Annotated in this window: 50 protein-coding genes and 1 riboswitch (2 of these 51 running past the window's edge); of the genes, 32 read left to right on the top strand and 18 right to left on the bottom strand. The window is 61.6% G+C overall.

Annotated elements, in window-relative coordinates; all coding sequences use genetic code 11:
• Window positions 1–69 carry the end of a YaiI/YqxD family protein gene (locus BM154_RS08430; RefSeq protein ID WP_074882235.1) on the top strand. The gene continues 384 nt to the left of window position 1, outside the view, so the window shows 69 of its 453 coding nt (coding positions 385–453); its start codon lies beyond the left edge, outside the window; it ends in the stop codon at window positions 67–69.
• 270 nt (window positions 70–339) lie between these two features.
• Here BM154_RS08430 and elbB read toward each other — a convergent pair whose 3' ends face one another.
• On the bottom strand, window positions 340–999 hold the full coding sequence (gene elbB, locus BM154_RS08425) for an isoprenoid biosynthesis glyoxalase ElbB (RefSeq protein WP_074882233.1): 660 nt from the start codon (window positions 997–999) through the stop codon (window positions 340–342).
• Window positions 1000–1147: 148 nt separating this feature from the next.
• Window positions 1148–1699 (bottom strand): DedA family protein, encoded by a 552-nt coding sequence (locus BM154_RS08420; protein ID WP_074882232.1) that lies wholly within the window; start codon window positions 1697–1699, stop codon window positions 1148–1150.
• A 259-nt stretch (window positions 1700–1958) separates the two neighbouring features.
• On the opposite strand from BM154_RS08420, the gene hemB reads away from it, so the two are divergent.
• Both hemB and ppk1 read left to right on the top strand, forming a co-directional pair.
• Window positions 1959–2972 carry a porphobilinogen synthase gene (gene hemB, locus BM154_RS08415; protein WP_074882230.1) on the top strand — a complete coding sequence of 338 codons (1014 nt, stop codon included), beginning with the start codon at window positions 1959–1961 and terminating at the stop codon, window positions 2970–2972.
• 18 nt (window positions 2973–2990) lie between these two features.
• Window positions 2991–5204: a polyphosphate kinase 1 gene (gene ppk1 / locus BM154_RS08410; RefSeq protein WP_074882228.1), complete on the top strand. Its 2214-nt coding sequence runs from the start codon at window positions 2991–2993 to the stop codon at window positions 5202–5204.
• Between the two features lie 42 nt (window positions 5205–5246).
• Here the strand turns inward: ppk1 and BM154_RS08405 are convergent, their stop codons facing one another.
• Window positions 5247–7046, bottom strand: a complete 1800-nt coding sequence (locus BM154_RS08405; protein ID WP_074882226.1) for an acyl-CoA dehydrogenase — start codon at window positions 7044–7046, stop codon at window positions 5247–5249.
• 160 nt (window positions 7047–7206) lie between these two features.
• Here BM154_RS08405 and BM154_RS08400 point away from each other — a divergent pair, with 160 nt between their 5' ends.
• Window positions 7207–8055 (top strand): 23S rRNA (adenine(2030)-N(6))-methyltransferase RlmJ, encoded by an 849-nt coding sequence (locus BM154_RS08400; protein ID WP_074882224.1) that lies wholly within the window; start codon window positions 7207–7209, stop codon window positions 8053–8055.
• 35 nt (window positions 8056–8090) lie between these two features.
• Here BM154_RS08400 and BM154_RS08395 read toward each other — a convergent pair whose 3' ends face one another.
• The 7 genes from BM154_RS08395 to aceE all read right to left on the bottom strand — a co-directional run bounded on the left by BM154_RS08395 (window position 8091) and on the right by aceE (window position 18743).
• Window positions 8091–8834: an alpha/beta fold hydrolase gene (locus BM154_RS08395; protein ID WP_074882222.1), complete on the bottom strand. Its 744-nt coding sequence runs from the start codon at window positions 8832–8834 to the stop codon at window positions 8091–8093.
• A gap of 33 nt (window positions 8835–8867) precedes the next feature.
• Window positions 8868–10118: a cyclic di-GMP phosphodiesterase gene (locus BM154_RS08390; protein WP_074882220.1), complete on the bottom strand. Its 1251-nt coding sequence runs from the start codon at window positions 10116–10118 to the stop codon at window positions 8868–8870.
• 70 nt (window positions 10119–10188) lie between these two features.
• Window positions 10189–10386, bottom strand: coding sequence for a putative motility protein (locus tag BM154_RS08385; RefSeq protein WP_074882218.1), 198 nt, complete (start codon window positions 10384–10386; stop codon window positions 10189–10191).
• 16 nt (window positions 10387–10402) lie between these two features.
• Window positions 10403–11056, bottom strand: a complete 654-nt coding sequence (gene msrA, locus BM154_RS08380) for a peptide-methionine (S)-S-oxide reductase MsrA (RefSeq protein ID WP_074882216.1) — start codon at window positions 11054–11056, stop codon at window positions 10403–10405.
• 58 nt (window positions 11057–11114) lie between these two features.
• A complete protein-coding gene (locus tag BM154_RS08375; protein WP_074882214.1) occupies window positions 11115–13787 on the bottom strand; it encodes a sensor domain-containing phosphodiesterase in 2673 nt (890 codons plus the stop codon).
• A gap of 310 nt (window positions 13788–14097) precedes the next feature.
• Window positions 14098–16083: a dihydrolipoyllysine-residue acetyltransferase gene (gene aceF, locus BM154_RS08370; protein WP_074882212.1), complete on the bottom strand. Its 1986-nt coding sequence runs from the start codon at window positions 16081–16083 to the stop codon at window positions 14098–14100.
• Window positions 16084–16094: 11 nt separating this feature from the next.
• Window positions 16095–18743, bottom strand: a complete 2649-nt coding sequence (aceE, locus tag BM154_RS08365; protein WP_074882210.1) for a pyruvate dehydrogenase (acetyl-transferring), homodimeric type — start codon at window positions 18741–18743, stop codon at window positions 16095–16097.
• 268 nt (window positions 18744–19011) lie between these two features.
• Between aceE and glnE the strand changes: the two genes are divergently transcribed.
• The 17 genes from glnE to BM154_RS08280 all read left to right on the top strand — a co-directional run bounded on the left by glnE (window position 19012) and on the right by BM154_RS08280 (window position 38518).
• Complete coding sequence (gene glnE / locus BM154_RS08360) at window positions 19012–21957, top strand: bifunctional [glutamate--ammonia ligase]-adenylyl-L-tyrosine phosphorylase/[glutamate--ammonia-ligase] adenylyltransferase (RefSeq protein ID WP_074882208.1); 2946 nt, start codon at window positions 19012–19014, stop codon at window positions 21955–21957.
• Between the two features lie 44 nt (window positions 21958–22001).
• On the top strand, window positions 22002–23039 hold the full coding sequence (gene waaF, locus BM154_RS08355) for a lipopolysaccharide heptosyltransferase II (protein ID WP_074882206.1): 1038 nt from the start codon (window positions 22002–22004) through the stop codon (window positions 23037–23039).
• Window positions 23040–24041 carry a lipopolysaccharide heptosyltransferase I gene (waaC, locus tag BM154_RS08350; protein ID WP_074882203.1) on the top strand — a complete coding sequence of 334 codons (1002 nt, stop codon included), beginning with the start codon at window positions 23040–23042 and terminating at the stop codon, window positions 24039–24041.
• Between the two features lie 20 nt (window positions 24042–24061).
• Window positions 24062–25183, top strand: a complete 1122-nt coding sequence (locus BM154_RS08345) for a glycosyltransferase family 4 protein (protein WP_074882201.1) — start codon at window positions 24062–24064, stop codon at window positions 25181–25183.
• A gap of 123 nt (window positions 25184–25306) precedes the next feature.
• Complete coding sequence (rfaP, locus tag BM154_RS08340; protein WP_074882198.1) at window positions 25307–26134, top strand: lipopolysaccharide core heptose(I) kinase RfaP; 828 nt, start codon at window positions 25307–25309, stop codon at window positions 26132–26134.
• Window positions 26131–26868 (top strand): lipopolysaccharide kinase InaA family protein, encoded by a 738-nt coding sequence (locus BM154_RS08335; protein WP_074882196.1) that lies wholly within the window; start codon window positions 26131–26133, stop codon window positions 26866–26868. Before rfaP ends, BM154_RS08335 begins: the two co-directional genes overlap by 4 nt.
• Window positions 26865–27614 carry a lipopolysaccharide kinase InaA family protein gene (locus BM154_RS08330; RefSeq protein WP_074882194.1) on the top strand — a complete coding sequence of 250 codons (750 nt, stop codon included), beginning with the start codon at window positions 26865–26867 and terminating at the stop codon, window positions 27612–27614. The genes BM154_RS08335 and BM154_RS08330 overlap by 4 nt, the downstream gene beginning before the upstream one ends.
• A complete protein-coding gene (locus tag BM154_RS08325) occupies window positions 27611–29041 on the top strand; it encodes a lipopolysaccharide kinase InaA family protein (RefSeq protein WP_074882192.1) in 1431 nt (476 codons plus the stop codon). The genes BM154_RS08330 and BM154_RS08325 overlap by 4 nt, the downstream gene beginning before the upstream one ends.
• Window positions 29042–29118: 77 nt before the next feature.
• On the top strand, window positions 29119–30873 hold the full coding sequence (locus tag BM154_RS08320) for a carbamoyltransferase family protein (protein ID WP_074882190.1): 1755 nt from the start codon (window positions 29119–29121) through the stop codon (window positions 30871–30873).
• Window positions 30860–31969, top strand: a complete 1110-nt coding sequence (locus BM154_RS08315; RefSeq protein WP_074882189.1) for a glycosyltransferase — start codon at window positions 30860–30862, stop codon at window positions 31967–31969. The genes BM154_RS08320 and BM154_RS08315 overlap by 14 nt, the downstream gene beginning before the upstream one ends.
• Entirely contained in the window at window positions 31966–32829 is an 864-nt protein-coding gene (locus BM154_RS23790) for an AarF/UbiB family protein (protein ID WP_139225403.1), read from the top strand. Before BM154_RS08315 ends, BM154_RS23790 begins: the two co-directional genes overlap by 4 nt.
• 18 nt (window positions 32830–32847) lie before the next feature.
• Window positions 32848–33513, top strand: a complete 666-nt coding sequence (locus BM154_RS08305; protein WP_074882185.1) for a glycosyltransferase family 25 protein — start codon at window positions 32848–32850, stop codon at window positions 33511–33513.
• 110 nt (window positions 33514–33623) lie between these two features.
• Complete coding sequence (locus BM154_RS08300) at window positions 33624–34439, top strand: hypothetical protein (protein WP_074882183.1); 816 nt, start codon at window positions 33624–33626, stop codon at window positions 34437–34439.
• Window positions 34436–35404, top strand: coding sequence for a glycosyltransferase family protein (locus tag BM154_RS08295; RefSeq protein ID WP_244157077.1), 969 nt, complete (start codon window positions 34436–34438; stop codon window positions 35402–35404). Before BM154_RS08300 ends, BM154_RS08295 begins: the two co-directional genes overlap by 4 nt.
• Window positions 35401–36270, top strand: coding sequence for a DUF6625 family protein (locus BM154_RS08290; protein WP_074882181.1), 870 nt, complete (start codon window positions 35401–35403; stop codon window positions 36268–36270). Before BM154_RS08295 ends, BM154_RS08290 begins: the two co-directional genes overlap by 4 nt.
• 7 nt (window positions 36271–36277) lie before the next feature.
• The gene (locus tag BM154_RS08285) at window positions 36278–37192 is read left to right on the top strand and encodes a glycosyltransferase family 2 protein (RefSeq protein ID WP_074882180.1); all 915 of its coding nucleotides are present in this window, start codon (window positions 36278–36280) and stop codon (window positions 37190–37192) included.
• A gap of 165 nt (window positions 37193–37357) precedes the next feature.
• Window positions 37358–38518, top strand: a complete 1161-nt coding sequence (locus BM154_RS08280) for a hypothetical protein (RefSeq protein ID WP_139225402.1) — start codon at window positions 37358–37360, stop codon at window positions 38516–38518.
• Here BM154_RS08280 and BM154_RS08275 read toward each other — a convergent pair.
• Entirely contained in the window at window positions 38478–39470 is a 993-nt protein-coding gene (locus BM154_RS08275) for a polysaccharide pyruvyl transferase family protein (RefSeq protein WP_074882176.1), read from the bottom strand. The two genes, BM154_RS08280 and BM154_RS08275, sit on opposite strands and share 41 nt — an antisense overlap.
• Before the next feature lie 280 nt (window positions 39471–39750).
• On the opposite strand from BM154_RS08275, the gene msbA reads away from it, so the two are divergent.
• The gene (gene msbA / locus BM154_RS08270; RefSeq protein ID WP_074882446.1) at window positions 39751–41598 is read left to right on the top strand and encodes a lipid A export permease/ATP-binding protein MsbA; all 1848 of its coding nucleotides are present in this window, start codon (window positions 39751–39753) and stop codon (window positions 41596–41598) included.
• 50 nt (window positions 41599–41648) lie between these two features.
• Here msbA and BM154_RS08265 read toward each other — a convergent pair whose 3' ends face one another.
• On the bottom strand, window positions 41649–42308 hold the full coding sequence (locus BM154_RS08265; RefSeq protein ID WP_074882174.1) for a BUD32 family EKC/KEOPS complex subunit: 660 nt from the start codon (window positions 42306–42308) through the stop codon (window positions 41649–41651).
• Between the two features lie 163 nt (window positions 42309–42471).
• On the opposite strand from BM154_RS08265, the gene hldE reads away from it, so the two are divergent.
• Window positions 42472–43893 carry a bifunctional D-glycero-beta-D-manno-heptose-7-phosphate kinase/D-glycero-beta-D-manno-heptose 1-phosphate adenylyltransferase HldE gene (gene hldE, locus BM154_RS08260; RefSeq protein WP_074882172.1) on the top strand — a complete coding sequence of 474 codons (1422 nt, stop codon included), beginning with the start codon at window positions 42472–42474 and terminating at the stop codon, window positions 43891–43893.
• 57 nt (window positions 43894–43950) lie between these two features.
• On the opposite strand, the gene BM154_RS08255 is transcribed toward hldE, so the two are convergent.
• From BM154_RS08255 to BM154_RS08240, 4 genes are all read right to left on the bottom strand, one after another.
• On the bottom strand, window positions 43951–44916 hold the full coding sequence (locus BM154_RS08255) for a metal ABC transporter ATPase (RefSeq protein ID WP_074882170.1): 966 nt from the start codon (window positions 44914–44916) through the stop codon (window positions 43951–43953).
• Window positions 44917–44985: 69 nt separating this feature from the next.
• Entirely contained in the window at window positions 44986–45819 is an 834-nt protein-coding gene (locus tag BM154_RS08250) for an aldo/keto reductase (protein ID WP_074882168.1), read from the bottom strand.
• A complete protein-coding gene (locus tag BM154_RS08245; protein ID WP_074882166.1) occupies window positions 45819–46994 on the bottom strand; it encodes an NAD(P)/FAD-dependent oxidoreductase in 1176 nt (391 codons plus the stop codon). Before BM154_RS08245 ends, BM154_RS08250 begins: the two co-directional genes overlap by 1 nt.
• Before the next feature lie 39 nt (window positions 46995–47033).
• The gene (locus tag BM154_RS08240) at window positions 47034–47366 is read right to left on the bottom strand and encodes a DMT family transporter (RefSeq protein ID WP_074882164.1); all 333 of its coding nucleotides are present in this window, start codon (window positions 47364–47366) and stop codon (window positions 47034–47036) included.
• Between the two features lie 86 nt (window positions 47367–47452).
• Here BM154_RS08240 and BM154_RS08235 point away from each other — a divergent pair, with 86 nt between their 5' ends.
• Both BM154_RS08235 and waaA read left to right on the top strand, forming a co-directional pair.
• The gene (locus BM154_RS08235; protein ID WP_074882162.1) at window positions 47453–48340 is read left to right on the top strand and encodes a LysR family transcriptional regulator; all 888 of its coding nucleotides are present in this window, start codon (window positions 47453–47455) and stop codon (window positions 48338–48340) included.
• Between the two features lie 57 nt (window positions 48341–48397).
• Window positions 48398–49678, top strand: coding sequence for a lipid IV(A) 3-deoxy-D-manno-octulosonic acid transferase (waaA, locus tag BM154_RS08230; protein WP_074882160.1), 1281 nt, complete (start codon window positions 48398–48400; stop codon window positions 49676–49678).
• A gap of 164 nt (window positions 49679–49842) precedes the next feature.
• Here the strand turns inward: waaA and BM154_RS08225 are convergent, their stop codons facing one another.
• The gene (locus BM154_RS08225) at window positions 49843–51273 is read right to left on the bottom strand and encodes a TolC family outer membrane protein (RefSeq protein ID WP_074882158.1); all 1431 of its coding nucleotides are present in this window, start codon (window positions 51271–51273) and stop codon (window positions 49843–49845) included.
• A 140-nt stretch (window positions 51274–51413) separates the two neighbouring features.
• A riboswitch (TPP riboswitch) is annotated at window positions 51414–51520 on the top strand.
• Between the two features lie 175 nt (window positions 51521–51695).
• Between BM154_RS08225 and thiC the strand changes: the two genes are divergently transcribed.
• Entirely contained in the window at window positions 51696–53582 is a 1887-nt protein-coding gene (thiC, locus tag BM154_RS08220; RefSeq protein ID WP_074882156.1) for a phosphomethylpyrimidine synthase ThiC, read from the top strand.
• Window positions 53583–53634: 52 nt separating this feature from the next.
• On the opposite strand, the gene BM154_RS08215 is transcribed toward thiC, so the two are convergent.
• Window positions 53635–54390, bottom strand: a complete 756-nt coding sequence (locus tag BM154_RS08215; protein WP_074882154.1) for a DUF3298 and DUF4163 domain-containing protein — start codon at window positions 54388–54390, stop codon at window positions 53635–53637.
• On the opposite strand from BM154_RS08215, the gene BM154_RS24535 reads away from it, so the two are divergent.
• From BM154_RS24535 to parE, 6 genes are all read left to right on the top strand, one after another.
• Window positions 54389–54514 carry a hypothetical protein gene (locus BM154_RS24535; RefSeq protein ID WP_263863880.1) on the top strand — a complete coding sequence of 42 codons (126 nt, stop codon included), beginning with the start codon at window positions 54389–54391 and terminating at the stop codon, window positions 54512–54514. The genes BM154_RS08215 and BM154_RS24535 overlap by 2 nt on opposite strands.
• 49 nt (window positions 54515–54563) lie before the next feature.
• Window positions 54564–55181, top strand: a complete 618-nt coding sequence (locus tag BM154_RS08210) for an NUDIX domain-containing protein (RefSeq protein ID WP_070885162.1) — start codon at window positions 54564–54566, stop codon at window positions 55179–55181.
• Window positions 55172–55624, top strand: coding sequence for a DUF1249 domain-containing protein (locus BM154_RS08205; protein ID WP_074882152.1), 453 nt, complete (start codon window positions 55172–55174; stop codon window positions 55622–55624). The genes BM154_RS08210 and BM154_RS08205 overlap by 10 nt, the downstream gene beginning before the upstream one ends.
• 114 nt (window positions 55625–55738) lie before the next feature.
• Entirely contained in the window at window positions 55739–56557 is an 819-nt protein-coding gene (cpdA, locus tag BM154_RS08200) for a 3',5'-cyclic-AMP phosphodiesterase (RefSeq protein WP_074882150.1), read from the top strand.
• Between the two features lie 80 nt (window positions 56558–56637).
• On the top strand, window positions 56638–57219 hold the full coding sequence (locus BM154_RS08195) for a YqiA/YcfP family alpha/beta fold hydrolase (RefSeq protein WP_074882148.1): 582 nt from the start codon (window positions 56638–56640) through the stop codon (window positions 57217–57219).
• Between the two features lie 45 nt (window positions 57220–57264).
• Window positions 57265–57360, top strand: partial view of a DNA topoisomerase IV subunit B gene (gene parE / locus BM154_RS08190; RefSeq protein ID WP_074882146.1) — the 5' portion only. The gene runs 1803 nt beyond the window's last position; the window shows 96 of its 1899 coding nt (coding positions 1–96); its start codon is at window positions 57265–57267; its stop codon lies off the right edge, out of view.

Raw genomic sequence — 57360 nt, 5'->3', positions numbered from 1 at the left:
GGCGACAAGGATCGCCAGGCCTTTGCCAACTCCCTGGATCGCTTGCTGACGCGCCTGTCACGGGGTTAGCTGAAGCTGTGGCCCGGGTGGAGCAAAGTGATACCCGGGCGGCCAGGTCAGGCTACGGCGCGCGTACTTGATTGATGGGCTGCGCCCATCCTACGGCTCTGAGTGCTCAGCGTTTTGGTCACCCATGTGGGAACGGGCGGGGAAGCCCCAGTCCATGCCCGTGATTTCGCGCGCATGGCGCGCTCCCACATGGGTTCGTGGCTGGTACGCGGCCTGGGCACTGATGGGCTGGCGCCCATCCTAGGCTCGGTCGCTGATGCAACTGGGGCGTCACTCGTGGGTCATTTCCAGCACCCGATCCACCAGCTTGTTGATGCCCGAGGCCGCTTCGGCGATGGACTTGGCGAGCATGTACGCCGGGGTGGTCACCAGCTTGCGCGCAGTGTCTTCGACGATATCCTCGACGTGGCATTCGACATGCTCGGCGCCCATCTTGCCCAGTGCGGCGGCGGTCTCGGCGTCCGTACCGATGGTGCAGGTGACGCCGGCGCCGAAAATGCGCGCGGCCATGGCCGGGGCGATGCAGATCAGGCCGATCGGCTTGGCGGCGTTGACGAACGACTGGGCAGCGGCCAGCACGTCGGCCTGCACGCTGCAGTCGGCGCCCTTGCTGGCGAAGTCGCAGAGGTTCTTGGCAGCGCCGAAGCCGCCCGGCACGATCAGCGCATCGAAGTCGTCGGCACGCAGCTCGCGCACGTCCTTGACGTTGCCGCGGGCGATGCGCGCCGACTCCACCAGCACGTTACGGGCCGGTTGCATCTCTTCGCCCTTGAGGTGGTTGATCACGTGGGCCTGGTCGATATCGGGTGCGAAGCACTGGACCTGGACACCACGCTGATCGAGGCGCAGCAGGGTGATCACGCTTTCGTGGATCTCCGAGCCGTCGTAGACGCCGCAACCGGCAAGGATCACTGCAACTTTCTTGTTCATCGACCAACTCCTGATGAAAGGCAAACCCTCGCATGGCATGGATGAACGAGGGCTTGCTTGAGAAAACCTGTCTTGGCTTATGACTGGCCGGTCAGCCAATTGTTACAGCCTTTTGAACCTGACGCGCGCATTGGTAAAGCCTAGGGGCTCAGCACTCTCGCTGTCTACGGCGGTACAGCCAGACGCCCAGGCCGATCACCAGCAGGGCGCCGAACAGGTAGGCCTGTATCTCGTGCAATTCGCCGAGCAGGCCCTCCAGGGCGCGACCGAGCTTGTAGGCCAGGGTACCGAGCGCGATGGCCCAGATCGCCGCGCCAATGGCGTCGAGAATTACATAGCGGCGGCGTGGGTAGCCGGAAATACCGATGGCCAGCGGCATTACCGTGCGCATGCCGTAGAAGAAGCGAAAGCCCAGTACCCACAGATCGGGGTGGCGGCGCAGGTACACCAGTGCCTTGTCGCTCAGCGCCTGCCACTTGGGGCGACGCTCGAGGATGCGGCGGCCATGCCGGCGACCCAGGTGGAACCACAGCTGGTCGCTGGCATAGGTGCCGATAAAGGCGAACAGCATCACCAGCTCGATCTGCAGGATGCCGCGCAACGCCAGGTAGGCCGCCAGCAGCAGCGACATTTCGCCCTCGAGAAAGGTGCCCAGCGCCAACGCCGGGTAACCGAAGTGCTGCAGCAAATTTTCCAGCATTGAAAATGACCGTCGAAAATGGGGTGGCAAGGCTACGCCGTTCGACACTCTAAAACAGCATTTGTCGAAAACCTGTGAAATATCCGCGTGCCGGGATTGCTCATAGGGGCCGCGGCTTAACTAGCTTTTTAGCGCGTTCGATGTGCCTTATTGGCTGCGACGCACCGTCGCAGTATTCGTTATGGTCGTCATCATTTAGTCATAATGACGGCTTATAACTGTCACACTTCGCCCGCTGGAGCGGGCCCAGGAGTCTGCCGTGAGCTTTACCCCCGCCAACCGCCTGTTCCCTGCCACCCGCCTGCGTCGCAACCGTCGCGACGATTTCTCCCGGCGTCTGGTGCGCGAGAACGTGCTGACCTGCAACGATCTGATCCTGCCGGTATTCGTGCTCGATGGCGAGAATCAGCGTGAGGCGGTGGCGTCCATGCCGGGCGTCGAGCGGCTGTCCATCGACCTGCTGCTGCAGGAGGCGGAAAAATGGGTGGCCTTGGGCATTCCGGCGCTGGCGCTGTTTCCGGTCACCCCGGCGGACAAGAAAACCCTCGATGGCCGTGAAGCCTGGAACCCGGACGGCATCGCCCAGCGCGCCACCCGTGCGTTGCGTGCGCGCTTCCCCGAGCTGGGGGTGATTACCGACGTGGCGCTGGATCCGTTCACCACCCACGGCCAAGACGGCATTCTCGACGAAGAAGGCTACGTGCAGAACGACATCACCGTCGATGCGCTGGTCAAGCAGGCGCTGTCCCATGCCGAGGCGGGCGCCCAGGTGGTGGCCCCGTCGGACATGATGGACGGGCGCATCCAGGCGATCCGTGAAGCGCTGGAGCTGGCCGATCACGTCAACGTGCGGATCATGGCCTACTCGGCCAAGTACGCCAGCGCCTACTACGGCCCGTTCCGCGATGCAGTGGGCTCTTCGCTGAACCTGGGCAAGGCCAACAAGGCGTCCTACCAGATGGACCCGGCCAATAGCGACGAGGCCCTGCACGAGGTCGCCAGCGACCTGGCCGAAGGCGCCGACATGGTCATGGTCAAGCCGGGCATGCCGTATCTGGACATCGTGTCCCGGGTCAAGAGCGAATTCAAGGTGCCGACCTTTGTCTATCAGGTCAGTGGTGAATACGCGATGCACATGGCCGCCATCCAGAATGGCTGGCTGAGCGAGGCAGTGATTCTCGAGTCGCTGACCGCCTGCAAACGAGCGGGTGCCGATGGCATCCTCACCTATTTCGCCGTGCGTGCGGCCGAACTCATACGACAGGGGCAGTAGCCCCTCCAGGGTAATTCAATGAGCAACGAAGGACTCAGTGAGAACGAACAGCTCGATGTACCGGCACTCAGCCTGCCGGTAATCGACGAAGCGCCGGTGGAAACAGTCGTGGAAACATCCCCAGTCGAAACCGCAGCGACGTCCGTGGTGGTGCCCAGCCTGGATGACAGCAGCCTGTACATCCACCGCGAGCTGTCGCAGCTGCAGTTCAACATCCGCGTGCTGGAACAGGCGCTGGACGAGTCCTACCCATTGCTCGAACGCCTGAAGTTCCTGCTGATCTTCTCCAGCAACCTCGATGAGTTCTTCGAGATTCGTGTCGCCGGCCTGAAGAAGCAGATCAATTTCGCCCGCGAGCAGGCCGGCGCCGATGGCCTGCAGCCGCACCAGGCGCTGTCACGCATCGCCGAACTGGTCCACGAGCAGGTCGGCCGCCAGTACGCCATCCTCAACGATGTGCTGTTTCCGGCGCTGGCCAAGCACGGCATCAACTTCATTCGTCGCCGTTACTGGACGACCAAGCACAAGGCCTGGGTGCGGCGCTATTTCCGTGACGAGATCGCGCCGATCATCACCCCGATCGGCCTCGATCCGACGCACCCGTTCCCGCTGCTGGTCAACAAGAGCCTGAACTTCATCGTCGAACTGGAGGGTGTCGATGCCTTCGGTCGCGACTCCGGTCTGGCGGTAATTCCGGCGCCGCGCCTGCTGCCGCGCATCATCAAGGTGCCGGAAGAAGTCGGTGGCCCGGGCGCCAACTACGTATTCCTGTCGTCGATGATCCACGCCCATGCCGACGACCTGTTCCCCGGCATGAAGGTCAAGGGTTGCTACCAGTTCCGCCTGACCCGTAACGCCGACCTGTCGGTGGACACCGAGGACGTCGAAGACCTGGCCCGTGCCCTGCGTGGCGAGCTGTTCAGCCGTCGCTATGGTGATGCGGTACGCCTGGAGGTGGTCGACACCTGCCCGAAACACCTGACCGACCAGTTGCTCAAGCAGTTCGGCCTGTCGGAGCATGAGCTGTATCAGGTCAATGGTCCGGTCAACCTGACCCGGCTGTTCAGCATCACCGGTCTGGACAGCCACCCGGAACTGCAGCATGCACCCTTCACCCCGGTGATCCCCAAGCTGCTGCAGAACAGCGAGAACATCTTTAGTGTGGTCAGCAAGCAGGACATCCTGCTGCTGCACCCCTTCGAGTCGTTCACGCCCGTGGTGGATCTGCTGCGTCAGGCTGCCAAAGACCCCCACGTGTTGGCGATCAAGCAGACCCTGTATCGCTCGGGCGCCAACTCGGAGATCGTCGACGCCCTGGTCGAGGCGGCGCGCAACGGCAAGGAAGTCACCGCGGTGATCGAACTGCGCGCGCGCTTCGACGAGGAGTCCAATCTGGCGCTGGCCAGCCGCCTGCAGGCCGCCGGTGCAGTGGTGATCTACGGCGTGGTCGGCTTCAAGACCCACTCGAAGATGATGCTGATCCTGCGTCGCGAGAACGGCGAGATCCGTCGTTACGCGCACCTGGGCACCGGTAACTACCACGCCGGCAATGCGCGGCTGTACACCGACTACAGCCTGCTGACCGCCGACGTGGCCCTGGGCGAGGACGTCTCCAAGCTGTTCAGCCAGTTGATCGGCATGGGCAAGACCCTGCGCATGAAGAAGCTGCTGCATGCGCCCTTCACGTTGAAGAAGACCCTGCTCGACCTGATCGCCAAGGAAACCGCCAATGCTGCCGAAGGCAAGCCGGCGCACATCATTGCCAAGTTCAACTCGCTGACCGACGCCAAGATCATCCGCGCGTTGTACAAGGCCAGCCAGACCGGCGTGAAGATCGACCTGGTGGTGCGTGGCATGTGCTGCCTGCGTCCTGGTATCGCGGGGGTGTCGCACAATATCCAGGTGCGCTCGATCATCGGCCGCTTCCTCGAGCACACCCGGGTCTACTACTTCCTCAATGGCGGCGACGAGTTGATCTACCTGTCCAGCGCCGACTGGATGGAGCGCAACCTCGACAAGCGCGTGGAGACCTGCTTCCCGGTGGAGGGCAAGAAGCTCATCACCCGGGTCAAGAAGGAGCTGGAGGCCTACCTGACCGACAACACCCACGCCTGGGTGCTGCAGCCCGATGGCCGCTACGTGCGGCTGTCGCCCACCGGCAACCAGAACTCGCGCAGCGCCCAGGCCAGCCTGCTGGAGAAGCTCAGCGCCCCGGTGATCACCGCGCGCTGATCGGCTGGATCAGGAAAACGGGCCCGCGGGCCCGTTTTCATTTCAAAAGCAGGCGTCCTGCATCGCCAGGCAGGTATCGTCGCGGCGCGCCAGGATATCCAGCTCATGGTGGCAGCCTGGCGCTTCCCGGAGCAGGAAGTAGCGCGCGGCCTGCAACTTGCCCCCGTAGAAATCCGCGTCTGCCTGATTGCCGGCCAGGCGACCCTGCTCGGCGCGCACCGCCTGTTCCAGCCAGCGCCAGCCGAGCACCAGATGGCCGAATACCTTGAGGTACAGCGCAGAGTCCGCCAGCGCCTGGTTTACGCGGCCCTGTTGCAGATCGCCGAGCAGGCCGAGAGTAACCTCGGAAAGGCGCGCCAGCAGGGCCTGCAAGGGCTGGCGCAGGGCGTCCAGCTGGCTGAACGGCTCGGCGCGCTGGCAGGTGTCGTTGATTCGCTGGCGCAGCGCCTGTAACGCTGCGCCGCCGTGCTGGCCGACCTTGCGGCCCAGCAGGTCGAGGGACTGGATGCCTTGGGTGCCCTCGTGGATCGGGTTGAGGCGGTTGTCGCGGTAGTACTGCTCCACGGGGTGATCGCGGGTGTAGCCATGGCCGCCAAGGATCTGGATCGCCAGGGCATTGGCCTGCAGGCAATACTCGGACGGCCAGGACTTGGCGATCGGGGTAAGCAGGTCGAGCAACTGGCGCGCCTGCTCGCGCTGCCCGGCGTCTTCCAGGGTCTGGCTGTCGTCGACCAGGCGGGCGCAATACAGCACCAGGTCGAAGCCACCCTCCACGTAGGCTTTCTGGGTCAGTAGCATGCGCCGCACATCGGCGTGCTCGATGATCGCCACCTGGCCACCGGCCTGCTTGGCGTCGGGCAGGCGGCCCTGGGGGCGCTGGCGGGCGTAGTCGAGCGAATAGAGGTAGCCGGCATAGCCGAGCATTACCGCGCCCATGCCGACGCCGATGCGCGCTTCGTTCATCATCTGGAACATATAGGCGAGCCCGACGTGGGGTTCGCCGACCAGATAGCCCACGCAGTTGCCCTGATCACCGAAGTTCAGCGCCGTGGAAGTGGTGCCGCGCCAGCCCATCTTGTGGAACAGGCCCGCCAGGGTCACATCGTTGCGGGTGCCCAGGCTGCCGTCTGCTGCGACGATGAATTTCGGCACGATGAACAGCGAAATGCCCTTCACGCCGGCCGGTGCATCGGGCAGGCGGGCCAGCACCAGATGGACGATGTTTTCGCTGAGGTCGTGATCACCACCGGAGATGAAGATCTTGTTGCCCTTGAGACGATAACTGCCGTCGCCCGCGGGCTCGGCGCGGGTGCGGATATCGGCGAGCGAGGAGCCCGCATGGGGTTCGGTCAGGGCCATGGTGCCGAAGAAGCGACCGTCGATGAGTGGCTGCAGGAAAAGCCGCTTTTGTACCTCGTCGCCGAAGGTCTCGATCAGGTTGGCGGCGGCCATGCTCAGCAACGGGTAGGACGCCGTGGCGATGTTGGCGGCCTGAAAGTGCGCGAAACAGGCCTGGGACAGCAGGTTGGGCAACTGCATGCCGCCCATTTCGAAGCCTCGCGTGGCATTCAGGAAGCCGGCGTCGTTGAAGGCCTGCAACGCTGGTTTGACCTCGGTGATCAGCTTGGCGCCGCCGTCGACGTATTGCGGCTCGTGTTCGTCGTTCTTGCGGTTGTGCGGGGCGAACAGCTTCTCGGCGATACCGCGAGCGGTGCCCAGGGCGGCATCGAAGGTTTCCCGGTTGTGTTCGCTGAACCGTGGGCGCTGGACGAGTGCGTCGGCGTCGAGCACTTCATAGAGTTCGAACGCCAGGTTGCGGGCGCTGAGCAGGGTGTCGGACATGGCGGCTCTCCAATGGACTGACGCCAGTCTAAGGGGCGCCCCACGAGCCGCCAGCATCATCGAAACCGGTGATACCGGGGGAGAAGTCGAACGCCGCTTGCCGGGCGCTGCGCCGCCTGCCCAGGCCGGCTACAATTGGCCTCCTGCTCAGGAGCCGATGATGAATTACCGCCACGCCTTCCACGCCGGCAACCACGCCGATGTACTCAAACACCTGGTGCTGTGCCGCCTGTTCGCCCTGCTGGCGCGCAAGGAGGCCCCATACGCCTACCTCGACAGCCATGCCGGTGTCGGTTTGTACGACCTGAGTGGCGACCAGGCCAGCCGTACTGGCGAATGGCGCGAGGGCATCGGTCGGCTGTGGGAGGCCGCTGACGCCCCGGAGCCGCTGCTCGACTACCTCGAAGTGATTCGCGCGATGAACCCCGATGGCGTGCTGCGCCATTACCCGGGTTCGCCCGAGCTGGCGCGCCTGCAGACCCGCGAACAGGATCGCCTGCACCTGAATGAAAAACATCCGGACGATGGCCAACTGCTCAAGGAAAACATGACCGGCGACCGGCGGATCGCCGTGCACCTGGGTGAGGGCTGGCATGTGCCGCGGGCCTTGCTGCCCACCCGCGAGAAGCGCGCCGTACTGCTGATCGATCCGCCGTTCGAGAAGGCCGATGAACTGGAGCGCTGCGTCACCGCCCTCAACGAGGCGATCGGGCGCATGCGCCAGACCATCGTGGCGATCTGGTATCCGATCAAGGACGAGCGCCAGCTCAAGCGTTTCTACCGCGATATGCAAAAGAGCGCCGCGCCGAAGCTGCTGCGCGCCGAGCTGTTTGTGCACCCGGCGGACGAAGCAGGGCGCCTGAACGGTTCCGGGCTGCTGATCAGCAATCCGCCATGGGGCCTGGAAGAGCAGCTGCGCGAGCTGCTGCCGTGGCTGTCCGAGCGCCTGGCGCAAAGCCAGGGCAGTTGGCGGCTGGATTGGCTGATCGCGGAACAGGGCGGGGCTTGAGGCCGGGGGCGCTGCGAGCCTGCCTGTCTGATCGTTCAGCGCTCGCGTTCGCCGGCGGCCATTACCGCGGCCACGAAACTGGCGGGGTTCTCGACCATCATCAGATGGCCACCGGGTAGATGGGTAATGCTGGCGGCCAGTTCCCGTGCCCAGTCCGGTATGTGCCAATCGTCCTTCGAGCGCTGCCCGGCGATCAGGTGGATGGGGATCGGGCCGTCGAATAACTTCCTGACGCTGGCGAGATAGCTAGAGCGCGCGGTTTCCTCGACCACCGACCGCGCGGTCGCCTGGATGGTCGAGGCCGGCTGATGGCCCAGCAGGCGCAGCGCGGTGTCACGGCGGCTCGCCGAGGGTTCGATGGCTATCTTGGCCAGCCAGCCTTCCGGGTTCTGCATGAACCCGGTGAGCATCACCTCGACCTGGGTGCGCTCCATTTTCGCCAGGCTGATGGACCAGAAGGCGTCGGCCAGCGAGAAGTTGCCTTCGACGTTGCAGAGCGAGACGACCCTCTGCGGGTAGGCGTTGGCGAACAGCATGGCGATGGCGCCTCCCACCGAGTGGCCAACCAGCTTTACTCGGTCGATGTTCCGTTTATCGAGCCAACGCGCCAGGTGAGCCACCTGGTTGGGCAGCGTGATCGAGGCCGGGTCCGCTTCTTGCCATTTTCCGTAGCCGAGCAGGTCTGGTGCGTAGGCCTGGGCGCCCTGGATCGCGAACAGCGGCGGGAGAGAGCCCAGGTGGCCGATCAGGCCGTGGATCAGCAGGTAGGGAGCGGGCATCCGATTGCATCCTTGCAGTGGGGGATCGGGCCGCTAGCGGCGTCTCGGGTCTACGAAATAGGTCAGTTGCTGGCGCGGGTTGAGGTACTCCAGCGCTTCAGGCGGCAGCTGCGACGGGCGGACGCTGCCTGCGATGGCCAGTTTCGGCTCGGCCTCGAGGTCGACGATCAGCGCTTCCTCCTTGGGCACCTTTGGATCGTAGACGATCAGGGTAGGTTTCAAGGGCAGCGTCGGGTGCATGCCCAGCACCAGCGCGTAGCGCTCGTCCTCGAGCTGCACCAGGCTGCCGGGCGGGTACACGCCCATGCAGCGAATGAACGCCTTGAGCGCGACATCGTCGAAGCGCACCCGGTACTGCGGCAGGAACATGCGTGCCAGTGCCTCGTGGGGGCTTAGGGCCAGCCGCGGTTCGAGTGGGTTGCACAGGTTGTCGAAGTGATTGGCGATGCACACGATGCGGCTCAGGCGGCCGATCGAGGCCTCGCGCAGTTGTTGTGGATAACCGCTGCCATCACAGTGTTCGTGGTGCTCGTGGATGATGCGCAGTACGTCGTCGTCGAGCATCAGCTTCTCGCCCATGCGCTTTCCGTACAGCGTGTGCATTTCCAGCAGCTGCTGCTCGGCACGGGTCAGTGGTGGTGGCTTGAGCAGTACCTTGCTGGGCACCTCCAGCTTGCCGATGTCATGCAGCAGGGCGCCCATGCCCAGCATATGACTGGCCTCGGCATCCAGGCCCAGCTGACGGCCGAGCATCATCGACAGCACGGTGACGTTGAGCGAGTGCAGGTAGGCGTCCTCGGCGGCCTTGCCATTGATGCTGTGCAGCGCGACGCCATCTTCGCCGAGCATGGTGGTGACCAGTTCGTTGACCAGCGCACCGGCCTGCTTGACCGACTCTTCCGGCTGGTTGCGCAGGCTCTGGTTGAGCGTCTTGACCCGCTGGCTGGCCTGGACGAAGGCGCGATCGACCTCCGACAGCCTTTTTCGCAGCACGCTGAGCTGCTTGACGCGGGTTTGCCGCGCCTGTTCCTGGGGATCGGGCGGCGGGGGCGGGGGCGGTGGTTGCACAGGGCTGGCTTCAAGCGCCAAGGGAGCGCAGTCGCTACGCGACGGGTCGTAGCGCAGGCGCTTGAGGCCCAGGGCGCGCAGCTGCTTGAGCTGGCCCTCGTCCTTTATCTTGAAGTTGCTGAAAGCGAACGAGTGTTCCCACCAACTCAGATCGAGCTGGACGTATAGCCCAACGCAGAGTTGGTCGGACGAAATGTAAGGCAGGTTGGCGGGCATACCGTGCTCATCGGTTGCTGGCTAATGGCCCGCAGTTTAGTCCGGCTGCAGAAATGATGGCAGCAGTTCTTCAGGCCATCACGTCGACGCTATTGCCAAGGTGTGGCGGATTGGCGGGGGCGCTGATTGGTGCCGCGGCCTGCACCAGGCCGCTGATACTGGCGGCCTGCAGCTCTAGCGTCTTGCGCAGTAGCAGGAGCGACATCTGCACGGAGATCTGTGCCGATGCCTGACTCGATACCTGACTGGAAATGCTGCTCAGCTCCACGACCGCTTACCCTCGCTCAGGACTCAGGAGGTAGACATACACCTGTACCACCCAGGCCGCAATAGCCCTCGGGGTTCTTGGCCAGATACTGCTGGTGGTAGGCCTCAGCATAGTAGAAGATCGGCGCAGGGGCGATCTCGGTGGTGATCTCGCCCAGACCGGCCTTGCGCAACTCGGCCTGGAACTGCTCCTGGCTGCGACGGGCGGCGGCGAGCTGCTGGTCATCGCTGCAGTAAATGGCCGAGCGGTACTGGCTGCCGATGTCGTTGCCCTGGCGCATACCCTGGGTCGGGTTGTGCACTTCCCAGAAAACCTTGAGCAGCTCTTCGTAGTTGGTCAGCTTGGGGTCGAACACCACCAGCACCACTTCGGCGTGACCGGTCAGGCCGGAGCAGGTTTCCTCGTAGGTCGGGTTCGGTGTATGGCCGCCGGCGTAACCCACTGCCGTGGTCCAGACGCCGGGCTGCTGCCAGAAACGCCGCTCGGCGCCCCAGAAGCAGCCAAGGCCGAACAGGGCGGTCTGCAGGCCGGCGGGGAAGGGGCCCTGCAGCGGGTTGCCGTTGACGAAGTGCGCGTCAGGCACCGAAATCGGCGTTTCGCGACCCGGCAGCGCCTGCTCGGCGCTGGGCAGTTCGAGTTTGTGGGCGAGAATTTCCGAACGTAGGGCCATACTGACTGTTCTCCGAATCGTTGTTCTGGGGTAGACCGCGGTAGCTGACGGAGGTTGATTACCGTCCGGCGGCGGGGCGTCGCGAGTAACGCTTGAGACTTTCTACCAGATCGCGGCCGGCTATGGGGCGATCAAACAGATAGCCCTGCCCGATATCGCAGTGCTGGCGGCGCAGGAAGGCCAGTTGCGCCGGGGTCTCGATGCCTTCGGCGACGACCTTGAGCTTGAGGTTGTGGGCCATGGCGATCACCGCCGAAGTGATTTCCCGGTCGTCCTCGTTCTCGGGAATGTCCTTGATGAAGCTGCGATCGATCTTGATCACGTCGATCGGGAATTTCTTCAGGTAGCTGAGCGATGAGTAACCGGTGCCGAAGTCGTCCATGGCCAGGGTCAGGCCCAGTTGCTTGAGGGCGTTGAGCTGGCTGCGCGTGCCGTCGGTGGCCTCCAGCAACAGCCCTTCGGTCAGCTCCAGTTCGAGCAGGTTCGGCGGCAGCTGTTCTTCTTCGAGGATGGCGGCGATCGAGCCGACCAGATCCGGGTCGCTGAACTGCTTGGGCGACAGGTTGATGGCCACCTGCAGATTGCCCAGGCCGACGGCGGTGAGCTGCTTGCTCATGCGGCAGGCCTGGCGCACCACCCATTTGCCGATGGGGATGATCAGCCCGGTTTCCTCGGCCACGCTGATGAACTGATCCGGGCGGATCATGCCTTTTTCCGGGTGCTGCCAGCGCAGCAGTGCTTCCATGCCCAGTAATTGCCCGCTTTTCAGGCACAGCTTGGGCTGGTAGAACACCTCCAGCTCGTTCTGGGTCAGGGCGCGGCGCAGGTTGTTCTCGACGAACAGCTTGTAGTTGGCCTCTTCGTTCAGCGCATCGGTGAACACCTGCATCTGGTGTTTGCCGTTGGCCTTGGCCTTGTGCAGAGCCAGGCCGGCGTGTTTCATCAGGGTCTGCGGATCGGCGCCGTGCTCGGGTGAGCAGGCCAGGCCCACGGAGCCACTGATGATGATCAGCTGATTGTCGACGAACAGGGGCTTGTCGAGGGTTTCCAGCACCTGCTGGGCAATCGCCTGGCCGCGCTGGCTCTCGCAATTGTCGAGCAGGATGGCGAATTCGTTGCTGGCGAAGCGTGCCAGGGTGCCCTCGCCGCTGAAACTGTTGCGCAGGCGCTTGGCCAGGCTGACCAGCAGCTTGTCGCCGGTCTGGTGGCCGAGGGTGTCATTGATGCGCTTGAAGTTGTCGATATCCACCAGCAACAGGCTGATCGCTGCCGTGCCGGTGCTGAACCGCTTCTCCAGCGCGCGGATGAATGCATAGCGGTTGCCCAGGCCGGTAAGGTTGTCACTGTAGGCCAGGCGTTCGATGCGCTGCTGGGATTGCTTGGTTTCGGTGATGTCTTCGTAGATGCCGATGTAGTGCGTCAGGGTGCCGTCGTCGGCATGCACCTTGGAGATCGAGAACTGGCTCCAGTAGGGCTCCAGGTTCTTGCGGCGGCTCTTGAACTCGCCTTGCCAGCTGTTGTGTTCGGCTAGCCCGGAAGCACTGTCGAACAGCAGTTCACTGAGGTTTTCCAGGGCCGGCAGCTCGGCAAGCTGGCGGCCCTGCACCTCGTCGGCGCTGTACTGGGTGATGGCGGTAAAGCTGGGGTTGACGTACTCGACCATGCCGTCACGGTTGAGCAGGATGAAGGCACTGGCGCTCTGCTCGACGGCGCGCTGGAACAGATACAGCGCGCTGGTCGCGTTGCGGCGCTCCTGGTTGCTCAGCACGTTGGCGTACTGATCGGCCAATTCGCCGGCAAAGGCCACTTCGTCCGCCTGCCAGGCGCGGGGGCCGCCGGTATGTTCCAGGCAGAGCACGGCGACCAGCTCGCCACCGACGCGAATGCTGGCATCGAGGATGGCGGTCACCGCCTTGGGGCGCAGGTAATCATCCAGCAGCTCGCGGGTTCGCGAGTCGTTCTCGGCATCGTGCGCGTCGAGGGCACGACTTTCCTTGAGCGCGCGCAGGTAGTTCGGGTAGCGACGACCATCAATGGGCGGCGGCATTTCGTGGCGGCCCTGATCCAGCAGGTACAGGGCCACGGGCTCCAGGGTATCGCCGTTGATGTGCCAGATACCGGCACGGGCGATGCCGTAGATTTCGCAGGCGCTGCGGGTGATCAGTTCAGCCGCTTCGCTGCGTGGATCGTTGCCATGGTAGCGCTGGCTGGCCAGCCGCACGATCAGCTGCTGCTGGGCGAGGGCGCGCATCTGCTGCTGCTGCAACTCGGCCTGGCTACGCTGCAAGTGCTCCAGCGTCTCCTGCGGACCTGGCCCTGCCGGGATGTCTGGTGCGTCGTCACTGGTGACCAGCAGGTAGCCGCGCAGCAGGGCGCGGCCACGCTGCTTGAAGGGCTCGCCGAGTTCCATCAGCTGCAGGGGGCCCTCGGGGGTGTGCAGCGTATAACGCACCAGATAGCGTGAGTACTGCGCGAGTTGCTCTTGGATCGAGTCGTGCAGCCGGTAACGCGCTTCTGGCTCCATCAGGCTTGCGTAGGGCGTTTCCACCAGGTTGCAGAGGTCGCTGGCGGGGATGCCGAACTGCTTTTCGCAGCTCGCGTCGATGAACAGCAATAGCCAGTTCGCCTCATTCATCCGCTCGAAACGCATCATACCGAGCCGCGAAGGCACAGGCAGTTGCGTCACGACCTCGGCCAAGGCACGGCCTGCGGTATCGGGATGGCTTTTCATCGAATGGCTTTATCCATCGGCTGGCGCAGGATGACTGCCCGGCCACATCACTATAACGCTAACAAGGAAGTTTTCGTTTGCTCCAGCCACCACGCGGCAGTAGTGGAGCCTAGGTTGCACCATGGGGTGGCGGCTGACAAGAAGTCTAATGGCATTGTGATTTCTTTATTTTAACCAATTGATTTGAAACAGATATTGCATTGGTAAAAAGCCTGCCATATGGCGCGTTGCGTCACTATCCAAGGGTAAAAAAAACCCCGCCGGTTCGGGCGGGGTCGAGGATACGAGCGTGGCGCTCGAAACCCGTGGCTTACAGCAGCATGGTGCGAATGTCGGTCAGTACATCACCCAGGCGCTTGGTGAAGCGTGCAGCAGCCGCACCGTTGATCACGCGGTGATCGTAGGACAGCGACAGCGGCAGCATCAGCTTGGGCTGGAAGGCCTTGCCATCCCAGACCGGCTGGATGGTCGCCTTGCTGACGCCGAGGATCGCCACTTCCGGCGCGTTGACGATCGGCGTGAAGCCAGTGCCGCCAATATGGCCGAGGCTGGAGATGGTGAAGCAGGCGCCCTGCATGTCGTCGGCCGAGAGCTTCTTGTTACGGGCTTTGTCGGCCAGGGCAGCGGCCTCCGCGGCCAGCTGCAGCAGGCTCTTTTGATCGACGTTCTTGATTACTGGTACCAGCAGGCCGTCCGGGGTATCGACGGCGAAACCGATGTGCACGTACTTCTTGCGAATCACCGCCTTGCCACTTGGCGCCAGCGAGCTGTTGAAGTCCGGCAGTTCCTTGAGCAGGTAGGCGCAGGCCTTGAGCAGCAGGGGCAGCACAGTCAGCTTGACGCCGGCTTTCTCGGCGACGGCCTTCTGGGCGACGCGGAAGGCTTCCAGCTCGGTGATGTCGGCCGAGTCGAACTGGGTCACGTGCGGCACGTTCAGCCAACTGCGGTGCAGGTTGGCCGCGCCGACCTGCATCAGGCGAGTCATCGGTACTTCTTCGACTTCACCGAACTTGCTGAAGTCGACGGCCGGGATCGGCGGAATGCCGGCACCGCCGGTGGCACCGGCAGCTGCGGCGGCAGGCGCCGACTTGGCTTTCTGCAGCTCGGCCTTGACGTAAACCTGCACGTCTTCCTTGAGAATGCGACCTTTCGGGCCGCTGCCCGGCACGGCGCTCAGCTCGACACCGAACTCACGGGCCAGTTGGCGTACCGCCGGGCCAGCATGAACCTTGCTGCCAGCGCGGCTTGGCGCAGCAGCCGGAGCGGCCTGCGGTGCGGCTTTGGCAGGTGCGCTGCCCTGAACGTTGGCCGGCTTGGCCTGCTCTGGGGTAGCGGCGGGTGCCTGGGTAGGCGCAGCTGGTTTGGCGGCAGCCTTGCCCTGCACCTTGAGAGTGAGGATCAGGTCGCCGGTCTTGGCTTCGTCACCGACCTTGATGGCGATGCTTTCGATCACACCGGCTTTGGGCGCCGGGATTTCCATGCTGGCCTTGGCCGATTCCAGGGTGATCAGGGATTGCTCGGCTTCTACGCTGTCGCCCACCTTGACCAGCATCTCGATGACGCTGGCAGCGTCGGCGCCGATATCCGGGATGCGCACTTCTTCAGTGCTTTCACCGGCCGGCTCTTCGGCTTCGGCTTCGGCTGGCGCCGCTGCCTCAGCCTGGGGCGCAGCGGCGGCAGCAGGGGCTGGCGCGCTGGCGGCCTGCCCCTGGGCGCCGCCGGCACCCTTGAGCACCAGGATCAGGTCGCCGGTGCCGACTTCGTCACCGACCTTGACCGATACGCTCTCCACCACGCCGGCGGCCGGCGACGGGATTTCCATGCTGGCCTTGTCGGACTCGAGGGTGATCAGCGACTGATCGACCTCGATGGTGTCGCCCGGCTTGACCGCCACTTCGATAATGCTCGCCTTGGCGCTGGAGCCGATGTCCGGCACCTTGACTTCCTGGGGCTCGGCGCTGCCAGCCGACTGAGCCTGGGGCTCTGCGGCCGGCTGCTCGGCAGCAGCAGGTGCTGCCTGCTCGGGCGCCTGCTTCTGCTCGGCAGGGGCGGCTTCTGCGTCGCCTTCCACGTCCAGCTCGAGCAACTCGTCACCTTCTTTCAGGGTGTCGCCGAGCTTGACCTTCAGGCTCTTGACCACGCCGGCCTTGGGGGCCGGGATTTCCATGCTGGCCTTGTCCGACTCGAGGGTCAGCAGGCTCTGGTCGGCTTCGATGCGGTCGCCGACCTTGACGAACAGCTCGATGATTTCACCCTCACCGCCGCCGATGTCGGGTACGCGAATCAATTCACTCACAATGCGTCTCCTCAGCAGTCCAGTGGGTTGCGTTTTTCAGGGTCGATACCGAACTTGACGATGGCCTCGGCCACCACCTTGCGTTCGATTTCGCCGCGATCGGCCAGCGCTTCGAGCGCAGCCAGAACAACCCAGCGACGGTCCACTTCGAAGAAGTCGCGCAGCTTGCGACGGCTGTCGCTGCGGCCGTAACCATCGGTACCCAGAACCTTGTATTCCTTGACCGGTACCCACTGACGAATCTGTTCGGCGAACAGCTTCATGTAGTCGGTGCTGGCCACCACCGGCCCTTTACGGCCGCTCAGGCACTGCTCGACGTAGCTCTGCTTGGGCTCGTCGCCCGGGTGCAGACGGTTGCTGCGCTCCACGGCCAGGCCGTTGCGACGCAGTTCGTTGAAGCTGGTCACGCTCCACACATCGGCACCGATGTTGTAGTCGTTGCGCAGGATCTTCGCCGCTTCGCGAACTTCGTTGAGGATGGTGCCGCAGCCCATGAGTTGGACGTGGTGGGCGGCTTCCTTCTTGTCCTCTTCGAGCAGGTACATGCCCTTGATGATGCCGTCTTCGACACCTTCGGGCATGGCCGGCTGCTGGTAGTTCTCGTTCATTACGGTGATGTAGTAATAAACGTTTTCCTGCAGGGTCATCATCCGGTGCGTGCCTTCGCGCATGATCACCGCCAGCTCGTAGGCGTAGGTGGGGTCATAGCTGCGCACGTTGGGGATGGTGCTGGCGAGGATGTGGCTGTGGCCGTCCTCGTGCTGCAGGCCTTCGCCGTTCAGCGTGGTACGGCCCGAGGTGCCGCCCAGCAGGAAGCCGCGGGTCTGGCCGTCGCCGGCAGCCCAGGCCAGGTCACCGATACGCTGGAAGCCGAACATCGAGTAGAAGATGTAGACCGGCAGCATCGGCGTGTTGTAGTTGCTGTAGGCGGTACCGGCGGCGATGAACGAGGAGAACGCCCCGGCCTCGTTGAGGCCTTCCTGGAGGATCTGGCCGTCCTTCTCTTCGCGGTAGTACATCACCTGATCGCGGTCGACCGGCTCGTACAGCTGCCCCACCGGGGAGTAGATACCCAGCTGGCGGAACATGCCTTCCATACCGAAGGTACGCGCCTCGTCAGCGAGAATCGGCACGATGCGCTTGCCCAGCTCCTTGTCCTTGACCATGGAGGCGAGGATGCGACCAAAGGCCATGGTGGTGGAAATTTCCCGGTCGCCCGAGCCATCGAGCACGGCCTTGAGGGTTTCCAGCGGCGGCGTCGGAATGCTGATGGAGCCGCGGTTACGCTGCGGCAGGTGACCACCGAGCTTCTCGCGGCACTTGCGCAGGTACTTCATCTCTGCGCTGTCTTCGGCCGGGCGATAGAACGGCAGTTCTTCCAGCTGCGAATCGTTGAGCGGAATGTCGAAGCGATCGCGGAATTTCTTCAGCGACTCGATATCGACCTTCTTGGTGTTGTGCGCGGTGTTCTTGGCTTCGCCGGCGCCGGTGCCATAACCCTTGATGGTCTTGGCCAGGATGACGGTCGGCTGGCCTTTGTGGTTGACCGCCTGGTGGTAAGCCGCGTAGACCTTGTACGGGTCGTGACCGCCACGGTTGAGCTTCCAGATCTCGTCGTCTGAGAGCTTCTCGACGCGCTTGAGCAGTTCCGGATCGTGGCCGAAGAAATGCTTGCGCACGTAGGCGCCGTCCTTGGCCTTGTAGTTCTGGTATTCGCCGTCGATCGCCTGGTCCATGCGGCGCTGCATGCGGCCGTCTTCGTCCTGGGCGAACAGCGGGTCCCACATACGGCCCCAGATGACCTTGTTGACGTTCCAGTTGGCGCCGCGGAACACGCCTTCGAGTTCCTGGATGATCTTGCTGTTGCCGCGAACCGGGCCGTCGAGGCGCTGCAGGTTGCAGTTGATGACGAAGATCAGGTTGTCGAGGTTCTCGCGGCCGGCCAGGGAGATGGCGCCCAGGGTTTCCGGCTCGTCAGTCTCGCCGTCACCGATGAAGCACCAGACCTTCTGCTTGCCGGCCGGGATGAAACCGCGGTTTTCCAGGTACTTCATGAAGCGTGCCTGGTAGATCGCGGTGATCGGGCCCAGGCCCATGGATACGGTCGGGAACTGCCAGAAGTCCGGCATCAGGTGCGGGTGCGGGTACGACGACAGGCCGCCACCGTCCACTTCCTGACGGAACTTGAGCATCTGCTCTTCGCTCAGGCGGCCTTCCAGGAAGGCGCGGGCGTAGATGCCGGGAGAGGCGTGGCCCTGGTAGTAGATCAGGTCGCCGCCATGTTCTTCGGTCGGTGCCTGGAAGAAGTAGTTGAAGCCGATGTCGTAAAGGGTCGCGCTGGAGGCGAAGGTGGAGATGTGACCACCCAGGTCCGGGTCCTGCATGTTGGCGCGCATGACCATGGCCAGGGCGTTCCAGCGAACGATCGAGCGGATGCGACGTTCCATGAACAGGTCGCCCGGCATACGCGCTTCACGGGTGACCGGAATGGTATTGCGATAGGGCGTGGTGATCGAATAGGGCAACTGCGTGCCGCTGCGAGTGGCCAACTCACCCAGGCGCGTCATCAGATAGTGGGCACGGTCTTCGCCTTCCTTGTCGAGGACGGATTCCAGTGCGTCCAGCCATTCCTGGGTTTCGATTGGATCGAGGTCTTGCATGGCTTGCTCCAGAGCGGAAAGGCTTCCAGAATCGGAAACCAGATGCGTGGCCGGCTTTTTGAGCGGGCACATTAATTCTTGGATGTACCGGTTGGGTAGATCCGGCTTCCTGTAGTTTTACTACATTTCGTCGGCGATTTCAGCTCTCTCGATCGATTCAGTCGTAGCAAAACTACAATCAAATCAGGCAAGAGCCAGTAACGGCAAGCCCTCAAGGGGGCTGCGCCGGTTTTCCAACAGGCTCGCAGCCCGCCGAAAAGGATAGACCATGAGCTTGCCTGCGCTCGTCTCTTTGCCTGCCGTCCTTCATCCAGTTGCCCAGCGTGCCGAGCAGTCGCTTGCCCAGGCGTTCGCCCGCCTGTCCGCTGAAGCCGCTGCCGAATTCGCGGCCTGGCCGGCGCTGCGCAAGGAAAATTTGCAGCGGGTGACTGCTGCCAGTGACTTCGTGACGCAGCAGGGCGAGCGTGACCCGCAGATGCTCCGCGACCTGGCGGGCAGCGGCGAGCTGGAGCGGCGCCTGGATGCAGGCGAGTTGCGTGGGCAGCTTGCCGAACAGCTGCGCGAGTGCGCGGATGAGAACGCCCTGGCGCGTAGCCTGCGACGCTTTCGCAATCGCCAGCAACTGCGCATCATCTGGCGCGATGTCAGCCGCCAGGCGGATCTGGTGGAGACCTGCCGCGATCTTTCCGACCTGGCCGACGCCTGCATTGATCTGGCCTACCAGTGGCTTTACCCCCGGCATTGCGAGCAGTTCGGCACGCCGGTCGGGCGTCGCAGTGGCGAGCCGCAGCACATGGTGATCCTTGGCATGGGCAAGCTCGGCGCCCATGAGTTGAACCTGTCTTCGGACATCGACCTGATCTTCGGCTACCCGGAGGGCGGCGAAACCCAGGGCGTCAAGCGCCCGCTGGATAACCAGGAGTTCTTCATTCGCCTGGGCCAGAAGCTGATCAAGGCGCTGGACGCCATTACCGTCGACGGTTTCGTGTTTCGCACCGATATGCGCCTGCGCCCCTATGGCTCGTCCGGCGCGCTGGTGTTCAGCTTCAACGCGCTGGAGCAGTACTACCAGGACCAGGGGCGCGACTGGGAGCGCTACGCGATGATCAAGGCGCGGGTGGTCGGCGGTGATCAGCAGGCCGGCGCGCAGCTGCTGGAGATGCTGCGACCCTTCGTCTACCGCCGTTACCTGGATTTTTCCGCCATCGACGCGCTGCGCACCATGAAACAGCTGATCCAGCAGGAAGTGCGCCGCAAGGGCATGGCCGAGAACATCAAGCTCGGCTCCGGCGGTATCCGTGAGGTGGAGTTCATTGCCCAGGCCTTCCAGCTGATCCACGGCGGACGCGACCTCAGCCTGCAGCAGCGCTCCTTGCTCAAGGTGCTGCAAACGCTCAAGGATCAGGGCTACCTGCCGGGCCAGGCGGTCGACGAGCTGCTCGCCGGTTACGCCTTCCTGCGTTACACCGAGCACGCCTTGCAGGCCATCGACGACCGGCAGACGCAGATGCTCCCGGACAATGACCAGGATCGGGCGCGGGTGGCCTTCATGCTCGGCTTCGATGGCTGGGATGCCTTCCATGAACGGCTGATGCACTGGCGCGGCCGGGTCGACTGGCATTTTCGCCAGGTCATCGCCGACCCCGACGAGGATCAGCAGGGCGACGAGGAGCCCATGGTCGGTGCGGACTGGCTGCCGCTGTGGAACGACGATCAGGATGAAGAGGCGGCCTGTCGGCAGCTGGCCGAAGCCGGATTCGAGGCGCCCCAGGCTGCCTGGCAACGGCTGGTGGGGCTGCGCAACGGCAATCAGGTGCGCGCCATGCAGCGTATCGGCCGCGAGCGCCTGGATGCCTTTATCCCACGCCTGCTGGCCGCCACCACCGAACAGGAAAAGCCGGACCTGGTGCTGGAGCGGGTGCTGCCGCTGATCGAGGCGGTCGCTCGGCGCTCGGCCTACCTGGTGCTACTCACCGAAAACCCCGGCGCCTTGTTGCGCCTGCTGACCCTGTGCGCCGCCAGCCCGTGGATTGCCGAGCAGATCAGCCGTTTCCCACTGCTGCTCGACGAGTTGCTCAACGAAGGGCGTCTGTTCAGCCCGCCCCTTGCCCCGGAGCTGGCCGCCGAGTTGCAGGAGCGCCTGACGCGCATTCCCGAGGACGATCTTGAGCAGCAGATGGAGGCGCTGCGCCACTTCAAGCTGGCCCATGGTCTGCGCGTGGCGGCCTCGGAGATCGCCGGCAGCCTGCCGCTGATGAAGGTCAGCGACTACCTGACCTGGCTGGCCGAAGCCATTCTCGACCAGGTACTGGCCCTGGCCTGGCGGCAGATGGTCAACCGCCATGGCACGCCGTTGCGCGCCGATGGCAGCCCCTGTGCACCGGATTTCATCATCGTCGGCTACGGCAAGGTGGGCGGCATCGAGCTGGGGCACGGCTCGGACCTGGACCTGGTGTTTATCCACGATGGCGACCCCCAGGCCGAGACCGACGGCGCCAAGCCCATCGATGGCGCGCAGTTCTTTACCCGCCTGGGGCAGCGGATCATTCACCTGCTGACCGCGCAGACCAACTCCGGCCAGCTCTACGACGTCGACATGCGCCTGCGTCCCTCCGGTGCGGCGGGACTGCTGGTCAGCTCCCTGGGCGCCTTCCGCCGCTATCAGGAGGGCGAGGCCTGGACCTGGGAGCACCAGGCGCTGGTGCGTGCACGGGTGCTGGTTGGCTGTCAGCGGGTGGCCGCCGCGTTCGCCGAGGTACGTACCGCGGTGCTGGCCCGCGAGCGCGACCAGGCCAAGCTGCAAGCCGAGGTCAGCGAGATGCGCGCCAAAATGCGCTACAACCTGGGCAGCCGTGCCACCGCGGCCGGCACGGCCGAGAATGCCTTCGAGGCGGCCTCGCCCTTCGACCTCAAGCAGGACGCCGGAGGTATCGTCGATATCGAATTTATGGTGCAATACGCGGCTCTGGCGTGGTCGAAGCAGCATCCGGCGCTGCTCGAATTCACCGACAACATCCGCATTCTGGAAGGCCTGGATCGGCTCGGTCTGCTCCGCGATGGCGAGGCGACCCTGCTGCAGGACGCCTACAAGGCCTACCGCTCGGCAGCCCACCGGCAGGCCTTGCAGAAGCAGCCCGGGGTCGTGGGCGGCGACCAGTTCCACGAGCACCGGCGCAATGTGATGCGCATCTGGCGTGAACTGGGGCTGAGTTGATGGCTGCCCGCCCGCCATCGGACTTCTCTAGCGAAACTGAGCGTATGAATATTCTGATCATCGGCCCTTCGTGGGTAGGCGACATGGTGATGGCGCAGACACTGTTCCAGTGTCTGAAAAAGCGCCATCCCGACTGCGCCATCGACGTGCTGGCCCCGGACTGGAGCCGGCCGATCCTCGAGCGCATGCCCGAAGTGCGTCAGGCGCTGAGCTTTCCCCTGGGCCATGGCGTGCTGGAGCTGGCCACGCGCCGGCGCATCGGCAAGTCCCTGGCCGGCCGTTACGATCAGGCGATCCTGCTGCCCAATTCCATGAAGTCGGCGCTGGTGCCGTTCTTCGCCGGGATCCCGCTGCGCACCGGCTGGAAGGGCGAGATGCGTTACGGTCTGCTCAATGACGTGCGCAAGCTGGACAAGGACCGCTACCCGCTGATGATCGAGCGCTTCATGGCCCTGGCCTATCCGGCCGGTGCCGAGCTGCCGCAGCCCTATCCGCGCCCCTCCCTGCAGATCGACCCGGCCACTCGTGATGCGGCCCTGGCGCATTTCGGCCTGACCCTGGACCGCCCAGTTCTGGCCCTGTGCCCGGGTGCCGAGTTCGGCGAGGCCAAACGCTGGCCCAGCGAGCATTACGCCAAGGTCGCCGAGGCGAAGATTCGCGAGGGTTGGCAGGTCTGGCTGTTCGGCTCGAAAAAGGATCACCCGGTGGGCGAGGACATCCGTTCGCGGTTGATTCCCGGCCTGCGCGAGGAGGCCGTCAACCTGTCCGGCGAGACCAGCCTGGCCCAGGCCATCGACCTGCTGTCGTGCGCCGCCTCGGTGGTGTCCAACGACTCCGGGCTGATGCACGTCGCGGCGGCGCTCAATCGCCCGCTGGTGGCGGTTTATGGCTCGACCTCGCCGCAATTCACGCCGCCGCTGGCCGAGCAGGTGGAAATCATCCGCCTGGGCATCGAGTGCAGCCCGTGCTTCGAGCGCACCTGCCGCTTCGGCCATTACAACTGCCTGGTACAGCTCCAGCCGCGGGTTGCCATGGACGCGCTGCAGCGCCTGGCCGTCGAGCCGGTCGAGGTCATGCCCTGAATGCGCGTGCTGGTGATCAAGACCTCATCGCTGGGCGACGTCATTCATACCCTGCCGGCCCTGACCGACGCGGCCCGGGCGATTCCCGGCATCCGCTTCGACTGGGTGGTGGAAGAGGGCTTCGCCGAGATTCCCGCCTGGCACCCGGCGGTGTCCCAGGTCATTGCGGTAGCCATCCGCCGCTGGCGCAAGCACCCGCTGAAAACCCTGCGCAGTGGCGAATGGTCGCGTTTCAAGCAGCGCCTGCGCGAAAGCCACTACGACCTGGTGATCGACGCCCAGGGGTTGTTCAAGAGCGCCTGGCTGACCCGTTACGTCAAGGCGCCGGTGGCCGGGCTCGACAGCAAATCCGCCCGCGAGCCGATCGCCGCGCGCTTCTATGATCGCCCGTACAGCGTGCCGCCCGCCCAGCATGCGCTGGAGCGCACCCGCCAGCTGTTCGGCCAGGCGCTGGGCTACAGTGTGCCCGCCGGTCTGGGCGACTACGGGCTGAACCGCGCCCAGCTTGCAGATCCGGCCGCGAGCCCTTATCTGGTGTTTCTGCACGGCACCACCTGGGCCAGCAAGCATTGGCCCGAAGCCTACTGGCGCGAGCTGGCCGAACAGGTCGCCGGGCAGGGCTGGTCGATTCGCCTGCCCTGGGGCAACGAGACGGAAAAGGCCCGTGCCGAGCGTATCGCCGCCGGTATCGAGGGGGCCGCGGTGTTGCCGAAGCTCAACCTGGCGGGTGTGGCCAAGGTGCTCGCCGGTGCCCGGGCCTGCGTCGCGGTGGACACCGGCCTGGGCCATCTGGCCGCGGCACTGGATGTGCCGACCCTGTCGCTGTACGGCCCGACGCTGCCCGGGCGGGTCGGTGCCTATGGCCGATCTCAGGTGCACCTGTGCGCCAGTGGCCCGGATGCCGGCAAGGGTGACCGCGACAAGCCCTGTTTCGATGACCTGAAACCACAGCGGGTGTTTACCGAACTGCATGCCCTGTTGCTGGACCTGGGGCTGGATTGATGCAACCGAGCGGAGGGCCGATGCGCCTGGCTTTTATCCTCTACAAGTATTTCCCCTATGGCGGCTTGCAGCGCGACTTCATGCGTATCGCCCTGGAGTGCCAGCAGCGCGGCCACAGCATCCGCGTCTACACGCCGATCTGGGAAGGCGAGGTGCCAGAGGGCTTCGAGGTGGTGGTGGTGCCGGTCAAGGCGCTGTTCAATCACCACCGCAACGAAAAGCTCACCGCCTGGGTGCAGGCCGACCTGCGCGAGCGCCCGGTCGACCGGGTGATCGGCTTCAACAAGATGCCGGGGCTGGACGTGTACTACGCCGCCGACGGCTGCTTCGAAGACAAGGCGCAGACCCTGCGCAACCCCCTGTACCGTCGCTGGGGCCGCTACAAGCATTTCGCCGAGTACGAGCGGGCGGTGTTCGCGCCCGAGTCGAACACCGAGATCCTGATGATCTCCGAGGTGCAGCAGCCGCTGTTCGTCAAGCATTACGGCACGCCGGCCGAGCGCTTTCACCTGCTGCCGCCGGGTATCGCCCTGGATCGCCGTGCGCCGGCCAATGCCGCCGATATCCGCGCCGAGTTCCGCCGCGAGTTCGCCCTGGCCGACAACGACCTGCTGCTGGTGCAGATCGGCTCGGGCTTCAAGACCAAGGGGCTGGACCGCAGCCTCAAGGCCCTGGCCGCACTGCCGGGTGAGCTGAAGTCGCGCACCCGGCTGATGGTCATCGGCCAGGACGACCCCAAGCCGTTCCTGCTGCAGGTCAAGGCGCTCGGCCTGAGCGATCAGGTGACGATTCTCAAGGGGCGCAGCGACATTCCGCGCTTCCTGCTCGGCGCCGACCTGCTGATCCACCCGGCCTACAACGAAAATACCGGCACCGTGCTGCTCGAGGCGCTGGTCGCCGGCTTGCCGGTGCTGGTCACCGATGTCTGTGGCTATGCCCATTACATCGAAGATGCCGACGCCGGCCGTGTGGTGCCCAGCCCCTTCGAGCAGTCTGCGCTCAATCGCATGCTGGCCGAGATGCTGGCCGACGACGCCCGGCGTGAGGCCTGGCAGCGCAATGGCCTGGCCTATGCCGAGACGGCCGACCTGTACAGCATGCCGCAGCGGGCTGCTGACGTGATTCTGGCGACGCGCCCGTGAGCACGCCGGCTACCCTGATAATCCGCGACCCCGCAGGGGCGTCGCATTCGTCGTGCGATGATCGTCATCACGCCACGGGTTTTGCAGTATTCGTTGCGCGTGTGCGGCGTCTACGGGAGGCTTATGCGCCTTATTCTTGCTGAACCATTCAAGTCCCTATGGGCCGGCAAGGATGCCTTCGAACAAGTCGAGGGCCTGCAGGGGCAGGTCTACCGCGAGCTCGAGGCGCGGCGCACGCTGCGCACCGAGGTAGCCGGCAAGGGCTACTTCGTGAAGATTCATCGCGGGGTCGGCTGGGGAGAAATCCTCAAGAACCTGATCACGGCTCGCCTGCCGGTGCTTGGCGCGGGCCAGGAATGGCAGGCCATCCAGCGCCTGCACGAAGTCGGAGTGTCGACCATGACCGCCGTGGCCTATGGCGAGCGTGGCGGCAATCCGGCGCAGCAGCATTCGTTCATCGTCACCGAAGAGCTGGCGCCCACCATTGACCTCGAGCAACTGACGATGGGCTGGAGCGACCAGCCGCCAGCGCCAACCCTTAAGTGGGCGCTGATTCGTCGGGTCGCGCAGATGACCGGGCGCATGCACGCCGCCGGGGTCAACCATCGTGATTGCTACATCTGTCATTTCCTGCTGCATACCGACAAACCTTTCAATGCCGATGATTTCCGCCTGTCGGTGATCGACCTGCATCGGGCCCAGCTGCGTGCCCAGGTGCCGCGGCGCTGGCGTAACAAGGATCTGGCCGGGCTGTATTTCTCGGCGCTCAATATCGGTCTTGGCCAGCGCGATCTGCTGCGCTTTCTAAAGGTCTATTTCTGCGTCGTCGACAAGCGCTCGCTGCGCCGGATCCTGCGCGATGAAGCCTCGTTGCTGCGTTGGCTGCAAGGCAAGGCCGACCGGCTGCGTTCACGTTACAAACGCAAGTACGAAACGGAGGGCGACGCATGAGTCGGTGGCGTGTCACTGCCTTGGCCACGCCTGAGGCGGCCCGGGCATTCGCATCGCTGGATGCGGTCTTTGCTCTGCAGGGCGAGGCCATAACTCACGACCCGTTGTCGGATGTTATTCGCGTGGAGTTCGGCGGGCTGCGCTATTACGTCAAGCGTTACCACGGCGCGGGCAAGGGGGCTCGGCGTTTCGTCGGTCGGCCGCGAGTCAAGGCCGAGTGGCAGAACCTCAAGCATTTCGCGACCTGGGGCATTCCCACTGCGCCTATCGCCGCCTACGGTCTGGAGCGCAGGGGGGCGGCCTTTCACCGGGGCGCGCTGATTACCCAGGAGCTGGTCGACACCACCGACATGTGGCGCCTCGCCGCCTCGGGCGATGAACGTCTGCGTGATCGAGCCTGGGTCGAGGATGTCAGCTGTCAGCTGGCTCGCGCCACGCGCATCCTGCACGATCATCATTTCGCCCACAACGACCTGAAGTGGCGCAATCTGCTGGTCGACGAGCACCGCCGTCTGTACTTCATCGACTGCCCGACCGGCGCCTTCTGGCGCGGGCCGTTTCTACGGCGGCGCATCGTCAAGGACCTCGCCTGTCTGGACAAGGTGGCCAAATACCACCTGTCGCGTACCCAGCGCTTGCGTTTCTACCTGCAGTACCGGGGCCGCGAGCGACTGAACGACAGTGACAAGCAGCGTATCGGCCAGATCGTCCGCTTTTTCGAGGGAAGAGAATGAAGGACTTCATCGCCAGTGGTGATCGGGCGCTGCTCGAACGTCATGGCCTGGCCAGCTTCGAGGCGCTCTGGTCGCTCGAACTGCATGCGGTCGACGAGCCCAACAAGGCGCCGCGCGGCGGTTGGAGCACGGTCTATCGGCTCGATCTGGAAGGCCAGGGCTATTACCTCAAGCGTCAGAGCAATTACCTGACCCATAGCCTGGAGCGCCCCTGGGGCGAGCCCACCCTGGCGCGGGAGTTCCGCAACATCTGCCGCTATCAGCGCCTGGGTATCCCGGCGATGAGCGCGGCGTTCTACGCCGAGCGGCGTATCGCCGGCGAGCGTCGTGCCGTTCTGTTGACCCATGCGCTGGACGCTTGGCGGGATCTCGACAGCTGGTTGCCCGAGTGGCGCCAGCTTGCTGCCGAGCAGCGCCAGGCGATCGTCAGTGCCTGCGGTCTGCTGGCTCGACGCGTCCATGAAAAGGGGCAGTTGCACGGCTGTTTCTACCCCAAACATATCTTCCTCCAGCCACGGGAGGAGGGTTTTGTCGCGCAACTGATCGATCTGGAAAAGACCCGGCCGTTGTTTCTCGGCGAGCGTGACAGGGTCAAGGATCTCGAGCCGTTGCTGCGCCGCACCAACCCCTGGAATGAAGCGGACCACCTGGGCTTCCTGACTGCCTATCTGGGCAGCGGGCAGCAGGTGGAACACTGGTCGCAGCGTCTTGCGGCGCGCTTGAAGGACAAGGCCCAACGCCCATGAAACTGGCTCTCCTGAATGAGGCGGGGCGCAGCCCTGCGCTGCCGCTACCGATCGACTTGCCCGGTGGTGTGTCACTGCAATTGCACAGCCTGCTGCGTGTGCTGCCCAGGCAGCGTTATGTCGGTCGTGCGCAGTGGCAGGGGCGCAATGTCCTCGCCAAGATACTGGTCGGCAGCAAGGCCGAGCGGCATTTCGCGCGGGAGCTGCAGGGGGCCCAGCTACTGGCGCAGCAGGGCCTGTGCACGCCATTGCTGCTCGAGCATGGCGTTGCGGGGGGCGAGGGCGGCTGGCTGCTGTTCGAATTCCTGGAAGGCGCGCGCAGCCTGGCCGATGACTGGCAGGCCGTCGCCGGCCAAGCCTGGCTGAGCGATGCCCAGCAGCAGGTACTCGGCGAGGCGCTTGGCGTTATCGGCCAACTGCACAGTCGTGGGCTGTGGCAGGAAGACCTGCACCTGGACAACCTGCTGCGCCACGACGGTCGACTGCACCTGATCGATGGCGGTGGCATTCGTGCAGAAACGCCAGGTCAGCCGCTGTCGCGCGATAAGGTGCTGGGCAATCTGGGGCTGTTCTTCGCGCAGTTTCCCGGGGCCATCGACAGCTTTGTCGAGGAGCTGCTGGTGCATTACCTGCTGGTCAATGGTGAGCACGCGTTGCCGCTGGAGGCACTGCTCAAGGCCGTGGCCAGGGCGCGAGCAACGCGCATGCAGGCGTTCATGGCCAAGATCGAGCGCGAGTGCACGGCGTTTCGCGTCTGGCGCAGCCCGTCGCGCCTGCAGGTGGTGAGGCGCGAAGAGGACGCGGCGCTGGCGCCTATCCTGGCCGATCCCGACGCAGCGATTGCCAGCGGCGAGCCGCTCAAGCTCGGTGGCTCCTCCACCGTGGCGCGCATCCAGCAGTCTGGCCGACAGCTGGTCATCAAGCGCTACAACATCAAGGGCTTCGCACATTGGCTGCGACGCTTCTGGCGGCCTAGTCGCGCCTGGCACAGCTGGTGCGAGGGCAATCGCCTGGATTTTCTCGGTATCGCCACGCCCCAGCCCCTGGCCGTGCTCGAACGCCGCACCCTGTGGTTGCGCCGCCAGGCCTATCTGATTACCGAACACACGCCGGGTATGGATATAATCGCCCGTTTCGCGCCCTGCGGCGCAGACGGACTGCCGCCCGAAGCGGATTTGCAGGCGCTGGAGGCCTTGTTTGCAGCCCTGCTGCGTGAGCGCATCAGCCACGGCGACTGCAAGGGGACCAATATCCTCTGGCAGGACGGGCGCTGGGCGCTGATCGATCTGGATGCCATGCAGTACCATGGCCAGGCCGCCAGCTTCAAAGCCGCCTATGGGCGTGATCGTGCACGCCTGCTGCGCAACTGGCCGGCCGACAGCGCCCTGTATCGTGAGCTCGATCGGCGCTTGCCAACACTTAGTTGAGCTTCCCAAGGGGGGGCTCATGGACATCAAACAGTAACGGTTGTCGAGTCAGGCAGCCGCGTTAAGAGGCTTTATCCGTGGCATTGACGATTCTTGGCCTGTCCGGCGCCCTCAGTCATGACCCCTCCGCGGCGTTGTACATCGACGGCAAGTTGATTGCCGCGGCGGAAGAAGAGCGCTTCGTGCGTGACAAGCACGCGAAGAATCGCATGCCCTACGAGTCGGCCAAGTTCTGCCTGGAGCAGGCCGGCATCAAACCATCGGATGTCGATGTGGTGGCGATTCCCTTCGCGCCCATCAGCCTGTTCGGCAAGGCCCGCTGGCACTACGCCAAGCGCTACTGGTATGCGCCGGATCGCGCCCTTGATGCGATCCTCATGGGTAACCGTCGTTACAAGCGCTATCGCAAGAAGATCGTCTGGTGCCTGGAGCAACTCGGCTTCGACGCCAAGAAGGTCAGGATCGAGCCGGTCGAGCATCACCTGGCCCATGCTGCCAGTGCCTATCACTGCTCGGGCTTCACCGAGAAGACCGCCATCCTCGGGATCGACGGCAAGGGCGAGTACGCCACCACCTTCTTCGGTTACGGCGAGAACGGGCGCATCCACAAGATCAAGGAATTCTACGACCCGGACTCCCTGGGCGGCCTGTATGGTGCGGTGACCGAGTTTCTTGGCTTCGAGATGCTCGACGGCGAGTTCAAGGTCATGGGCATGGCGCCCTATGGCGATGCCAGCAAATACGATTTCTCCCGCCTGGCCAAGTTCGAGAACGGCGAGCTGGTGATCAATACCGACTACGCCAACGTCATCGGCTTGCGCCGGCACAAGGAAAAGGGCAAGGGCTTCTACTTCTCGCCCAAGCTGATCGAGTGGCTGGGGCCCAAGCGTGAAGGCGATATCGCCGACGATCCCTACATCCACTACGCCGCCAGCATGCAGGCGCTGTTCGAGAAGCTGGCGCTGGAGATGATGGACTACTACCTGGGCGACATCATCCGCGAAACCGGCAAGATCGCCTTTGCCGGCGGTTGCGCGCTGAACGTCAAACTAAACCAGAAGATCATCGCCCGCCCGGAGGTCAAGGAGCTGTTCGTGCAGCCGGCGTCCGGGGATGCCGGTACCTCGGTTGGCGCTGCTGCCTACGTGTCCCACAAGCGCGGCGTGCCGGTGGAGAAGATGGAGCACGTCTACCTCGGCCCGGCCTACAGCAACGAAGACGTGATCGCCGCCTGCGCCCGCCACCCGAATGCGCCGAAATGGCAGAAGATCGACGACATGCCGCAGCGCATCGCGCAGATCATGGTCGACGGCAACCCGGTGGCCTGGTTCCAGGGCCGCATGGAGTTCGGCCCGCGCGCCCTCGGCGGCCGTTCGATCATCGGTTGCCCGAGCATTCCCGGCGTGGCCGACCGTATCAACGAGCAGATCAAGTTCCGCGAGCGCTGGAGACCCTTCTGCCCGTCAATGCTCGACACCGTAGCCGAGCAGATGCTCAAGGTCGACCACCCGAGCCCGTTCATGACCTTCACCTTCGAAGTCAACGACGAGTGGAAGGAGCGGGTCAGCGAAGTCGTTCACGAAGACGGTACTTCCCGCGCCCAGGTGCTCAAGCGCGAATACAACCCGCGTTGGTATGACCTGATGCTGGAACTGGAAAAACTCACCGGCAACGGCGTGTCGCTGAATACCTCGCTGAACCGCCGTGGCGAACCGATGATCTGCTCGCCGACCGACGCCCTGAACATGTTCTTCGGCTCGGATCTGCAGTACCTGATCATGGAAGATATTCTGGTGATCAAGGACGGGGTAATGCCCAATGAGCAGCCCTGAACAACCCTGGGTTCTGCAAATCTGCCATGGTTATGACGGGCCTTTCCTCGATTGCGCCCATCAGTATGCGGCGTTGTTCAGGGGGACCCGTTACAAGGTATTAACCGTGTATCTGACGGGCGTGCGCAATGCTGACGTCGAAGCCGGGTCGGCTTCGGATGAGGTGGTATTTCTCGAGTACAGCTCGCGTGACATGCGAGGTCTCAAGCTCCGCGCGATTCGAGACATTGCACGGCTGGTGCGTACGAGGGGGTTCACGCTGTGCATTGCCCATCGCTTCAAGCCGACTTACATCGCTTGCCTTGCTACTCGCCTACCCGTTATCGGCGTAAGCCATGCGTTCGGTGTCTACCGCCGGCGTTTTCGCCAGTGGTTGGCCAACGTCTTCAGTAAACGCCTGATGCTGCTTGGCGTGTCCAATGCGGTACGCGACGATCTGCGCGCGAGTTTGCCGACTTGGCCAGAAAACCGAATTGAGACCTTATATAACCGCATTGACCTTGAGACCTTGCAGGCGCAGCAGGTCACGCGTGAGGCCGCCAGGACGCATCTTGGCCTTCCCAGCGATGCTTGGATCGTCGGTAACGTAGGGCGCCTACATCCGGACAAAGATCAGGAGACACTGATTCGCGGTTTTGCCAAGGCACTGCCGACGATGCCCGTAGGCAGTCTGCTGGTTATAGTCGGGCGTGGGCGTCTTGAGGCTAAGCTACGATCGCTCGTTGAGGCGCTGGGGGTTGAGCAGTCCGTATGTTTTCTGGGGCAGATTTCCAATGCAAAGTACTATTTCAAGGCGTTTGATGTCTTTGTCCTGACATCGGATCATGAGCCTTTTGGCATGGTATTGCTGGAAGCGATGGCGGCTAACCTACCGCTTATCTGTAGTGACTGTGGCGGGGCTCGTGAAGTAGTTCAGGAGGCTGGCCGGCTCTTTCCCTTTGGCGACCACTGCCGCTTGGCGTCTATATTGAGTGAGCTACCAAACTCACCAATCCCGACTGAAAAGTCTTATCGCCCTTGTCTGGAGCGATTCGGTTATAAGGCAGCGCAAGAAGTGTTCAAGGAAAAGCTCCACGCTTTTAATAAAAAGATATGAAAACTGAGTCGGGGAGTGAGTGCCAGGCTTCTTTTGTAAAGAAGCGTGTTGGCAGTTACGTTTTTTTCTTTGATCCTCGCCACCCCGGGGCGCAGCAACATGCTGAAAGCTTCCTGCACCCTGAAAATGAAACCAGCAGGGCTGTTGAGCGAGCTGTTCATATTTATCAAGAACAAGGCGTGGTGCTTAAATACAGCAAGCCCACACGTTGGAAAGTCAGGCTGCGAAATGGATTAAGACTAAAGGGGTCGGGGAAGCATTGCTTAGCAGATGAGTTTCATAATCTTGCTCGTTTAGACAGAAATAGCTTGAGCCCGCAAGCTTACGGGTACGTTCGTAGATGGTGTTTTGGCTTTCTCTACGAAGAGTTGCTTGTGCTCGAGTATATACCTAAGAGCCGTACCGTAGACGATGTCGTGTTGTCTAAAGAGCAGGGAGTTGAAAGCATTCTTTCTTGTGTCTTTGCTGGGTTTTCAGAAATGCTCGCTGAGGGCTTTGTTCACTTGGATCCCCATCCTGGTAACATATTGCTCACTGCTCAAGGTGATGTCAGGTTTGTGGATTTCGAGGGGTGCTGTTTCGATGATATCGATGAAGCCTTTTCTTTAGCCTTCTGTATGGGTAGGTTCTATCGCTTTTGGTTTTTCAAATTTATGGGTGAGGCTGTCTATGATGACATGGTGGCCTCGTTTGTTTCCAATGTGCGCTTTTCTCTGACTGAGCGGCAGCGCTTTTGGCCGGTTTATTCGGCGTTCAAGAAGGAAGATACCTCAAGGAAGCAATGCCGTCAGTATTTTACAAGTCGGCGGGCGCGTGAGAAATTTATAGCGAGTAGCGTGCTTAGTTATCCTAATAATTAGATTTATCAAGGAGGGCGTGTGAGCGAGGGATTTGCAGTTGATGGTGTTTTTTGTATTAGCTTGTCCGATCGCCATGACCGGCGAGATATCTTGCGGGCCTCGCTTTTTCAACACTTTCCAGACGCTGAGTTTTTAATTGTCCAGCGTGATCAGGGGGATCCTCAGCGAGGCTGCTTTAACTCGCATCAGCAGTGCGCGCGTATGCTTGTCGAGCGTGACTGGCAGCGTGCGCTGATTCTTGAGGATGATGTCATGTTCTATGAAATAGAACCTGCGCATGTTAGAAATATTAATCGCTATCTTACCCACTACGATCCACCCATTTTCTATCTCGGCCTGATTCTCGGCCGGCTCTGGCCAACGTGGTCACGAGGCGTTGTAGGTTGTCGCGCATTAGGAACACATGCCTATATCCTAAATAGAAATGCAGCGTCGTTTGTGATGGCTCAGCCTTATAGGGGGCAAGGAATCGATACGATGCTGAAACGATGCCTCCCAGGTCGTGCTGCCTACCCTATGCTATGCCAGCAACAGCCCGATGGGCTCGGTAAAAGTGACATAGATGGTGAGCGAGATGGTAGCGTCGCAAAATGCGATGAGTTCTGGCGGCGAAATAAAAAAAGGCAGCGTATCGAGTGGCGCAAGAATTTATGGAGGCTGCTGATACCGGCGGTGTGGAAGTAAGCGACTGCATGCGCAAAGCGCTGTAGGTTTACAAGTCTGTAATCTTTACTGCAAATACAGATATGAGTTCTTTCAAATGCAAGCTCGACGGGGCTTGAAAGGTGTCTTAGTTGAAAAAGTTGGCGGTTGTGTATTTTGGCTTGCCGCGAAATAGCTCGGTCTGCTACCCCTCTGTCGAGAAAAATTTCTATGCCCAAGTTCCTGATGGTTTCTGCGTAGAGTCCTTTTATCATTTTTATCAGCAGGCGTTTGTCGATAACCCTCGTTCCGGAGAGCGAGGGGCGCTAGCTAGCGAAAACTATCAGGTATTTTCAGGAATGAAGGGGCAACTTGAAACGCCAGGCGAATGCCTCGTTTCGTGGCCAGTAGCGGAGATAAAGCGCTATGGAGATGCGTGGAAAGATGAGTATAAATCCTTCTCTAACTTAATCCACCAGCTAAACTCTCTTCACCGGGTGACACAGCAAGTACGCCAATACGATCCGGATGTTGTCGTCTTTCTCCGGCCTGACCTTGTTTACATGGATCCTTTTCCTCAGGCAGCTATCCATGCTGTCGCAGCCAAACCATGCGCTATCTATGTGCCGAACTGGCAGTGGTGGAATGGACTGAACGATCGTTTTTCTTTGTGTGGTAGGAGCGTTTATCTAGCGTATGGTATGCGTTTAGAGCAAGCCCTTGATTATTGCGGTACCTCTGGGCGCCCTTTACATGCGGAAAGGCTGCTTCGTTATGTAATGGCGCAGGCAGGAGCAAAATTGCATACTCTGGATGTGCGGGCCGCTCGGGTTCGTATAAATGGCGAGATTGTAGACGAAGAGTTTTCCTCCAAGCGATCAATGGGGCGGCGAGAGAATCGCTACGCTCATGCAATGGCCTCTTTTAGGAGCGCATTGGATAGATTTTATTTCGGTAGTCGAAAATGATGCTTGGGCTCAAAGTGCTTTTCTTGGTTCAGGCTGAGCAGCGAGCTATTCTGGATCGGCTGTACGATGGAATTCAGGCTCATTGCGACTGTGACCTGCGTTGGCTCAGCGATAAGCAGCAAGCTGATCTGAAAGGATACTTCTTAAAGGAAGTAGATCTTCATGCATATGATTGCATACTTCTCTTTCTTCGCTTTAAAAAGGAAATCCGCCAGGTTGGGTTTATACAAACTATACCCAATCTGGCAATTCTTGAGCATGACGCCTACCAAAACTATATTACAGGTAAATATAGGGGGCGGTTTTCTAAGCATTACCGAACTTTGCCAAGTGCGCGTGTAATCACTTCAGGGTTCTGTGTCGCTAATCAGTTGCGTGAAGAAGGTGTTGATGCAGTATTCGTGCCCAAAGGGTACGATCAAGCGTTGCTGAGAGACCTTGCGCAAAGCCGAGATATTGAACTTGGGTTTGTTGGCAGCATCAAAAGCGGTGTTTACAGCGCTCGTCGAGAATTTCTCGAGGAGCTGGCGTTGGTGGAACCCCTTTATGTAGCTAGGACCAACTCGGGCGTCGACTATCTCCACATGTTGAACCGGATCCGGTTTTTTGTCAGTGCGGATATAGGCATGGGTGAGTACATGATTAAAAACTTCGAGGCTATGGCCTGTGGTTGTGTTCTTTTTACCTATGACCAAGGCGAAGATGAGAATCGGGCGCTTGGCTTCGTGGATATGGACAATGTGGTGCTGTACCGCTCGTTGAAGGATTTTCGCACCAAGCTCCAAACTTTGCGGCGTGACTCAAGCTTGGCTGATCGTATTGCTGCTAAAGGGCGGCAGTTGGTCGAGGAAAAATATCAATTTTCCCATCTTGGAAAAGCTGTTGTAGATGCTCTGCAAATGCCATTTAGGCAGCTGCAACCAAGCAACGTATGGCAGCGGGCAAGAAGGTATTTGGGTATATGAAAGATCCCACTATTTGTTTCGTCATTCCCTATTTCGGACGGTGGCCATTCTGGTTTGAGTTTTTTCTAGAAAGCTGTCGTCGCAACGCGACTATCAATTGGTTGATTTTTACTGATTGTGAAGTACCTGATAGTGGGCCGCAAAACGTACGGTTTGTACCTATCGCCTATGCGGATTACTGCGCCTTGGTCTCTTCCAAGCTATTCATAACATTTCGACCGGATAACGCTTATAAGTTATGCGATATAAAGCCCGCTTTGGGCGCTGTTCATGAAGCGGAGCTCAGTAAGTACGATTTTTGGGCATTTGGGGATATTGACGTTGTTTATGGCGATCTTCGTGCGTACTTTACTGCACGGCGGTTGAGTCGCAAGGATCTATTCGCCACTCATGCACGGCGGATTTCCGGACATCTTTGCCTGTTGCGTAACACGCCGCTCATGCGTAATGCCTTTCGGTGCATTCCGAATTGGCAAGCGCGCTACGAAGATCAGCGCCACCATGCTCTGGATGAAGGAGCATTTAGCCGCCTTTTTATTCGGCATAAAAATTGGCCAGAGCCACTACGGCGCTTTGCAGCTCGTTTCAATCCTTGGGCTCGATGCAGTGAGTTTATTGAAACGCATAGCACTTATACCCTTCATGATGACGGACGTCGAGTTGTCCCAGATGCCTGGTTTTACAGAGACGGCTGTCTGACCAATAGCGAGTTAGGTGCTCAGGCGCTACCCTATTTGCATTTTATGGTTTGGAAAAACGAAGCTTGGAAAGGTGTTCCGCCTCAAGCTCTGCTGGGCGGCGCCGGGTTACCTGCAGCGGGGACTTGGCGTGTTGATAAAGATGGCTGGCATGCGATGGTGGAGTAGAGTCTGAATGACCTCTGTAGATCAACCGCTCATATCGGTAGTTTTGCCTTGCTACAATTATGCAGCCTACGTGGGCGACGCTTTGATCAGCGTGCTAGAGCAAGATTATGGGAATTTCGAATTAATTGTTATTGACGATGGCTCTCGTGATAACAGTGTCGAGATCATCACGAAGGTTCTCCACGCATATCGTCAATCGAGCAAGGTAAAACGAGTTGAATTCATAAGGCAGGAGAATCAAGGCGTCAGTGCCGCTTTAAATGCTGGATTAGCATTAGCTCGCGGGGTTTTCGTAGCAACCTTCGATGCTGATGATGTTATGCCCGCCGGCCGGTTGTCACTACAAGCCACCTATCTTCAAGGGCATCCAGAGGTAGGGTGTCTAGGGGGAGTAGCGGTACGGATCGACGAACAGGGAACAGTATTGCCTAAGAAAGATAAGAAGCGATTGGTGCGCCGCTATGATTTCCAAGAGGCATTAGCCGCTGCGCTGGTCATCGGCGGTAACATCGCAATCTACCGCCATGACGCCATGAAAGCTGTGGGGGGCTACGATCCTACGATTAAGGTCCAAGACTTCCAGATGACGCTCAAGATTGCCCATGCTGGGTTCTATGTGGATGTGCTGCCCGAGGTGGTAACGCTCTATCGTAAACATCCAGACAGTTTGTCAAAGCAGTATAAATCAGAGTACAGCTATGGCATGAGGGTGATCGAGGCCTACCGTGATCATCCAGCTTACCCATCCGCTAAGGCACGGCTGATTACCAAGGCGTTGCGCACAGCGGTCACCGACGACAAAACATATGCTTGGGATCTATTGCGTCAGGTTCCGCTTAGGCTATGGGATCGGCAGCTGCTTAAGCGAGTAAGACATTTGATTTTCAAAAAGCGTAATACTTCTATCAATGAAGGTGGCTAAAGGTGCGGCGCAAACGTTAGTTGTGCAGAGCAACATAGCTTTATGATGTGGTTATTGATCGTGGCGACTTGATGATTGTAAATTGCTTTAAGTCAGGCGGGTAGTCGAGTGTAAGTTGTAACTGCCTGGATTATTTTCAATACGAAATTAGCGAGAGGGCTATTCTTGAATACTGAGTTTTTAGGTGCGAATAAAATAGCGAGCCTGTCATTTTTTATGAAATTGATCATGCTAGGATTCGTTGCTTACGGATTGATTTTGTATTTTCCTGTATCGTCCAAGTCCATAAATAATATTTTCTATCTTGTTGTCGCTGTGCCTGGGTTTATCTGGGCCATTCGCGATAGAGCGCGCTTGTACAGGGCTATACGCCAATATCTTTGGTTTCTACTACCGCTTTTCATGCTGGTGTTAGCAGTCAGCCATGAACTGAAAGATATAAAAGTCTTTTTGTATTTGGTCCTTTTTTGGTTGTTCTTGTTGATGCTTGAGGAGCGCCATGTTCTGGGGGTCAGACTGCCAATATTGGGTGTGTCGGGTGCTAATGTCGTCTTGCTCTTTACTGCAATCTTCAGTTGGGCTGCGACGGGGTTGTCCACGGGCATTTGGGGGCGCAGTAATTTGTTGCTAGGGTATGCAGTCAACCCTGTTTATACCGCTACGCTGATGATGATGAGTATGGTGTTTTTATGGGTTTTTTTCTTGGATGAACATTTGCAAGCGCGAGGGAAATGGATTCATGTGAGCGGTTTTGTGGCGCTGCTATTGCTAGGGATGGTGTGTGCAACGGTTTTTCAGGCGCGCTCTGCACTTGTCGGATTTGCACTATTTGTTTTTTTATATGTTGTCTTTAAGCGCGCCTATGTACTGGTCTTCGGAGCTGTGCTGGCGGGTATCGGCCTGTTACTTGTTGACGGCTTCAGGGAGGCGGTTCTTGCGCGAGGCCTGAGCTACCGACCACAAATATGGGAAGACGCGATGGTTAGGGTCGTCGATGTCTGTGGTCTTTGGCTGGGCTGTGGGGATGATGGCTATGAGTTTCTAGGGCAGTGGGCGCACGCGCACAGCGCTTACGTCAGTATATTTTATGAGGCCGGCCTAGTCGGTGCTGCATTGTTCTTGCTGTTTTTAGGCATAATTTTCTTCCTTGCTATGAAAGTACGCAGTAAATGGCTGTTAGTAGCAATGGTAGGTTGGGGGTCGTTGATCACTACGACAGGTGGAGTCTTCTCCACCCCTCATCAAGCGTTCTGGATGTATTTTTGGTTTCCGACACTCATGGCTGCTATTGAGGTGCAACAAAGCCGTGCTGCTGGAACAGCTTGAGAGGGTGCCCATCAAGTTGAGAACGCAGGAGCGTGAGGTTCCAGTCGCGCGCGAGGCGATGAAAGCGCTCATACAGATCTGACACGCGGTTATCAAAAGCCGTTGCGTTGCTTAGATGACCATCTTGTGTACTCAGCATCTGAAGAAATTCAATTAGCCCGTCACCAGCCTTGCTAGTTGTGGCATGCGGCAGCATGGCTGTCCTCCATTTGGCTTTACCTATTCCATAGTGTGCCAGTTTCGATTTGAGCAGCCTATTCTTGTGAAACAGCGTACTCTTGTCTTGGTTATAAAACATTGGGTCATAAAATGCCGGTGCCCGGTTTGGCGCAACTGTCATATCGAACATACCCAGCCAATCCTGCCACTTGCTACCCAGAAATTGCTGGCCGTACTCAAACGATATCCATGGAGTGCGCATAATATCCGCAAGGATCGCGCCATGCATGGCTTCTGCAATCACTAGGCGTGCGTTGGCAAGTGTGCTGAAGAACGCGACTGGCGATATCGTGGGCGGTAGGTATTTCAAGCCTGCATGTGAACAGATCGTTTCCCAGTCGATGTAGTTCAATGAGGCATGATGTGGGATGACCACAATATCCTTCGGAGTCTCTGGCTTGATCGCAGACCAATCCAGAGTAGCCATTGTGTAAGCTGCATCTGTAGCGGCCAAGCGATGGTCTAGTCCCATTGCCTGGCACGTTTTCAGTCCTCTCACGCCATAAAAGTGCCAGCGTTCATCTGGCTCTGGCGGTGTTCCATAGCCAGCGCCTGTGCCAAAAACCACGATGTGGCGGCTGGTATTCAATTGAGCAGAGAAGTTTCTGTCCAAGAGAGTGCCTATTGCCATCAAGGAAATATCGTCCTCTTGGGGCTTGAAGAGATGAGGCCATATATATCTATTTAGCTCATCACCTATATTGTTAATCCCTTCAAAGAAAACACTTTTCATCAATGGCTCCGCTGCTTTGCAAGCCCCGAATGATCAAGGAGTGTACGGTGGGGCGTCGCAGGCAGTATACCGGCATTGCCACCAGGCTATCTCAAAATAGGTGCGACTAACTGACTGTATAGTGGCAACCGTTCGACAAGCGCACTCCCGTTCTTGCAAAACTCTAAGCGTGACCGGGCTAGCGCTCAGGTTGGCGCAGCTGCAGGCCGGTTGCCGCGGCGCCGGGGGGATCGATATGTTAGTATTCGCCGCTCTCAATCTCGATGATGGGTACTACGTAATGCCTGACGCCTTGAACCGTCCCCAGGCTTTTTCTAGTTTCAAGCTGTATATGCGTTTGTTGGGGTATATGCGGCGCTATTGGTTCATGTTCGGCATCAGCATGATTGGCTACATCATCTTCGCCTCGACCCAGCCGATGTTGGCCGGGCTGCTCAAATATTTCGTCGATGGATTGGCCAGTCCTGAAGCCGCTTTGGTCGACCTGCCCTTGCTGGGCAGTATGCAGCTGCTCTATGGCGTGCCCCTGGCGCTGTTACTAATCACTGTCTGGCAAGGTCTCGGCTCGTTCCTGGGAGGCTACTACCTGGCTAGGGTCTCGCTCGGACTGGTACAGGATTTACGCATCGCGCTCTTCAACAACCTGCTGACCTTGCCCAATCGGTACTTCGATAGCCACTCCTCCGGTTACCTTATTTCAAGGATCACCTATAACGTCGGCTCGGTGACCGGTGCTGCCACGGATGCCTTGAAGGTAATGGTGCGAGAGGGCCTTACGGTGGTTTTCCTGTTTGGTTACCTGTTGTGGATGAACTGGAAGCTAACCATGGTGATGGTGGCGATTTTGCCATTGATAGCCCTGATGGTTAAAAGCGCCAGCAAGAAATTTCGCAGTCAGAGCCGCAAGATCCAGGGCGCCATGGGCGAGCTGACCCATGTGTCTTCGGAAACTATTCAGAACTACCGCGTGGTACGCAGCTTCGGTGGCGAGCGCTATGAGCGTGAGCGTTTCCACGACGCGAGCGAGGACAGTACACGCAAGCAGTTGCGTATGACTCGAACCAGTGCGATCTATACCCCTTCGCTGCAGTTCGTCAATTACGCCGCCATGGCTTTTCTGATGTTCTTGGTGCTATTCCTACGTGGTGATGCCAGCGTCGGCGATTTGGTGGCCTATATTACTGCCGCGGGTTTGCTGCCCAAACCAATTCGCCAGCTTTCCGAGGTCAGCTCGACCATCCAGAAAGGCCTGGCAGGTGCCGAGAGCATTTTCGAGCAACTCGATGAAACGCCTGAGCCGGATACTGGTACGGTCGAGAAAGACAATGTGCGTGGGGCACTGGATATTCGCGGCCTGAGTTTTGTTTACCCAGGCACTGATAGAGTGGTGCTGGACGATATCAGCTTTAGCGTCGAGCCTGGCCAGATGGTAGCCCTGGTGGGGCGCTCCGGCAGTGGTAAATCAACCCTTGCCAATCTGATTCCACGTTTCTATCAACATGACCAGGGACAGATTCTGCTCGATGGCTCGCCCATCGAGGATTATCGCATCGAGAACCTACGCAAACATATTGCTCTGGTAACTCAGCAGGTGTCGCTGTTCAACGATACCGTGTTGAACAATATTGCCTATGGCGATTTGCGCCATGTGCCACGTGAGCAGGTCGAGCAGGCTGCCCGTTCAGCTTATGCCAGCGAGTTCATCGAGCGTTTGCCACAGGGCTTCGATACGGTGGTTGGCGAAAACGGCGTGATGCTATCCGGGGGGCAACGCCAGCGCCTGGCAATTGCCCGCGCATTGCTTAAGAGTGCGCCGCTGCTGATTCTGGATGAGGCTACCTCGGCGTTGGATACCGAGTCGGAACGTTATATCCAGAGCGCTTTGGATAAGGTCATGGAGGGTCGTACCACGGTGGTCATTGCTCACCGGCTTTCCACTATTGAAAAGGCCGACCTGATTCTGGTCATGGATCAAGGCCGCATTGTCGAGCGTGGTACCCATGAGACGCTACTGGCAGCCAATGGCTACTATGCACGACTGCATGCAATGGGCTTGGATGAGCAGTGTGAAGCTGTTGAGGGTGTACAGGGCGTCCAGAAAGGCGCATCCGATCCTAGAGCGAGCTGAACGGCTGAGAGTGCCGGCTTTTTTGATGGCTAGGGCGGGGCGGCCACCTATTACGTGATCTGCTCGAAGAGTCTGGAAAGGTGTTTGCGAAAGTGATCACTCACCTTGTCGGGCAGATTCGCGACATAGCCCTCTATGAACTCATTCCTGTAAGGCCGTAACTTGTCCACATCTCGCTCGTAACGGAATAGGTGCTGAAAATTACGTGAGCGCTTCAGGCGGCCGAGCGGAGTGCTACTACAGACCATGTCAGAAATATCAATTAAGCCCAACTGGCCCTCTTCGCCTTGGACCACATTTCCAAGATGCAGTGAGCGGAAATACACACCTTTGTTATGCAGTTCTGCGATCAAGATCCCCAGATTATGGGCAAGCTTGGAGTGCGTCTCGCATGGCAAGGCTAGCAACTGACGCAACGTGTTGCCAGGTAGAGGCCAGTAATGAACGGCAGTGCGTTCGATGTTCGGGATGCGATAGATGTCAATGATTTCCGGGCAGGCGATATGCCGCCGTTTCAGATCCCTAGTATTGCTTGCAAAGCGTCTGGCATGCGATACCAGCGTAGCCGACGATAGCAGCCTCTTCCGACGAAACAATTTGAGAAAACTACCGTCAGCCAGTTTAAGCACCTTCTCCCCGTAGCGATCAGCCTCAATAACCTCGGCGTGCCGGCGGAGGGCGGAAAATTGCTCATTGCTCAATTGTGGCATCAGGGTCTACGTCATATTGATATGGGACAACTAGCGAAGTTTAACCGATGTTCCTGCTACGTATAGAGCATGATCGGCTCGCCAGTCAGCGAGTCGGGCTTAAGGTATTGCTGTGCTAAAATCCTGTTTATTTTTTAGCGCTTAGCAATTCCGGAGTTTCTGCATGAAGTTATCCATGCCCCGTTTCGATCAGGCACCCGTTTTGGTGGTGGGTGATGTCATGCTCGATCGGTATTGGCACGGCGCTACCTCGCGTATATCGCCCGAGGCTCCGGTGCCAGTGGTCAAGGTCGAGCAGATCGAGGATCGCCCCGGCGGTGCGGCCAATGTCGCGCTGAATATCGCCGCCCTCGGCGCGCCAGCCGTACTGGTTGGCGTCACGGGTGAAGACGAGGCCGCGCAGAGCCTGCAGCAGAGCCTCGAAGCCATTGGCGTGAAGACCTATTTCCAGCGCATCGAAAATCAGCCGACCATCGTCAAGCTGCGGGTCATGAGCCGCCACCAGCAGCTGCTGCGCATGGATTTCGAAGAGCCGTTCCACACTGACGCCGATGCCTTGGCAAGGCAGGTCGAGCAACTGCTCGATCAGGTCAAGGTGCTGGTGCTGTCCGATTACGGCAAAGGGGCCCTGCAGAACCATCAGGTGCTGATCAAGGCGGCCCGGGCCCGTGGTATTCCGGTGCTGGCCGACCCGAAAGGCAAGGATTTCTCCATCTACCGGGGTGCCAGCCTGATCACCCCGAACCTCAGTGAATTCGAGCTGATCGTTGGTCGTTGCGAGGATGAAGCCGAGCTGGTCAGTCGCGGTGCGCGCTTGATGCGCGAACTTGATCTGGGCGCCTTGCTGGTTACCCGTGGTGAACACGGCATGACGCTGCTGCGACCCGATCACGCTCCCCTGCACCTGCCGGCCCGGGCGCGCGAGGTGTTCGACGTGACCGGTGCAGGAGATACGGTGATCTCCACCCTGGCCGCCTCCATTGCCGCAGGCGAGGATCTGCCCCAGGCGGTGGCGCTGGCCAACCTGGCGGCCGGTATCGTGGTGGGCAAGCTGGGTACGGCAGCCATCAGTACGCCTGAACTGCGCCGCGCCGTGCAGCGTGAAGAGGGCTCGGAGCGTGGTGTGCTGAGCCTGGAACAATTGCTGCTGGCCACCGAGGATGCCCGCGCCCATGGCGAGAAGATCGTCTTCACCAATGGCTGCTTTGACATCCTGCATGCCGGCCACGTGACCTACCTCGAACAGGCGCGCGCGCAAGGCGACCGTTTGATCGTGGCGATCAATGACGACGCTTCGGTGAGCCGCCTCAAAGGCCCGGGCCGGCCGATCAATGCCGTGGATCGCCGTATGGCGGTGCTGGCCGGCCTCGGCGCCGTGGACTGGGTGGTGAGCTTCAGCGAAGACACGCCCGAGCGCCTGCTCAAGCAGGTGCAGCCCGATGTGCTGGTCAAGGGCGGTGACTACGGCATCGACCAGGTGGTCGGCGCCGACATCGTGCTGGCCTATGGCGGTGAGGTGCGGGTGCTGGGGCTGGTCGAGAACAGCTCGACCACGGCCATCGTGGAGAAGATTCGCAGTCGCTGATCGCACCAACAGAACCCCGCCACTTGGCGGGGTTCTGCTTTGTGGCGCACGCTGCGATCAGACCGCGGTTGCTGTATCCAGGCGAACCTGAGGCGAGTGCGCAGGGGCGTTGCTGAAGGCAATGCCCTCGGGCTTTTCGGCTTTCGGCGTCAGGTTCTGCAACGCCAGCCAGTCATTCCAGCGAATGCGCTCATCGCGCACCAGCCAGCCGTCCTGGGCGGCGAAACTTTCCGCCAGCCACAGGCCGCGAGTGCTGGCCGCTACCAGCTGACCCTGGCGCAGGGTCAACAGCTCGGCGGTGGGCCGGCCCCCTTCCAGCGGAATCAGGTAGAGATCCGGGCGGCTATGATCCAGGCGGGCGATCAGCTTGCCGTTCTCCAGTTGCTCGTCGACGTGCAGCAGGCTGGGCTGCCTGGCTTCCTTGGGTAGATCCAGGCGCAAGTCGTAGACCAGCTGCAGCGAGGCGGTCGGAGCATGCACGTAAGCCCGCGGGCGTTCCAGCAAGGTCAAGTTGCCGCACTGCACCGGGCGGGCGGCGCCGGAAAGCGGGCTGAGCCTGAAGTGGATATCTTCACGGTACTTGAGTGTGCCCTCGTAGGGCGCCGGCAGCCAGGTGTCGCCGAAGCGGCCGTACAGCCAGCCTTCGCTGGTTTCCAGCAGGCACTCTTCGGCCACTTCCTGGATGGCGGTCAGCAGTGGCAGGTTGAGTTCGTGGGCCGGCACGTAGCCGGAGATCAGCTTGAGCACCACGTCGCCGCGATCAAGCCGGCGCTGACGTACCAGCAGCCAGTATTCGCGGCCCTGCCAGTTCAGGGTCAGGCGCACCGATACGCCGAGGTTGGCCAGTTCCACCGCGAAGCGCTGGCTGTCGGGGAGCTCGACGGGTTTGCGCCGTTCGAGCATTTCGCTGAAATTCAGTGGGCGGCCGAGGCTCTGGTAGGCGAGGCCGTCAGGTGTGGCCTCCACGTACAGCGGCAAGGTCTTGAAGGTGGCAGGGTCCTTGCGGGAAATGATGCGCGGCATGTCGGCTCCTTCTTGCGTCGGGGTCGGCCGCCTGGGCGGCATTAACGGCGTGCCCGGCACGCCTGTTCATCAGTCTGCTGATCCTCTGTTACCGCTTTTAGTGCCGCCAATAACCTCGGCAGCCACGGCCACGTTGTGTGCCAGGTGCAGCGGGTTGATGGTGCCGACTATGGCGCTGCCTACCCCGGGATGGCCGAAGATCAGCTCGAAGCTGGCGCGTACCGGGTCGACACCGCTGTCCAGGCAGACGTGACCGCTGGCCAGGGCTTTCTTGATCAGGACGCCTTTGGCGTGCCTGGCAGCATAGTCCAATACCGGACGCTCCTGCTGCTCGCCAAGATTGTAAGTGACCATGGCGCAATCGCCGCGTTCGAGGGCCAGCAGGCCGCCATCGACGGTCTTGCCGGAAAAGCCAAAACCGCGGATCAGCCCGGCCTGCTTGAGTTCGGCGAGGGTCTCGTAGACGGCTTCGTCGCGGAGAATCGACAGGTCGTCACCATTGGAATGCACCAGGACGAGGTCGATATAGTCCGTTTCCAGACGTTTCAGGCTGCGCTCCACCGAGCGGCGAGTGTGTGCGGCGGAAAAGTCGAAGTGCGACAGGCCGTTGTCGAACTCCTCGCCGACCTTGCTGACGATTACCCAGTCCTGGCGCTGGCCACGCAGCAGCGGGCCGAGGCGCTGTTCGCTGCTGCCGTAAGCGGGCGCGGTGTCGAGCAGGTTGATGCCCAGCTCTCGAGCCAGGCCGAGCAGCTGCAGGGCCTGCTGGTCATCGGGGATGGTGAAGCCGTTGGGGTACTTGACGCCCTGATCGCGGCCCAGCTTGACGGTGCCCAGGCCGAGCGGGGAAACGCTCAGGCCGGTGGAGCCCAGCGGACGACGAAGGCTGTGCAGATCACGCATCAGAACGCCGTCTCCCACGCAGTGCGGCCGATGACCGGGCGCGGCAGTTCGGGCAGGGCAGGGTGAGCCGCTGGGCGAATGCCGTCGCGCTCGAGATGGCTCAGCACGCGATCGGCGAAGTCCGGCGCCAGGGCCAGCTTGGTCGGCCAGCCGACCAGCAGGGCGCCCTGGTCGCTGATAAAGGCATTGTCGGGGCGCACAAAGCCGCTTTGCGCGGGCTCCGCACGCTCGACCCGCAAGGTCGCCCACTGGGCTGTGGACAAGTCGATCCATGGCAGCAACTGGCTGAGCTCCTTGCGCGCCGCGTCGATCTGCGCGGCCTCGTCGCGCGCCACGCCGTCGGCTTCGGCCAGGTCGCCACCCAGATACCAGACCCACTCACCATCGGCGCTCGGGTGGCTGGTGACAGTGACCCGCGGCTTTGGCCCCCCGCCCAGGCAATGGGCGTAAAGCGGCTTCAGACTCGGGCCCTTGACCATCACCATATGCAGCGGGCGAAGCTGCTGGGCCGGTTGAGGAACGTCGAGGCTGGCCAGCAGGTCGGCATTGCCGCGGCCGGCGCTGAGCACGATGCGTTGGGCGCGGATCTCGCGACCGTCGACGCGCAGGCCGACCAGTTGGCCATCATTGTCGTGCAGCGGTTGAATGTCGTCGGCAGCCAGCAGGCTGTCACCGGCAAGCTCGGCCAGGCGGGCGATCAGGCTTGGCACGTCAACCACCAGTTCGGCCAGGCGGTAGACCTTGCCTTTGAATTTCGGGTTTTGCAGGGCGGGCGGCAGCTGCTCGCCTTTTACCTGGTCAACGCGGCCGCGCACGGCCTTGCTGGCGAAGAAGCTGGTCAGGTTGCCGGCCAGGGTGCCGGGCGACCACAGGTAGTGAGCATCAGAAAGCAGGCGCACCCCGGACAGATCCAGCTCGCCGCTGCCATCCAGGGCTTCGCGCCAGCGCCGTGGCATATCCGCGATGGCTTCCGAAGCGCCGCTGAGGGCGCCATGCAGGGCATACTTGGCGCCGCCGTGGATGATGCCCTGGGACTTGACGCTCTGACCGCCGCCCAGGCTTTCACGCTCCACCAGCAGCGTGGCGTAGCCCTTGGCGCGCAGTCGCGCGTTCAGCCATAGGCCGGCGACGCCGCCGCCAACAATCAGGACGTCTGTGCTCAGAGTTTGGGACATGCGGGCGCCTCTCGGAAAAACAGGTGCGCAGTATAACGCTCAGTGGCCGGTGACGCGGGAGAACAGCTGGATCACCACTACGCCGCTGACGATCAGGCCCATGCCCAGCACGGCGGGCAGATCCGGTTTCTGGTCGTAGACGAACATCGCCGCGATGCTGACCAGCACGATCCCCAGGCCGGCCCAGATGGCGTAGGCGATGCCCACTGGAATGGTGCGTACGACCAGAATCAGCATCCAAAAGGCGATGCTGTAGCCCGCGATCACCAGCAAGAGCGGCAGGGGTTTGTTGAGTCCGTCGACAGCCTTCATGGAGGTGGTTGCGATCACTTCGGCGGCGATCGCCAGTGCGAGATAGAGATAACCATTCATCGGCAGCACTCCTCTTAACAAGTCTGCAATTTTACCGTTGCCTGCTGTTAGGTAAACTCATTACCTATCTATATGGGAGATAGGTTGTGCGCTGGAATCTCGAGCAGTTGGAAGTCTTCGTCGCGGTCGCCGAGGGCAATTCGTTTTCGGCCGTGGCGCGGCGGCTGGGTCGCGTGCAGTCCGCGGTCAGCACGGCGGTGGCGGCTCTGGAGGACGATCTTGGGGTGCGCCTGTTCGAGCGCAGCAGCGGCCGCCAGCCCCGCTTGACCGACGCCGGGCTGGCCTTGTTGGAAGAAGCCCGCGAGCTGCTGCGCCAGTGCGAGCGGCTGGAGGGGCGGGCGCTCGGCCTGGCCCAGGGCGAAGAAGCCTGCCTGCGGCTCGCCCAGGACGAGGCCTTGCCGCTGCCGCCTGTGCTCGACAGCCTGGAGGGCCTGGCGCGCGCCTTTCCCGGTGTGGAGGTGCAGATGACCAGTGGCGGGCAAGGCGTGGTGGCGCGGCGGCTTATCGAGCGACGCGCCGACCTCGGCCTGCTGTTTCACCACGAAGGCATGCCGGTGGAGCTCGAACGGCGGCGCCTGGGCATGGTGGAAATGGTCATGGTGTGTGGGGCCGGCCATCCGCTGGCCCAGGCCGGCGCGGTCGGGCGCCGTGAGCTGGCGCGCCACCGGCAACTGCTGATCAGCCTGCAGGATACCCAGTACCCGGGCAACGAACGGATCAGCCCATCGGCCTGGCATGCGGACAGCTTCTATTCGATGGCCGAGCTGCTGATGCGCAACCTGGGTTGGGCCTGCCTGCCGCGGCATGTGGCGCAGTATCCGACGTATCAAGGGCACCTGGTGGAACTACGTAGCGACTGGATCGCGCCACCCCTGCCGCTGGAGCTGGTATTTCGCCGCGATGAAGCGCTGGGGCCGGCCGCCCAATGGTTGGCCGGCTCGCTGGCCGAGCGCTTGCAGGTGCTAAAGGCATGAGCGCCGGTCCATGGCGCGACTTGTGCTGGTTCGCTGGCAACCCTAAGCTTCGCCGCCATGAACCGACATCTCTATAACCTGCTGTTTCACCTCTGCCTGCCACTGATCGGCCTGCGCCTGGCCTGGCGTGCCTGGCGCGCGCCGGCCTACACCAAGCGCGTTGGCGAGCGCTTTGCGCTGCTGCCGCCACTGCGTCCCGGTGGCATCTGGGTGCATGCCGTGTCGGTGGGTGAAAGCATCGCCGCCGCGCCGTTGGTACGCGAGCTGCTGGCCCGCTACCCGGACCTGCCAATCACCCTGACCTGCATGACGCCCACCGGCTCCGAGCGCATCCGTGCGCTGTTTCCCGAGGCGCAGTTCGCCGGCCGGGTGCAGCACTGCTACCTGCCCTACGACCTGCCCTGGGCCGCAGCGCGCTTTCTCAAGAGGGCGCAACCGAAGCTGGCGGTGATCATGGAGACCGAGCTGTGGCCCAACTACATCCACCAATGTGCCCTTCGCGGCATTCCGGTGGCGTTGGCCAATGGTCGGTTGTCCGCGCGCTCGGCCAGGGGCTATGGGCGTTTCGCCAAGCTCACTGCGCCGATGCTCGCCGAGCTGAACCTGCTCGCAGTGCAGACGCAGGTCGAAGCCGAGCGTTTTATCGCCCTTGGTGCGCGACCCGAAGCCGTCGAGGTGACCGGCTCCATCAAGTTCGACCAGCAGGTGGACGCCGAGGTGAGTGCCCGCGCCAGCGCGCTGCGCGAGCAATGGCAGGCGCGGCAGCGGCCGGTGTGGATCGCTGCGAGCACCCGTGAAGGCGAGGATGCGCTGGTGATCCAGGCGTACCGGCAGCTGCTCGCCAGCCAGCCGGACGCCTTGCTGATCCTGGTGCCGCGCCATCTGGAGCGTTTCGATACGGCCGCGACGCAACTGCGTGAAGCGGGGCTGACCTTTGTGCGACGCTCGTCGGGCGAAGCGGTCGGTCCCGATGTGCAGGTGCTGCTTGGCGACAGCATGGGCGAATTGATGTTTCTCTACGCCCTGGCCGATATCGCCTTTGTCGGCGGCAGCCTGGTCGAGACCGGTGGCCATAATCCGCTAGAACCGGCCGCATTGGGCCTGCCGGTGATCATGGGGCCGCACCGTTTCAACTTCTTGGAAATAACCGCGCAGTTGCTGGAGCGCGGTGCACTTTGCGAAGTGGCGGATGCCCAGGCGTTAGGTACGCAGGTGGCAGCGCTGTTGAGCGAGCCAGCACGTGCGGCGGCCATGCGCGATGCCGGGCTGGCGGTGCTCAAGGCCAACCAGGGCGCGTTGAAGCGTCTGCTGGATGGATTGGGAAGGCTGATCGGCTAGGGGGCGCCTCGCTAGCCCGGCAGTTGGCAGCAAGGTCGCGGCATCCGATATTGGTGCATCCCTGTGGGAGCGGGCCACGCCCGCGATTTCGCGCGCATGGCGCGCTCCCACAATTGGCTGCTTAACAGGTGCCTCTGTACTCCTCGTCCTGACTGCCCGCCAGCTTACTTGCCCTGCAGCCTCGCTTCGCCCGCCTTGGCCAGATCCGTTGGCAGGAAGTCGCGATCCGGGTTGTAGTCCGGTTTCAGGTAGGCGCCCAGCGCTTCCAGGTCGGCCGGGCTGAGGGTGCCGGCAGCCTGCTTCAGACGCAGGTTGTTGAGGATGTAGTCGTAGCGTGCGTCGTTGTAGTTGCGCACGGCGCTGTACAGCTGGCGCTGGGCATCGAGCACGTCGACGATGTTGCGGGTGCCGACCTGGTAACCGATTTCCGTGGCTTCCAGTGCGCTCTGGTTGGAGATGATCGACTGGCGGCGCGCCTGCACGGTTTCCACGTCGGTATTCACCGCGCGGTACAGGTTGCGGGTGTTCTGTACCACCTCGCGGCGCAGCCCTTCGCGGCGCTGCTCGGACTGGCTGAGGCGTTGGTACGCCTCGCGCGCTTGTGAGCTGGTCAGGCCGCCGCTGTACAGCGGGATGTTCAGCTCCAGGCCGATGGTGCGCTGCGACACGTCGCTGCCATAGCTCTGCCCGGTGTAGTTGGGGTTGCTCAGGCCGAAGGCGTCGTTGTCGCCGCGCTGGTAGCTGGCCACTGCGTCCAGGGTCGGCGCATGGCCGGCCTTGCGCTGGCGCAGGGTTTCCTCGGCGGCATCCACCGCGAAGTTGCTGGCCTGCAGATTGAGGTTCTGGGCCGCAGCGGTGTTCACCCAGGCGGTGGCGTCGTTGGGCGTCGGAGTAAGGATCGGCAGGCTGTGCTGAATGCCTTCGACGCTGCGGTATTCGCGGTTGGTCAGGGTGATCAGCGCCTCGAAGGCGTCTTCGACCTGACGCTGGGCGATGATGCGATTGGCCCGCGCGGTATCGAAACCGGCCTGGGCCTGGAGCACGTCGGTCTTGTCCGACAGGCCGACGTCGAAGCGCTCGTTGGCCTGGTCGAGCTGGCGGTTGAAGGCGGCTTCCTCGGCCTTGGTCGAGGCCAGATTGTCCTGGGCACGCAGCACCGAGAAGTAGGCCTCGGCACTTTGCAGGATCAGGTTCTGTTCGTTGGCCGACAGCTCCAGCGCCGCCTGCTCACTGACCGCCTCGGCGGCCTGTAATTGGAACCAGCGGTCGGCACGAAACAGTGGCTGGCTGAGGTTGGCCTGGTACACGGTGGCGCTACGCGACTGGGTAGCGGCGGGTTGTTCCAGGGCGGTGCGCGTGTCTTTCACCTGGGCACCGGCGCTGAGGTTCGGCAGCAGGCCGGCGCGGGCCTGGGGCACGCCTTCGCGACGCGCCTGATAGTCGGCGCGGGCGGCGGCCAGGTCGGCATTGTTGGCAGCGGCTTCCTGGTATACCGACATCAAATCGGTGCGCACCGACAACGGCGCGGGGTCCGCCCAGGCCGTGGCGGTTGAAGTGGCGGTCACGGCAACGGCCAGGGAGAGTCTGCGCAGCATGTCGGTGAATCCTAGAGGGGCAGTAGCAGGCGAGACTAAGCCCGGTCACCGGGGTGGTCAAGGCGCGGCGCCGGTGACCGCGATGCGACCAATGGGTCGACTTCAGATTGCCGCCACCTACGGCTGTCAGTAGACTGGCAGAGTTCTTGTCGGGGTGCCTCGAATCGGAGGCTGAGATCGGAAAGTTCCGGATCCCGTTGAACCTGATCAGGTTAAGGCCTGCGTAGGGAACAAGAGGTATCCGCCCCGGCACCCGCTGGATGGATTCCCCCACACCACACTCGTGGTGTGCCCGCGCCCTGGCTGTTTGATCATGCCGGCGCTCTTCAAGACTCCTGCATGCTCGAATAGTCTCGGCTCGGCGTTGCTTCATCGCGCGTGTCCGTCAGGTTCTCCCCGACATTCAGCCGAGGAGCCAGCCGATGAGCAGCAAACAACAACAGCAAAATCTCAGTGAGTCCGCCCAGGTCGACCAGCAGTCGATCCAGCCCTTCCCCCGTTCTCAGAAGATCTATGTGCAGGGCAGTCGCCCGGACATTCGCGTACCGATGCGCGAGATCAGCCTGGATGTCACCCCTACGGACTTCGGCGGGGAGATCAACGCGCCGGTTACCGTCTACGACACCTCCGGCCCCTATACCGACCCGGGCGTGACCATCGACGTGCGCAAGGGCCTGGCCGATGTGCGCAGCGCCTGGATCGAGGATCGTGGCGACACCGAGCGCCTGGATAGCCTGTCTTCGGAGTTCGGCCAGCGCCGCCTGGCCGACGAGGAACTGACCAAGATGCGCTTCGCCTACGTGCGCAACCCGCGCCGGGCCAAGGCCGGCAAGAACGTCAGCCAGATGCACTACGCACGTCAGGGCATCATCACGCCGGAGATGGAATACGTCGCCATCCGCGAGAACATGAAACTTGCCGAGCACCGCGCGGCCGGCCTGCTTGACGCCCAGCACGGCGGCAACAGCTTCGGCGCCAGCATTCCCAGGGAAATCACCCCGGAGTTCGTGCGCCAGGAAGTGGCCCGGGGCCGCGCCATCATCCCGGCCAACATCAACCACACCGAGCTGGAGCCGATGATCATCGGCCGCAACTTCCTGGTGAAGATCAACGGCAATATCGGCAACTCGGCACTGGGCTCGAGCATCGAGGAAGAAGTCGCCAAGCTGACCTGGGGCATCCGCTGGGGTTCGGACACGGTGATGGACCTGTCCACTGGCAAGCATATCCACGAGACCCGTGAGTGGATCATCCGCAACTCGCCGGTGCCAATCGGCACCGTGCCGATCTACCAGGCACTGGAAAAGGTCAACGGTGTGGCCGAAGACCTTACCTGGGAGCTGTTCCGCGACACCCTGATCGAACAGGCCGAGCAGGGCGTGGATTACTTCACCATCCACGCCGGCGTGCTGCTGCGTTACGTGCCGCTGACCGCCAAGCGGGTGACCGGCATCGTCAGCCGCGGCGGCTCGATCATGGCCAAGTGGTGCCTGGCGCACCACAAGGAGAATTTCCTCTATACCCACTTCGAGGAAATCTGCGAAATCATGAAGGCCTACGACGTCAGCTTCTCGCTGGGCGACGGCCTGCGCCCCGGCTCGATCGCCGACGCCAACGACGCCGCCCAGTTCGGTGAGCTGGAAACCCTGGGCGAGCTGACCAAGATCGCCTGGAAGCACGACGTGCAGTGCATGATCGAAGGCCCCGGCCACGTGCCGATGCAACTGATCAAGGAGAACATGGACAAGCAACTCGAATGCTGCGACGAGGCGCCGTTCTACACCCTCGGCCCGCTGACCACCGACATTGCGCCGGGTTACGACCACATCACCAGCGGCATCGGCGCGGCGATGATCGGCTGGTTCGGTTGCGCCATGCTCTGCTACGTCACGCCCAAGGAGCACCTGGGGCTACCGAACAAGGATGACGTGAAGACCGGCATCATCACCTACAAGATCGCCGCCCATGCCGCGGATCTTGCCAAGGGCCACCCGGGTGCGCAGATCCGTGACAACGCCTTGAGCAAGGCGCGTTTCGAGTTCCGTTGGGAAGACCAGTTCAACCTCGGCCTGGACCCGGACACTGCCCGTTCGTACCACGACGAAACCCTGCCGAAGGACTCGGCCAAGGTCGCCCACTTCTGCTCGATGTGCGGGCCGAAGTTCTGCTCGATGAAGATCACTCAGGAAGTGCGTGAGTACGCCAAGGAGAACGGGCTGTCGGACGAAAGCAAGGCGGTCGAGGCCGGCTTCAAGGAGCAGGCCGAACGTTTCAGGGAAGAAGGCTCGGTGATCTACCGGCAGGTGTAAGACCTCAACCGCATGCGCGACCTGTATCGCGCATGCGGCTGATTACCTCTCTTTAGCGCGTTGTGCCGGGCATATACGCCGGGCGCAGGATGCCCTGCAGCTGGCTGTAGGGGATAAGGATTTCCGGATGGCCGTCGGAGTAGGGCGCCAGGCGCGCGACGTCGTACTTGAGCATCACCGCATCGGGATTCAGGGCGATGTTGGCGGTGCGCTCGAACGGCCAGGTCTTGCGGTATTCCACATCATTGCCGTGGCCCTGGGCGATCAGCCAGGCCTGGTGGGCACGCTGAGCGATCTGCCAGAAAGCCGCTTCCTCGCCGGGCACAAGCATGTCCTGCAGGCTCAGTACCTTGTTCTGCTCGCGGTCATAGTTGAGGTAGGTGCGCCCGGGCACGCCGTGGGCGCCGCCGATGAAGTGATAGCTGGACAGCTCGATCACCACCAGTTGGTCATGCTGGCTGAGTACCTTGGCCTGCAGGTAGCTGGCCCAGCCCGGTTTGCCGTTGGCAAGGAACTCGCGCTCGTGTTCGGCCAGCGATGCCGGCCGGCTGCCGGTGGCGGCTTTCACCAGGTCAAGCAGGGTCGCCTCGATGCGCGCATTGAGCTCGGGCTGACCGGATACCTCCTGCAGTTCCACGTTGACCAGCGGGCAGTCCTGGGCGGTGCAATCGGCTGGCTTGTGCTCCCATTTTTCGTGGGTAGTGGCCACCCCCGCTGGGGTATCGGGTTTGGACAGGCTCTGGCAGGCGCCGAGCAGCAGGGCGAAGCCGAGGATGGTGGCGAGGCGGGCAATGCTGGAGATCTTCATGCAGGAAAAAGCCGTTGGCAGAGGACGGGCGTTCGACTGCCTGATGGCAGGGGAGTTCGCGATTATTCGCCAATGCGCGCGGATCGGCCAGGCTTTCGCGGCGTCGCTTGCGGGAGAGCCTTAACAGCCCCTAGGATGGGCTCAATGTGTGCAGATCAACGAGAGACCAGCAGATGACCGAAACCTTCAACCCCGGCCCGGACGCGGTGGAAATCATCGAGCGTGAGGAATGCTTCCGCGGCTTCTACCGCCTGGATCGCTTTCACCTGCGCCATCGGCAGTTTTCCGGCGAAATGGGCCCGGTGCTGCGTCGCGAGCTGTTCATTCGTCACGATGCGGTATGCGTGCTGCCCTACGATGCGGTGACCGACACGGTGGTGCTGATCGAACAGTTCCGCGTCGGCGCCATGCACAAGGCCACCAATCCCTGGCTGGTGGAACTGGTGGCCGGTTTGATCGACAAGAACGAGGAGCCCGATGAAGTCGCCCTGCGTGAGGCCGAAGAGGAGGCCGGGCTGACGCTCACCTCGCTGTGGCCGATCACCCGCTACTTCCCCTCCCCGGGCGGCTCGGACGAATTCGTGCATCTGTTCCTTGGCCGCTGCAGCAGCGCCGGTGTGGGTGGCGTGCATGGCCTGGAGGAAGAGGGCGAAGACATCCGCGTGCAGGTGTGGCCGTTCGAAGACGCCCTGCAGGCGGTCAAGGACGGCAAGATCAACAATGCGGCGAGCATCATCGCCCTGCAGTGGCTGGCGCTCAATCGCGCCGAGGTCAGGGGTCTATGGGGGTGAACCTGCTGCGCGAGCGCTACCGGGTCGATCTGATCGAGCTGCAGGCGGCTTGCGAAGCCAATTACGCGCGGCTGATGCGCCTGCTGCCTGGCATGCGCGAGGCCCAGTGCGCGCGGCGTGTGGCCCTCAGCCAGGGCGAGCGGCAGCTGGGCGTGCTGGCGCTGGAGGTGGTGGAAAGCTGCCCCTATACCTCCACGGTGCAAGTGCGCCAGGAACATAGCCTGCCATGGTTGCCGGTGCCACAACTGGAAGTGCGCGTCTATCACGATGCGCGCATGGCTGAAGTCACCGGTGCCCAGAGCGCCCGGCGCTTTCGTGGTATCTACCCCTATCCCAACGCCGCCATGCACCAGCCCGACGAGAAAACCCAGCTCAACGTGTTTCTCGGCGAATGGCTGAGCCATTGCCTTGCTTGCGGTCACGAAACCGAACCGCTGATGTAGCTGATGGCCATTGGCCATAAAAAAGCGTCTGATTTCTGTGAACCAGTGCTGATTTACGGGTTTACCAAGCCTGCCAGCGATTCCATAATTCGCACTCATTCAAGGAGAAGCACCTTGTCGCGTGCGTCCATTTCCCCCTCGGCCGATTCCTCGGTGTTGCTGGTGCAGCTCACCGATAGCCATCTGTTCGCCGACTCCAGCGGCAGGCTACTGGGCATGGATACCGCCGACAGCCTGCGCCGGGTCGTTGAGCAGGTGCTCAAGGAGCAATCGGCCATCGACCTGATCCTGGCGACCGGCGACTTGTCCCAGGACGGCAGTTCCGCCTCCTATGCGCGCTTTGTCGACCTGAGCGCCAGTATTGATGCGCCGGCACGCTGGATTCCCGGCAACCATGACGACATCCCCACCATGCAGGCCGCATGCGTGGGCACCGACCTGCTCGAACCTGTGGTCGACCTCGGCAGCTGGCGGATCACGCTGCTCGACTCGTCGATTCCGGGCGCGGTACCGGGCTATCTCCAGGAAGCTCAGCTGGTGCTGCTCGAGCGCGCCTTGAGCGAGGCGCCGGATCGCCATCACCTGATCTGCCTGCATCACCATCCGGTGGATATCGGATGCCAGTGGATGGCGCCGATCGGCTTGCGCAATCCCGAAGCGCTGTTCGCGGTGCTGGAGCGTTTCCCCCAGGTGCGCGCTGTGCTCTGGGGGCATGTGCACCAGAGCATCGACGAGCAGCGCGGTAGCGTGCGGCTGCTGGCATCGCCGTCGACCTGCGTGCAGTTCACCCCCGGCAGTGAGGACTTTCAGGCCGACAGCGCGGCGCCCGGCTACCGCTGGCTGCGTCTGCATGACGATGGCCAGCTGGAAACTGGCGTCTCGCGTGTTGACGACTTCGTGTTCACGCCTGACTACCGCGTTGGCGGCTACTGAGGCGCGGGGGCACTCGCCGAGGCGCATGGTCGCGACGTCAAGGCTTGCAGCCTGCAGGCTGGCGCTAGTAGCCTCCCGTTATGACCAATAGCATTCTTTATATCCACGGACTCAACAGCTCGCCGGCTTCCACCAAGGCCAGCCAGCTGTCGGCTGCCATGACCTCGTGGGGCCTGCAGGCACAGCTGCGGGTGCCGGCCCTGCATCACCATCCGCGCCAGGCGATCGCCCAGCTCGAGGCGCTGATCGCCGAGCTTGGACGCCCCACGCTGGTCGGCAGCTCGCTGGGCGGCTACTATGCGACCCACCTGGCCGAACGGCATGGGCTCAAGGCACTGCTGATCAACCCGGCGGTGCGGCCTCACGAGCTGTTCGACGGCTACCTGGGCACGCAGACCAACCTTTACAGCGGCGAAACCTGGGAACTGACCGAGGACCACGTGGCGGCCCTCGCCGAGCTGGCTGTCGAGCCGCCCACTGACCCGGCGCGTTATCAGGTGTGGCTGCAGACCGGCGACGAGACCCTCGACTACCGGCGCGCCCAGGCTTATTACCGACACTGCGCCCTGCGCATCGAAGCAGGCGGCGACCACGGTTTCCAGGGTTTCGCCGAGCGCCTGCCGATGTTGTTCGCCTTTGCCGGCATTGCGCCCGCCCGCTGAGTGGCCGCAGCCAATCCCCGATCAATCAGAGCATTGCACAGACCCATGGCCCAGCAAAACGCCTACAACGCCGATGCCATCGAAGTTCTTTCCGGCCTCGACCCGGTGCGCAAGCGCCCGGGGATGTACACCGACACCACG

The organism is Phytopseudomonas argentinensis (genome assembly GCF_900113905.1).
GTDB lineage: Bacteria > Pseudomonadota > Gammaproteobacteria > Pseudomonadales > Pseudomonadaceae > Aquipseudomonas > Aquipseudomonas argentinensis.
This window is presented reverse-complemented; position numbering and strand designations above follow the sequence as displayed.

What these genes read in the sequence shown, in the direction of transcription:
- elbB (WP_074882233.1), bottom strand. Translation starts at nt 999, where the DNA reads ATGAACAAGAAAGTTGCAGTGATCCTTGCCGGTTGCGGCGTCTACGAC.
- BM154_RS08420 (WP_074882232.1), bottom strand. Translation starts at nt 1,699, where the DNA reads ATGCTGGAAAATTTGCTGCAGCACTTCGGTTACCCGGCGTTGGCGCTG.
- ppk1 (WP_074882228.1), top strand. Translation starts at nt 2,991, where the DNA reads ATGAGCAACGAAGGACTCAGTGAGAACGAACAGCTCGATGTACCGGCA.
- BM154_RS08405 (WP_074882226.1), bottom strand. Translation starts at nt 7,046, where the DNA reads ATGTCCGACACCCTGCTCAGCGCCCGCAACCTGGCGTTCGAACTCTAT.
- BM154_RS08400 (WP_074882224.1), top strand. Translation starts at nt 7,207, where the DNA reads ATGAATTACCGCCACGCCTTCCACGCCGGCAACCACGCCGATGTACTC.
- BM154_RS08395 (WP_074882222.1), bottom strand. Translation starts at nt 8,834, where the DNA reads ATGCCCGCTCCCTACCTGCTGATCCACGGCCTGATCGGCCACCTGGGC.
- BM154_RS08390 (WP_074882220.1), bottom strand. Translation starts at nt 10,118, where the DNA reads ATGCCCGCCAACCTGCCTTACATTTCGTCCGACCAACTCTGCGTTGGG.
- msrA (WP_074882216.1), bottom strand. Translation starts at nt 11,056, where the DNA reads ATGGCCCTACGTTCGGAAATTCTCGCCCACAAACTCGAACTGCCCAGC.
- BM154_RS08375 (WP_074882214.1), bottom strand. Translation starts at nt 13,787, where the DNA reads ATGAAAAGCCATCCCGATACCGCAGGCCGTGCCTTGGCCGAGGTCGTG.
- aceE (WP_074882210.1), bottom strand. Translation starts at nt 18,743, where the DNA reads ATGCAAGACCTCGATCCAATCGAAACCCAGGAATGGCTGGACGCACTG.
- glnE (WP_074882208.1), top strand. Translation starts at nt 19,012, where the DNA reads ATGAGCTTGCCTGCGCTCGTCTCTTTGCCTGCCGTCCTTCATCCAGTT.
- waaF (WP_074882206.1), top strand. Translation starts at nt 22,002, where the DNA reads ATGAATATTCTGATCATCGGCCCTTCGTGGGTAGGCGACATGGTGATG.
- waaC (WP_074882203.1), top strand. Translation starts at nt 23,040, where the DNA reads ATGCGCGTGCTGGTGATCAAGACCTCATCGCTGGGCGACGTCATTCAT.
- BM154_RS08345 (WP_074882201.1), top strand. Translation starts at nt 24,062, where the DNA reads ATGCGCCTGGCTTTTATCCTCTACAAGTATTTCCCCTATGGCGGCTTG.
- rfaP (WP_074882198.1), top strand. Translation starts at nt 25,307, where the DNA reads ATGCGCCTTATTCTTGCTGAACCATTCAAGTCCCTATGGGCCGGCAAG.
- BM154_RS08335 (WP_074882196.1), top strand. Translation starts at nt 26,131, where the DNA reads ATGAGTCGGTGGCGTGTCACTGCCTTGGCCACGCCTGAGGCGGCCCGG.
- BM154_RS08330 (WP_074882194.1), top strand. Translation starts at nt 26,865, where the DNA reads ATGAAGGACTTCATCGCCAGTGGTGATCGGGCGCTGCTCGAACGTCAT.
- BM154_RS08325 (WP_074882192.1), top strand. Translation starts at nt 27,611, where the DNA reads ATGAAACTGGCTCTCCTGAATGAGGCGGGGCGCAGCCCTGCGCTGCCG.
- BM154_RS08315 (WP_074882189.1), top strand. Translation starts at nt 30,860, where the DNA reads ATGAGCAGCCCTGAACAACCCTGGGTTCTGCAAATCTGCCATGGTTAT.
- BM154_RS23790 (WP_139225403.1), top strand. Translation starts at nt 31,966, where the DNA reads ATGAAAACTGAGTCGGGGAGTGAGTGCCAGGCTTCTTTTGTAAAGAAG.
- BM154_RS08295 (WP_244157077.1), top strand. Translation starts at nt 34,436, where the DNA reads ATGATGCTTGGGCTCAAAGTGCTTTTCTTGGTTCAGGCTGAGCAGCGA.
- BM154_RS08290 (WP_074882181.1), top strand. Translation starts at nt 35,401, where the DNA reads ATGAAAGATCCCACTATTTGTTTCGTCATTCCCTATTTCGGACGGTGG.
- BM154_RS08285 (WP_074882180.1), top strand. Translation starts at nt 36,278, where the DNA reads ATGACCTCTGTAGATCAACCGCTCATATCGGTAGTTTTGCCTTGCTAC.
- BM154_RS08275 (WP_074882176.1), bottom strand. Translation starts at nt 39,470, where the DNA reads ATGAAAAGTGTTTTCTTTGAAGGGATTAACAATATAGGTGATGAGCTA.
- msbA (WP_074882446.1), top strand. Translation starts at nt 39,751, where the DNA reads ATGCCTGACGCCTTGAACCGTCCCCAGGCTTTTTCTAGTTTCAAGCTG.
- BM154_RS08265 (WP_074882174.1), bottom strand. Translation starts at nt 42,308, where the DNA reads ATGCCACAATTGAGCAATGAGCAATTTTCCGCCCTCCGCCGGCACGCC.
- hldE (WP_074882172.1), top strand. Translation starts at nt 42,472, where the DNA reads ATGAAGTTATCCATGCCCCGTTTCGATCAGGCACCCGTTTTGGTGGTG.
- BM154_RS08255 (WP_074882170.1), bottom strand. Translation starts at nt 44,916, where the DNA reads ATGCCGCGCATCATTTCCCGCAAGGACCCTGCCACCTTCAAGACCTTG.
- BM154_RS08250 (WP_074882168.1), bottom strand. Translation starts at nt 45,819, where the DNA reads ATGCGTGATCTGCACAGCCTTCGTCGTCCGCTGGGCTCCACCGGCCTG.
- BM154_RS08245 (WP_074882166.1), bottom strand. Translation starts at nt 46,994, where the DNA reads ATGTCCCAAACTCTGAGCACAGACGTCCTGATTGTTGGCGGCGGCGTC.
- BM154_RS08240 (WP_074882164.1), bottom strand. Translation starts at nt 47,366, where the DNA reads ATGAATGGTTATCTCTATCTCGCACTGGCGATCGCCGCCGAAGTGATC.
- waaA (WP_074882160.1), top strand. Translation starts at nt 48,398, where the DNA reads ATGAACCGACATCTCTATAACCTGCTGTTTCACCTCTGCCTGCCACTG.
- BM154_RS08225 (WP_074882158.1), bottom strand. Translation starts at nt 51,273, where the DNA reads ATGCTGCGCAGACTCTCCCTGGCCGTTGCCGTGACCGCCACTTCAACC.
- thiC (WP_074882156.1), top strand. Translation starts at nt 51,696, where the DNA reads ATGAGCAGCAAACAACAACAGCAAAATCTCAGTGAGTCCGCCCAGGTC.
- BM154_RS24535 (WP_263863880.1), top strand. Translation starts at nt 54,389, where the DNA reads ATGCAGGAAAAAGCCGTTGGCAGAGGACGGGCGTTCGACTGCCTGATG.
- BM154_RS08215 (WP_074882154.1), bottom strand. Translation starts at nt 54,390, where the DNA reads ATGAAGATCTCCAGCATTGCCCGCCTCGCCACCATCCTCGGCTTCGCC.
- BM154_RS08210 (WP_070885162.1), top strand. Translation starts at nt 54,564, where the DNA reads ATGACCGAAACCTTCAACCCCGGCCCGGACGCGGTGGAAATCATCGAG.
- BM154_RS08205 (WP_074882152.1), top strand. Translation starts at nt 55,172, where the DNA reads ATGGGGGTGAACCTGCTGCGCGAGCGCTACCGGGTCGATCTGATCGAG.
- BM154_RS08195 (WP_074882148.1), top strand. Translation starts at nt 56,638, where the DNA reads ATGACCAATAGCATTCTTTATATCCACGGACTCAACAGCTCGCCGGCT.